Origin of the sequence: Acinetobacter rudis (assembly GCF_000829675.1) — a bacterium.
In the GTDB taxonomy this organism is placed as follows: Bacteria; Pseudomonadota; Gammaproteobacteria; order Pseudomonadales; family Moraxellaceae; genus Acinetobacter; species Acinetobacter rudis.
In genome coordinates, this window is sequence record NZ_BBRX01000003.1 from 1 (window position 1) to 54,642 (window position 54,642).

Here is a 54,642-nt window from a genome sequence, read left to right on the forward strand (position 1 = left end):
GGGGGGGAGGATGTCAAATCCTTGTAGATAGATGGACATGACCTATTAAGTCTTATTTTGTAAAAGCCGTAATTGAGGAATTAGCTGTTCTAACCACTCAATCCATCCAACTTCTTGATTGATACCCAATTGCAAAATCATTTTGTGGATATAACTGGTTTGATCTTGTAATTGGGGATGGTCATCATATGTTGCAAAATCTCGTGTATATATTAACTGATAGACGTGTAGATTGTGCTGATGTAATTTAAGATGACGTTCGAGTTCGGGTAAAAGCTGTTGTGTGTTAAGCTGAGCTTCAGCGCGTAAGCGAACCATCAGCTCTTCACGTAAAGGTGCGGGTGGACTTTGTTTATAGATCCATTCGGTCAATTCACTACGACCAAGAGCTTCCACTTGATAGGTCTTTTTTCGCCCAGTGTAGTGCTCATCTTCTAAAGTGGAAATCCAGCCTTTTTGCAGCATCCCACTGAGTTCACGATAAATTTGTTGGTGTGTTGCAGGCCAAAAAAATCCCATTGAGCGATCAAAGCGCCGTGCTAGTTCGGAACCTGTACTAGGTTTTTCAATTAAACTGGTGAGTAACGCATGAGACAGTGACATCGGGCTACATCAATCTAAAATGATCATTGCAGTCATTATGCAACATGTTGCATAAAAAACAAAACTAGATTATAAAAAACTGCTGATCAAAACTAACCTTACGCTCGCCAACTGCCAGCAGGAGTATTTATGTCACATTATCCATTTTTATTTGAGCCCCTTGATTTGGGATTCACTACATTAAAAAACCGTATATTAATGGGCTCAATGCATGTGGGATTAGAAGAACATGAACACGGTTTTGAGCGTATGGCGCAGTTTTATGCTGAGCGTGCCAAAGGTGGTGTGGGGCTCATTGTAACCGGAGGGATTGCACCTAACCAAGCAGGTGTAACCTTTGCTGGGGGCTCAAAACTTGAAACGTTTGAAGAGGCTGAACCGCATAAACAGATTACTCAAGCAGTACATGACGCAGGCGGAAAAATCGCACTACAAATTTTGCATACAGGACGTTATTCCTATCAGGCTGACATTGTTGCTCCATCTGCAGTTCAGGCACCTATTAATCCAGTAAAACCGCATGCACTGAGTTCTGCAGAGGTTTGGCAAACTATTGCAGACTTTGTTAACTGTGCAAAATTGGCGAAATACGCAGGATATGATGGCGTTGAAATCATGGGGTCAGAAGGTTATTTGATCAATGAGTTTATCGCAGCACGTACCAATCATCGCGATGATGAATGGGGAGGGAGTTATGAAAATCGTATACGCTTAGCGATTGAAATTGTTAAGCGTACACGTGAAGCTGTTGGTGAAAACTTTATTATTATTTACCGACTATCAATGCTTGATTTGGTTGAAGGTGGATCAAGTTTTGAGGAAGTTGTACAGCTTGCACAAGAAATTGAAAAGGCAGGTGCAACGATTATTAATACTGGTATTGGTTGGCATGAAGCTCGTATTCCAACCATTGCAACGAAAGTTCCTCGTGCAGCATTTACTTGGGTAACTCGTAAACTGAAAGGTTTAGTGAATGTTCCATTAATTACTTCCAACCGTATTAATACTCCAGAGATGGCGGAGTATGTACTTGCTGAGGGCGATGCCGACCTGATTTCAATGGCACGTCCAATGTTGGCGGATCCAGAATTTGCCTTAAAAGCTATGCAAGGTCGTTCAGATGAAATTAATACTTGTATTGGTTGCAACCAAGCATGTTTAGATCAAATTTTTACACAACAAGTGGCATCTTGTTTAGTTAATCCTCGTGCTTGCCATGAAACAGAATTAAATATGCTGCCGGCAGAGAAGAAGAAAAAAATTGCAGTGATTGGTGCGGGGCCAGCTGGATTAAGTTTCGCAGTCAATGCCGCAGAGCGTGGGCATGAGGTTGAGTTATTTGAGGCTGCAGCACAAATTGGTGGCCAATTTAATATTGCAAAGACGATTCCTGGTAAAGAGGAATTCTATGAAACCTTGCGTTATTTTAAGCGTCAGATTGAATTACAACCGCTGATTAAACTGCATCTGTCACAAAGAATGAGTTTCGAACAGTTACAGCAGCAAGACTTTGATGAGATTGTTGTTGCAACAGGGGTTACCCCGCGCCACTTGGAGATAGACGGTTTTGATCATCCTAAGGTGTTGAGTTATCTAGATGTATTGCGTGATCGTCAGGTTGTTGGACAACGTGTGGCAATTATTGGTGCGGGTGGAATTGGTTTTGATACAGCGGAATTCCTAAGTCATCGTGGTCAAAGTGGTAGTCAAGATCCACAAAAGTTCTATGATGAATGGGGAATTGATACGCAATACGCCAACGTTGGTGGTTTAAAACCTGTACAAGTTGAAAGTTCACCACGTGAAATATATTTACTGCAACGTAAGTCGAGCACAGTGGGTGGAGGACTGGGTAAAACAACAGGTTGGATTCACCGCGCAGGTTTAAAGCAACGTCAGGTGCATATGTTGGCGGGTGTGAGCTATGAGAAGATTGATGACCAAGGCTTACATATACTTGTAGCTGATCAACCTAAGGTCTTAGAAGTTGACCATGTAGTGGTTTGTGCAGGGCAAGAGTCATATACAGCGATGTATGAGCAGTTAAGAGCTGCTGGACAACGTGTACACTTGATTGGTGGTGCGCTTCAGGCGGGTGAGCTTGATGCAAAGCGTGCTATTCGACAAGGTGCAGAGCTTGCAGCACAATTATAAAGCCAGATCTTTATAGAGCATCAAACTTCATTAAGAAGATGGCTGAATAAAATCAGCCATTTTTTTCCTAGCGTTTAAACTCATTCAAAAGAAAACACATTGATCAATGTAGTGTAATCTCCGATTAGTCATAACGGCGATAGTGGCCAGTAAAGCGTTGGCACTCCGTTTGTTTACTTTGTATGACCAAAAGTGCTTTATGAAAAGTCATTTGATAACTACATCGGCGGTCATTATCTAAAATTGGATTTTTAGGGTTAGGAGAGCTATAAGCGAATAATGAGCTTTGTTGCTGCTGGCTTTTATTATTGGGATTTAAATAAGCACTGCCTTCAATTTTAATGCGATCTTCACTGAGTTGATGGACCATAATATGCACTTCAGGGATTGCGATTTTACCTTGATTGTATTTTATAAAATGTTGCGTCATGCTCTGATTCATAGAACTATAAAAGTTTAGCTCTTCACTACGTTGGTCAATTTGTTCTTCGAAACAACGCTTAGATTTACATTGTTGAATGCGCTTTAACCAAAGTTGTTGCGTGACTTCAAGCAGTTGAGTAGGTGCATCAGTCACTTGATATGCGGTTAAATATTTATCATTGAGTGATAAACGCTGCTGTTTAAATTGTGTACCACACAACATTTTTTTCCAAGCGATGTTGTGAGTGCTATCGCAGGGAATTGCTTGCGCATGACTGATTTGACTACTGAAAATAGCAATGCTGCTTAAACTTAAGAGGGTTAAAATAGACTTCATAGATAAATAATCTGTTTTGATCAGCATGATCGCTTATACTTTCTGAATACTTGCATACTTACTATAGCGAAAGAGAAAGTAGGAATACAAGATTTCATATTAAAAACTGCAAAGGGGCAATTTATGTCGGTACAAATTCGAATTGGACAAGGCATTGATGTACATGCATTTGAAGATGGGGATTTTGTCACCCTTGCTGGGGTTAAGATACCACATAATCAGGGTCTTAAAGCACATTCAGATGGTGATGTAGTGTTACATGCACTCTGTGATGCTTTGCTAGGAGCACTAGCTTTGGGTGATATTGGTCAACATTTTCCTGATACTGATCCTGAGTTTAAAGGAGTAGATAGCCGTAAGCTATTAAAACATAGTTACCAATTGATTTTAGATCGTGGCTATCAGTTGAATAATGCTGATATTACCGTAGCTTGTGAGCGTCCTAAATTGGCTAAGCATAATTTAGAAATGCGTCAAAGCATTGCAAATGTCCTAAATGTTGATGTGACCCAAATTAGTATTAAGGCCACAACAACAGAGCAGCTTGGTTTTACTGGACGTCAAGAAGGAATTTTAGCGACTGCAACGGTATTAATCTCGCATCAAGCAAAGTAATTATTGACCTGTATGGTCTGGCTCGATTTGTTGTAAGGACTGTTCGAGTTCCTGCGTGGCTTTACGACCTTGGAGTTGTAAAGTCATCGCATGGATGAGACCTGTCCAGGTGGCATTGGGCTCCCAAATATGATGTAAAAACTCTTGAGCGTCTGGTAGTTCTATCGCCATAGCAAATTGTTGATAGAGATACATTAGGCTGCTTACACGACGATTATCTGGGCAATGTACCCAAACGATTTTGTTTTGTACTAAAGCATGAACAAGATCAAGAACTAAAAGACACTGTTCATCTGCAGGACAGTCCCAATGAATGGGGATGTGCAGATAATTGAGTCCGAGATTGGCACAATGTTGGTCTTGATGAGGCAGCACAGGTTCTTCATTACTTAAGCCCAAATTAATCACAGTATCTACACCATAGGCTTTGATTTGTGCAAGTTGTTCTGCACTAGGTTGAGCGGATGTCAAAAGATGCTGATGAATATAACGAAATTGAGGAATTTGACTCAGTTGCTGTTCAATATTATTCATGCGACCGTTAATAAGATAAGTAAAAAGAAAAATATAAGTCTAAAGTCAGAAGAATGATAGCTCAGGCTAACAATAATCTACAACAAAGTGGAACGCCACCTTGTAGATGGCGTTTTATTCACCCTTAACGTGTTGGAAGAACAGCTTTTAATGCAGCATCCATTTCTAATAAGGTGTTTTCAGTTGTTTCCCAATCGATACAGCCATCAGTTACAGATAGACCATATTCAAGCTCTTTGAGATCTTTAGGAATATCCTGACGACCACCTTTAAGATGACTTTCAACCATGACACCTACGATAGATTTATTTCCATCTATAATTTGTTCAGTCAGGTTTTTTAACACCAAAGGTTGTAAGAATGGATCTTTGTTTGAGTTTGCATGGCTAGCATCAATCATAATTTTATTACTGACTTTAGCTTTAGCGAGTGCATTTTCGGTTTCAGCAACTGAGCCTGCATCATAGTTAGGTTTGCCATTACCACCACGTAAAACAACGTGTGCATAAGGGTTGCCTTTAGTACGAATTACAGACACTTGACCTTGATCATTCAGGCCTAAGAAACTGTGGCCATGTTTAACAGATTGCATCGCATTTGTAGCAACAGTTAAACCACCATCAGTACCGTTTTTAAAACCTACAGGAGAGGAAAGACCTGAAGACATTTCACGGTGTGTTTGGCTTTCAGTCGTACGTGCACCAATCGCTGACCAAGAAATTAAATCTTGATAATACTGTGGCGAGTTTGGATCGAGTGCCTCAGTTGCACATGGCAAACCTTTTTCATTCAACTCTAAAAGGAGTTGACGACCAATACGTAGACCTTTTTCAATGTTGAATGAGTCATTCATATCAGGATCGTTGATTAAACCTTTCCAACCGATCGTTGTACGTGGTTTCTCAAAATAAACACGCATTACGATATATAAAGTGTCTTTGACTTTTTCGCTAAGCACTTTTAAACGGTCTGCATATTCATGCGCAGCAACAGGATCGTGGATTGAGCATGGACCGATCACAACAAACAAACGCTTATCTTTGCCATCTAAAATATTGCGGATAGTTTCACGACCGTGAAGAACAGTTTGATAGGCCTGATCGTTTAGAGGAAGTTCCGCTTTTAATTTTGCTGGAGTTACAAGAGGCTGAATGCTTTGTACATTCACGTCATCAATATCGGATTGAACAAAAGGGATAGAATTAGGTGTATTCATTTGCCGTCACTGGGTAATCATACAGTTGAGTAGAAATTCGCTTGAATATAACACGAATTGTTTAATGTTTGACACGGCTTGAGCAGAATAAGTCTAGGATATTTTTCAAGTTGTGACATTTATCCGTTTATTACACTTGAGAATATTCTGAAGATATTTCTTTCAAAGCTGAATTTTAAAAAATAAGCGCTGTTGCGCTGTGCTAATATGTTATCGCTTTGCGGGGGATATAGCATTGAATAATCAAAAATTGCGTATTGGTATTGTGGTTGGCGAAGTTTCAGGTGATACGCTTGGAGTGAAATTAATGCGCCGCTTTCAGGAACTGGGTATTGACGCTGAATTTGAAGGCGTGGGTGGCCCGCAAATGATTGCAGCGGGTTTGCAAAGTTTTTATCCCATGGATATTTTTTCTAAAATGGGCATTGTTGAAGTGCTCAAAGATCTCAAAAAGTTTTTTGCGATTCGTGATGACTTGGTTAACCGTTGGGCGAAGAAGCCTATTGATATTTTTATTGGAATCGATGCACCTGATTTTAATTTACGGTTATCAAAAAGTATTAAACAACATCATTTACCAACCAAGACTGTACAATATGTCAGTCCATCAGTGTGGGCTTGGCGTCAGGGGCGAGTATATGGCATTAAAGAGTCCATTGATTTAGTTCTATGCCTATTCCCATTTGAAAAAGCTTTTTATCAAAAATTTGATGTGCCTGCGGCTTTTGTCGGGCATCCTTTGGCCACTGAACTTCCTCTGGATAATCCAATTGGTTTAGCGAAGCAAGCACTGGGCCTTTCGGTACAACAACGTCATATTGCGTTATTGCCCGGTAGTCGTCAGGGAGAGGTTGAACGTTTGGGGCCAATGTTATTGGATGCAGCGCAAATTCTGCATCATAAGTATCCAGATGATCTTTTTATTATTCCGGCCATTAATGCGGCGAGACAACAGCAGATTGCCGAATTATTAAAACCGTACCCAACCAGTTTAAAAGATCGAGTATTGTTACTTGAAAATCAAAGTGCAGAGTCGAGTATAGGTCGACAAGTGATGGATGCTGCAAATATAGTGGCCCTCGCTTCAGGAACAGCGACTTTAGAAGCGATGTTAATGCATCGTCCAATGGTCTCTTTTTATAAATTAAATTGGTTAAGTTATGTCATTATAAAATTCTTAGTCAAAATTCCCTATTATTCTTTGCCTAATATCATTGCAGGTAAACGCGTCATTAAAGAGTTGATTCAAAGAGAAGCAACAGCTGAAAATCTCGCTGCTGAGATTGAGCGTTTAATGGATATTGAAGTGGGACAAATTCAAACTATGCAGTTTAAAACGTTACATAAAAAGTTATTGGCTGGAAGTAGTGAAGATCCAGCAGTTGCGGTATTAAATTTATTGAATATACAACCACAGCAAAATTGAAAAGAGAGGCTTTAAATACCTGTGCAGGGGGTGACCAAGCACAGGTATTTGAGGCAAGTTTTGAAAATTATTCAGCGCGAATAATTAATTCGTAACCTGTATATTTACGAATATTAATAACACCAGTATCTAAGAGTAAATACTGTCCTTTAATGCCTTGTAGTACACCACGGATGACTGGAGTCTTATCAAGATTATGCGACTTGATTTTTTCAGGATAACTCTCTACAGGATAAATGAATTGGCGTTGTTGTTCATTCTCGAGTAGTTCAACACCCTCATTAAATTCTAGGTTTTGACTAAACTCTTCACGGATAGTTTGAATTTTAGGACTAAAACGCTCTACGAGTTGGTCGCGAATTTCGATGAGATTCAGTGGTTCTGCTTGCCCTTTAAGAAGTTTACGCCAGTCGGTTTTATCCGCAACTTCATTTGCGAACATCGTTTCGAGCTGACCAGATAAGCGCCGTGAACCAACTTTCATAATCGGTAAAGCTTGGGTTGCACCTTGATCTAACCAACGTGTTGGCATTTGACCTAGACGTGTAATCCCAACCTTGAGAGCACTTGAGTTTGCTAAATACACAATATGTGGCTGAAAACAAACTTCATGTGCAAAACTATCTTCTCGGCAAGTACCCAAATGATAATGGCAGGTCTCGGGTTTCATAATACATAGATCACAAGAGGCCTTGGTCTTAAAACATTTAAAACAATGCCCTTGTGAATATGATTTTGGAGTGGCATTACCACATGAGACACAATAAATTTTCCCAGTCCATTCGATTTCAATTTCTTGGCCTAGTTGGAAGGGAAGATCTACAACTGTTCGGTCTAAATTAAATTTATATTCAACATTTGCTTGATGTAAGGATGAATCAGTTACATTATTCTCTAGCAGAGCTGCATGCATTTTGTGACAAATGCCTTGTCGTTCCATTGCTAATTTCTCACTCGATATAATAGGTACAGTCATGGCTGAGCAAAATGTCATCACTTTGATGCTAGACGATTTAGCACAACAACAGCCAATTCGGACTGCATTATCCATTGGACTTAACTTGACGAATGATCTATCGGATTTGAACATTCAATTTAGTCATTTTAACGCATCTGTATTTTTAAATCTGCCTTTTCAACAACGATATGATTTGGCTGTTGTGCGGCTCAACGATTTAGAGTTACAACAGTTTAACCCACAACAAAAAACACAATTAATAGTGAAGCTACGTGATCTATGGGCGAAACGAATTGTGGTTTGTGCAGAAGTGCAGGATGAAAAGTTGATGCGAGCATTAGGTTTTCAGCAGTTGTTTGACTATCAACTTATTGAGCAACAGTCAGTTTGGCTATTTAATATCTTAGATTATAAACAAGTACCAGATTGGTTAAATGCTAAGTATTGGGCAAACCCAGAAAATTGGAATAAGTATCGTTGGTAATGAACGATTAACTCAAGTGATTAGAATATTTATAGGCTAAGCAATATTTCAAAGCTTCACTCGGTATGAAATAAATGGTTGTTGGCAGAAATAGTTTTGGCGACATAATGGGATTTATTGAAACGAATGAGGATCACTTGTGACTGTAATTCTAGCTCACCAAACTCGGGTTCTACTTGAATATAATGCAGTTGGCCATATTCATCGATAACTCGGGCTTGGGCGGAAAAACCAGGGCGAGCATTACCACTTGATATGGTTGCTAAGCGACCAATTAAGTTAATTGCGGTAGGGGTATATTGAGGTTTGATGACTTGGTCAAGACAGTGAATCATAAACACAGTAAAAAAGATGGCCATAATTAGAGCGGGCACAATCACATAATACCAAGCGGCGAGTTCTTGACGACTCGCAAAAATGGTCAATTGTAAAAAATATCCCGCAAAACTAAAGTTGATCAGCAAGAAAACAAAAATTGATATTTTAGAAAATTTGACCTGAATGAATGGTGAGTGCTTTAACCATTGTGGTGATATCTTCTTCAATAAACTACTTGGTCGCAAACGTATATAATAGCCAATGGTTTCTGCCAAACTCAGCAAAATCAACATCAATACGCTCATATGAAATGGCATAAGATTCGCTTCGTTGAAAAATTGCATCAGCATATGGGGATTATTCCAATTACATTTATTTGAAGTGTATGTTTTTCATGAGTATAACTGAATCATTAATCATGTAGAAAACTTATACGCGCATATTGTGCAATACGTTCAGCATTAAGCATTTGTACTTGGTTTAAAAACTCGATATGGAAACTGCCAATTTCAGGGGCTTTTGCATAGGCCAATTGCGCTGCGATAGAAAAATGAATATGTGCTGCAATTGCTGCAATACTCACACTGCTAGCAACAGCACTATATGCAGCACATAAGGCACCGAGTGCACAGCCATTTGCTGTAATTTTGGTTTGATTGATATGGCCGCCGTGAATCTCGATCAGTGCATCAAATTGTTTCGACACAATAAAATCAGAAGCACCAGAGATCGCAATACATTCTGTAGCGTGGAGTAATGGGCGTGCATGCTGGGCAGCCACTTGACTGGCCAAGGTCGAATCTACACCTTTACTTTGTATTGCAGTACCCGCCAAGGTACTTATTTCTGAAGCATTTCCACGAATAATGCTGGGTTTGTATTGCAACAGCTGTTCAATCGTATGACTACGCCATTTAAGTAGATTTCCATAGCCTACAGGATCAAGAACCCACGGGGTATGGTGTTGTTGTGCTGCCGCAGCGGCTACATGCATCGCTTGTGTTTGTTCACTGGTCGGTGTGCCCAGATTGATATTGAGGCCTGCACTTATTTGGGCAAAATCACCAGCTTCATAAGGGTTATCAATCATGGCTGGAGAGGCACCAGCCGCTAAAAGAATATTCGCCACATAATTAGCTGCAACACTATTGGTTATACATTGTACTAAAGGCTGTTGTTGCTGAAGATCTTGCCAAGCGAGAATCACTTGTTCAATCAATATTTGATCGGTAATAGTGTGTTGATGCGTTTGATCAAAACACTGTTGTACGGTGTGATGCATAAGAACCTCAGCTAGGATGAATTGATTGATCAAATAAAATGGCTATATTTAAAGGCATAAATCAGCTGATAAATAAACGCTATATATTTTAAATTTAAAAGGTTGGTCGTTGATAGGCTTGATCAGAGGTGGTTGATTAGCGAATAAAATAGTGGTCTTGATGTTTACACTTAAGACAACTCATCGAAACATATTCTGCTGCATCATAATCAACTTTTAAATCATGAGAGCCACAGTGCATACAACGTTTATCTGAATAGAAATTTAGACGTGGGGCAATTTTTCTCCAACTACGCCATACTGGCTGTATGAAAATATGTTCATCGTAATTCATAAAACGATAAAATAAAATACTGCTCATTTTACTTAGTGGTAAATTATGAGGACGTGGTAAGGTTGGAGTTTCCCACTTTTCATCAACACTCCGTTGACGATATTGCATTAAGGTTTTTTTTAGAATATTTGTATTAATAAAATTTTCATTGCGGATTTGTAATGCTTTTTGCTGATAGAGATATTCAAGTGCATTTTGAATCAGATAATAAATCTGACCAACAGCTAAGTGTTCCATCAAGTTATAGCAATAAGCTTGTAAGCCACGGTTCCCGGCAATTTGGATGCCCCAAGTTCGACAATAGTGTTGCATAAATTGTACGATTTCTTGATATAGCATTAAATACAACGCATCCTTGACTTGATCAGCAGTTTTAAAAGGCACACCGCGTGATAAGTTTTCAAAAAAGCGTAAGCGTAATTGTTGACATACACTATATAAACTAGGTTCTGCATACCCATCGATACGCAGTTGTAGAAAGTATTGGCCAGAATTTAGTGTTGGTTCGGTTTGCGCGTTAGGGTCATTTTCAAGTAATACGCCATCCTTGACCAGTTGTTGGAGTAGGGAGTTTTGAAATTGGAAGTTTGGACTGAAGTAATTATATTTGATGTTATTCCAATCTATAAACTCTCTATAGCTTTTATCTTCTTGGACTGTGTCATCTAGTATTGAAAGTAAAAATAGTTGTTGTAAAAAACTGAGTTGGTTTAAGTCTTTAATCACAATATCTGCTTTACGTTCTTTAAAGCGTTGCTCTTGTAAACGTGTGGCCTTAATCATTTTTTTACGAGTATTTTGGCAGTGTTCACAGTGACAATTATGATGATCATCAGTAAACACTTGATGTGAGCAGTGACTACACTGGTAAAAGTTAAATTCTTTTTCAAATTGCTCTGCATCGATATAGTACATTGATGCCTGACAAAGTGGGCAGTGCTGACTCTCATCGAGTTGTTTATTTAAGACTTGAATAGACATGTGCAACGGCCACTAACATAAAAAACTCGATTCATTATACATCGTTCCTTAAGCGAATTTTCAACTGACACATCAACATTGGCCTAGTCTTGGCAATAGAGCAGATAGAGTTGCTGCATTAATTGCAAAACTTTCGGCTCCGCGATTGAATAATAAATTTGCTTACCATCACGACGTGTAGCGACCAACTTCGCTTTACGCAGTAATGTAAGTTGCTGTGAAAGGGTCGGTTGCTGAATATTGGTAAGTAATTCAATCTGCTGAACATGGATCTCACCATCTTTTAATACACATAAGATTTTCAATCGATCAGGATTGGATAAAACTTTGAGCTGCTGTGCAACATAATCGGCTTTACTAAAGTCAAAGCTAATACTATTCGACATTCATTAATCTCTAAAATAGGCTTGAATAATTAATATTATTATATAATATAAAAAAGTATATTGAAATAACGAATTTAAACTATAGAGGTAAGCATTGATGCATGAGTATTTAATTGCATGGCTGGGTGGTCTGCTATTAGGTGTCGCTGTAGTTGGCTATTTGTATTTACATGGCCGTATAGCAGGGGTGAGTGGCATGCTTGCTCAGGTCATCAGCAAAAAGACCTTTGTGCAATCCCCAGCTAAATGGTTTTTGTTGGGTATGGTTTTATCTGCTGCACTTTACGGCTTTTGGAAACAGCCACAGATAGATTTTGTTGTAGAGGAACCTTGGCTATTTATGCTTTCAGGATTATTGGTTGGTTTTGGAAGCAGCATGGGGTCAGGTTGTACCAGCGGTCATGGTATTTGTGGGATGAGTCGTTTATCAAAGCGATCTTTTATCGCAACTGCCAGTTTTATGGCGGCAGGTATGCTTACAGTTTGGTTAACACGTCATGTATGGGGGATTTTGCTATGAATGAGCTAAGTACAATAAACCAACAAAGTAATGCGAATAGTCTATTTTATGCCTTAACTGCCACAGTTTTGGGTGCGTTATTTGGATTAGGCTTAATTATTTCAGGTTTAGCAAATCCTATTAAGATTATTAGTTTCTTAGATATTACGGGGCAGTGGGATGCTAGTTTAATTTTTGTCATGCTCGGTGCGATTATGGTGGTGTTTATACCGATGCAGAGGGCGATTCGTCATCCATGTACCCTTTCTGGACAAACAATTCATCTACCCACCCAAACTCAACTTGATTATAAATTAGTGGTGGGTGCAATTATTTTTGGAATCGGTTGGGCCATTGCTGGGATTTGTCCAGGACCTAGTTTTGCTTTGCTTGGATTGGGTCATATTGAGGGTGTATATTTTCTACTGGCGATGGGTTTAGGTGTATGGCTGCAACGTAAATTAAGCGGAGTAGAATAAAATGCAACAACAACCATTTGTACAGTCATTTTTTGATGCGGTAACGAATAGTTATAGCTATGTAGTGAGTGACCCTTCAACAAAAAAATGTGCGATTATTGATAGTGTATTAGATTACGATGCTGCAAGCGCAAGTACAGCGACTGAGCAGGCAGATCAAATTATTGCTTATGTTCAGCAACAGCAGTTACAGGTACAGTGGATTTTAGAAACCCATGTTCATGCTGATCATTTAAGTGCTGCACAGTTTTTAAAGCAACAGTTGGGTGGTCGTGTGGCCACAAGTGATAAAATTACACTGGTACAGCAAACGTTTAGTTCTATTTATCATTTAGATTTATCATATTTTAGCTCACAGCAGTCTTTTGATTATTTATTTAAAGATGGAGAGCATTTTAAGATTGGTGAACTCGATGCTTATAACATTGCCACACCTGGTCATACGCCCGCATGTTTGAGTTATGTGATTGGTGATGCGGTTTTCGTTGGCGATACGTTGTTTATGCCTGATTATGGTACAGCACGTTGTGACTTTCCTAAAGGAAGTGCGGCGCAGTTATTCGACTCTGTGCAAAAGTTATATCAACTAGCAGATAATACTCGGGTATTTTTATGCCATGACTATCTACCCAAAACACGTCAACAATATCAATGTGAAACCAGTATTGCACAGCAAAAGGCAGAGAATATTCATCTACATATAGGGGTTGCCAAAGATGAGTTTATTGCGCTGCGAGAGCAACGAGATGCTGGTCTAAACATGCCAAAACTGATCATACCCGCCATTCAAATTAATATGGATGCAGGGAAATTACCCAAGGCAGAATCAAATGGGATTCGTTATTTGAAAGTGCCGCTGAATTATTTTAAGACCACTTGAGATTAATGATCCCAAGTGGTAGATGTGCTGAGCTTAATCTAAAATAACGTGAAGGTCTTTAGGCATTCCTTGCTGACTTTCTATTTCACCTTTGGCATTTTTCCACACGATTGCTGGTGTAGCATAAAAACCATATTTTTCCATTGTTTCAGCATTGTGATTTAATTTATCTGACAAAGCTTGTGGGATACTGGCCATATCCTTAATTTGGTTTTTACCGTTGGCTAAATTAAATTGTTTAAACGCTTCTTCTGGATTGGAGCTCGCTAGTATAGTTGCAGCTTGACCTTTAGAGTTCTCACGAATGACACCCACCATAATATGGCGGAATTGAACTTTACCTGAGTCTACCCAAGGACGGGCTTTTTGCCAGAACGTGTGGCAATAAGGGCAGTTGACATCAGTAAATACATAGACAATTTTAGCTGCATCTTTTTTACCATCTTGTATCCAAGTGGTTTGTTCTAAACTCTTCCAGATTTGTTCCAATACGGCCCCTTTGACATGGGTGTTAATGGCTTCTTCTGTAAGATTTTTATTTTTGGCATCAAATAAATCACCCACGATATAATATTTTTGATCTTTAGAAATAAAGACAGTTGAAGGATATTCATCCTTATAACCACTCCAGCCGATCAGCCCTTCTGGTGCATCAATTTGTTTAACAAAATTGTAGCCTTGTTTTTCTAATTGTTGTTTCAAAGCACCACTTTGCTCAGTTTGGGCACAGCTTGCGAGGCTAATAGACAAGCCAAGTGTTGCTAATGCTATGCATTTAAATTTTTGCATCAATGTTCTCCTTGAGCATTTTTAAGTTTTTGATTCAATACACTTTGACTAATTTCACCCATATGACTATCAACAAGTTGACCTTGTGCATTAAAAAATAGAGTGCTTGGTAGACCATACATTCCAGTTTTTTTTGCAGTAAGTCCCTCTTGATCGAGCAACATATGGTTAAATTGAAGCTGATTTTTTTCTAAGTATTGCGTAATAGTTGCAGCATCTTCACCTTGGTTAATCATGACGAAATTTACATTAGGGTGATTTTTTTGAGCTGCATCTAGAACAGGCATTTCACGATGACAGGGTGGACACCAACTGGCCCATAAATTGATCACAGTAGGTTTTCCAATAAACTGGGACAGGGCCTGTTTTTTTTGCTGCAAATCGACCAGTTCGACTTGTGGAAACTGTTGATAGTGTTGCTGGTATTTTTTATATGACCATAGACCGATGCTGGTGAGACTTAAACTGCTTACTAGAAATATCATGGCAATATAACGAGCGCTCTGCCAGTTTTTCCATAAGATCCATACAGCGGCACTTAAGATCGCTGTAATAAAGTGAAAGCCCTTATCTTGGATTTTTATAATATCGATTGGATGTAGACGATAATAATCAAAGTCCATAAAAACAAAGACCAAACGCCCAATAATCAATCCAATCCAAGTGGCCTGCCAAATACTATCTTTAAATTGTTGCCAATTTTCAGGTGAAACAGCAAAGTATGTACAAAAACGCTTTGCTAGCATAATCGACAGTGCCAGACTGAGGAAAAAAATCAGTAATGGCCAAGGTAACATGATCGGGCCAAGATGAATTGCTTGTGCAGTAATCATATTAATTTACTTGCTGTAATTGATGAATAAACTTTTTGGCACTGAATGTACCTGTTAAACGCAGTTGACGTAGCTCTTGTGCGTTGGCATCTAAAAATAGCATCGTTGGTGGGCCTAAAATTTCATGTTGCTGTAAAATTAGGTCCTGAGATGGGTCATTTTGCGTGAGGTCTAGTTTAATTAAAGTAAAATTCTCCATCGCGAGTTGTACATCTGCACGAGGTAATACTTCATTTTCAATCGGTTGGCATGCAGTACACCAATCTGCATAGACATCGATTAATATTGGACGTTTTTGCAATTTCGCTGCTTGAATCGCTTGTTCAAATTGTTCTGCTGTACGAACCTTTTGCCAAGTCAATAAAGCCTGAGCAGAATGTTTGACTTGATAGGCATGAATCGCGGAATTAATGTTGTATGCAGCACCTAGAAGGCTCAATACAGCCAAGATTAACATGACGATTTTAGCAATCTTAGAGTCAGCTGAACTTCGTATTTTAAAGAGGTATCCCGCTAATATTAAACACAGCAGTGCAAATGCTGCTGCATAGAACATGCTACCTAGCATTGGACGGATAAAGTATAACGCAACCATTAACATGACAAAGCCGAAGCCAATCTTGATACGATCCATCCAAAGTCCAGGTTTGGGTAAGTATTTTGCGCCAAATACACTTGCAATAAATAAAGGTAAGCCTATCCCTAAGCCTAAGATAAACATATAAATGCTACCCAATACTGGGTCATGACTTTGCGAGACAAAGAGCAGGGCACCAGCGAGTGGCGCGCTCATACAAGGGCCAACAATTAATGCAGATAAAATCCCCATAATGACTGCACCAAAGAGTGTGCCACCTTGTTGCTTGCTTTGTAGATGATCAAGTTTATGCAGGATAGATTGCGGTAATGTGAGCTTGTATAGGCCAAAAAGATTGAGTGCTAATGCAATGAAAATTATGGCAAAAATACCAATCACTACTGGGTTTTGGAACCAACGCTGGAAACTATATCCAATTTCAGCGACCAGCATCCCCATAAGTGCGTACACCAATGCCATACTCACCACAAAGCTTAGGGCAATGACAATAGCCCGATAACCACGTGCTTTTTGCACAATAATCCCTGATAGAATCGGAATCAAAGGCAATGAACATGGCAAAAATGCCAGTAAAACACCCAATAAGAAAAATATAACTAGATTTAAGCCTAAGTGATCGGGTGATAGAAGTTGTAAAAATCCTTGATCGTTATTCAGTTGAAATACAGAAATTTCAGATTGTGCTGTTTGTGCTGGAGAGACTGAATTTTCTGCAGTAGCGGGTAAGCTGGCTACCGAACTGACTGAAAGGTGATCAGTTGTAGATGTAGTCAGTTGTGCTGTGGATGGAGCAGATGAGGCACTTTGCTCTTGATCAGTTTTATTTGTAACTTGCGCTGCTTGTGCGGTGGAGCTTGCTGGACTTTGATCTGCAGTAATTTTAGTGTTTGTAGAATGCGTAGGTGTGGGTGGTGCAGTTTTAACTACAGTTTCAGCTTTATTTTCAAATGAGTTATTCTGTGATTGGCTTGACTCAATCAGTGTTTTTTTCCCAGCTGTATTGGTTTGTCCAAGTAGGCCATCAGCATCAGTTGTGATATTACGTCTTTGTAATGGATAACATAGCCCATCACTTGAGCATCCTTGCCAGGTGACCAAATATTGACTATTGGGTTGAACACTAATTTGAGTGCTTACATTGCCATAATGAACTTGCGTTAGGCCAAAGTTAGGATCATCTTTTTCAACACTTGCCGGTAGATTTAATTTGAGAGGTTTTTGTTGCAAACTGACTTTAAATTGATCGTGATAAAGATAGTAATGTGGAGCAATTTTCCAATGTAATTGCACGGTTTTACTATTGAGTGATTCTGCAGAAAAAGAAAAAGCTTGCTCAGGGGGTAAAAAATCAGTATTTGCCAATGTATGAATGCTGGTCACAGCCAATAGACTGCTTAAGCCGAGGCGGAGTAAATAACGCAAGTTCTTCATTCCCTATTTAGATTTAATTTATCAGCATTATCCATTGTTTTGAATTAAGAGAACATTAACAGTTCGTTTTCTTTGTATTATCTTTCACATGAAGGAGAACTTATGTTTATCTTATTGGTTGAAGATGACCCTTATATTGCCAAAAGCATACAATTTGCATTGCAACATTTAAACTTCTCAATTGAGCATGTGAGTACTGCTGTGGATGCCAACTATTATATGCAGCACTCTGCTGTAGATCTATGCTTGCTCGATTTGGGGTTACCTGATCAAGATGGCTTAGAATTATTGGCACAATGGCGATCAAAATCTATAGATGTTCCTGTTTTAGTCTTAACCGCACGTAACCAAACAGAACAATGTGTAAATGCTTTAAATGATGGTGCAGATGATTATTTAACAAAACCTTTTGAATTAAGTGAATTAATAGCGCGAATTCATGCTTTAGGTCGCCGTACACGAGGTTATGCCTCAAATCAAATCGAGTGTGGTGAGTTAAAGCTCAATAAAGCCACTCAAAAAGTGTATCGTGGTGAAATAGAACTTAATTTGTCACGCCGTGAATATGCTTTGCTTGAAGTGTTTATGCTACAGCCGAATCAGGTATTAAAAAATGAAGTGCTAGCAGATAAGTTATATGGCTTTCAAGATAATATTGAAAGTAATGCGCTCAATGTACATATCTACCATTTAAGACAAAAAATCGGAGCTGAATGGATTCAGACTGTAAGAGGAGTAGGTTATATTTTCCAGATTCAAAAAGAGAGGTCTGATGATTATTCAGTTGAGAAAACTGATCAAAATATAGTGTAGTCAGCCATGAACACCTTAAGATATAGTTTAAAATGGCGTTTAGTTTTAAGTATTACCTGTGCTTTTGTACTCATTTGGGCTGTTGCATTTGCTTGGCTATACTACAATATTGAACAGAAAATGACTGAAACCTTAGACGAACGTCTTTCTGCTTCAGCCCATATGGTGGCACGTCTGCTTGGTCAGATCCCTATACAGCAGCTTACTCATGCTGCTGAGCCTGTAGTATCTGAACTCAATAATCCTGATTTAATTGCTTGTGTTGTGTCTGTGATTAAACTGAATGTCGTTTTGGATCACTCTGTTGTTGCACAAACTAAAGGTGCTCCAACACAACTCGCTCAACAACCTGAAGGTTTTCGTACTTGGGTAGAACAGGGGGTATCTTGGCGAAGTTTTACCTTAAGGCAAGGACAGATTCAAGTCGTCGCTGCAGAGAAAGTATTATTACGAGAAGCCCTATTAACAGAGATATTAAAGTCAATTTTATGGCCTTTATGTTTAACGCTACTTTTATGTGTAGCTCTTATTTTATGGATTATTAAAAAAGAATTTAAATCAATAGAGCAAACTGCTCAAGTGCTACAAAATTACCAAGAACAATCTGTAGATAATATGAGTTTAGTTTACCAGCTCGACTCTGCTAAATTCCCATCAGAATTACAGTCTTTTGTAGAGAATATATCGAGTTTATTCGCTCGTTTACAGCATAGTCTAGAAAATGAAAAAAACTTTAGTGCTTATGCAGCACACGAGCTACGTAGCCCACTTACGGCTATAAAGATAAATGTACAACTGAGTCAAATTTTAGCACAACAGTATTCATCTGATAAAAAGTTAATGACCAGTTTAGCTGAAGCTGAACAGAGTATTCTGCGTTATCAGCATTTACTCGAGCAATTATTATTACTCAGTAAAACTGAGCATCAAAGAGCTGATCAACAAGTCGAGTTAAGACTAAGTTTAGTATTAGAGCAAATTTTACAAGAGTTAAATGTGCTATATCCTAATATTGAACAACAAATAACTGTAGATTGGGCCAGTCTAAATACAATTTATATTTCTGAACAAGCACTAAAAATAGTCCTGTTTAATGTGATAGAAAATGCATTAAAACATGCACAAAGTCGTGAAAAAATTGAGATTAGGCAAAAGAACAAAACGGTTATCATTGAAGATTATGGTATAGGCTTGGCACCACAAGAGATTAATTTAGCCACTCAGCGTTTTTGGAGAAAATCTGCTCAAACACAAGGTTATGGCTTAGGCTTAGCTTTAACACAGGCATTGATGCAACAGTATAACTATCGATTGCGTATTTATTCTAAGTCTGAGGGAGGCTTATTGGTTGAATTGGATTTTGAATAAGATGAATTGAGAGTAATATTGATGAAGAAGTATGCATTTTGATCTGTAAAGCAAATTGGATATTTCGAATCCAGAGTGTATGGAGAATATTATAGTTTCAAATATACAACACTTCGTTTTATTATTTTTGCTGATCAAAGATTTTAAATCGCTACAATAAATTTACCTTTTAGAAAAGAAGATATAACAGTATGAATTTTAAAGCGCTCTCTTTAGGAATGGGTTTGGTTATTGCATCAACAGCTGCTCTTGCAAAACCAGTAGACTACAAAATTGATCCAACACATACAGCAACAGTATTCTCTTGGAATCATATGGGTTTCTCTACACCTTCTGCGAATTTTACAAATATTCAAGGAACGATCCGTGTAGATCTGGATCAACCTGAAAAGTCTGCAGTAAATGTGACAATACCTGTGAGCAGTGTAAATACTAACGTTGCAGTATTGGATAAAGAATTCCAAGAAAAAGCATGGTTTGATGCAGCGACTTATCCAAACATTACATTTAAAAGTACTAAAGTCGAATCTGCAGACAAAAAGAACTTTAAAATCACAGGTGATTTAACAATCAAAGGTGTGACTAAACCTGTAGTGTTAACTGGTAGCTTAAACAAACGTGGCGTTCATCCAATGTCTAAATTAGATACAGTTGGATTTAATGCAACAACTTCATTTGATCGTTCTGCATTTGGTATTGGAAATTATGTGCCAAATGTAGGTGATAAGATTACTGTAAATATTACCACTGAGGCTTCTGTAGCTAAGTAATATTATTTAAAACAGTAACCTGCATGATCTTTATTGAAGATTATTGCAGGTTTTTTATTGCCTGTAGACTTACCAAATGGCGACATTTTTCCTCATTTTTACGCCATTTTAGGGTGTAAAAAATAAAATCTGCACCAGAAATGCACCACAAAAATGAATATACCTCTCCTATAAAACGTGGTCAAAGTTGGCGAATTATTGTGCCTTACTATAGAAAAATATATTTAAATACATCAGATGCAAGTAGAAAGTCTGAAAAGTAGGCAGAACTTAATTTATTTGAATTAAAAATTGGTCAAGCTCAATAAACTGTTCAATCGTTGGTTTTTACTAAATTGAATGGTTCAAAATATAAAATTTAATGAGACTGTATAGAAACTAATTGAAAAAAATTAGATTTGTCTATGTGAGATCTTAAAAAGATATATAGAAAAGCCTAGTTATTAATAGAATTAGTTTATTTAAAATAAATTTTGGATATAAGTAAATATTGATTGTCTCTTCAATAATTTTATTATAGTCATAAAGCATTTATTTTAATTTATTTTTTTGTTTTAAATGTTCAATGTAAAAATTTATTTGAAAAATATTTTATCTAAATGATTTTTATAATAGAAAAAATTAAAATCATATGATTAGAGTAGTCTGAATAAATCTTATCATTAGTTTGGCTGAATTAAGTTTTTCTCCATCGTACTCATAGTTTGACAATAATTAATTTTTTTACTTAATGTGATGTGATGATTTTTCTTTTTTTTAATTCAAATAAGATATTTAACTAATGCCTAATTGGATAGTGGGTCATTAAATTCTTTTAAGCGGATAGAAAGCTTCTCTCATATTTCACGTTAGCAAGTAAATCTTGTGTTTTTTGTGATGTGATGGTCTGAAACCTAATTTTTTAGTGATGTCACGGATAGCAATATTATTTACATATTTTCCAGTTAGAATAATCATAATAAAGTTTTTTAGATGGACGTATTTTTGTTGATTATATATAAGTAATTGAAATATTAAGTTATTTTTTGCTGTATTGTTCAGTTGCAAGAGAATAGATAAAATTATATAGCTTATTTAAGATGATAATATTTAATTTAATATGATTTTTATTTATAATGCAAGATTAATTCTTTTTATGATCAAATGAGTAAATATTGATCAAAACAATAAAGAGCTTTTCATACGAATAAATTTAAACTCCTTGAAGGATCTGCTTAAGTGTACCATTATAATCAAAAAAATATGATAATGAATTGGAGTGATTTAAAAAAATGTTGCTTTATCTTATGCCTAGCAAGTTTTGAAAATTCTCTATGGATTATGTGGAGAATATTTGTTGAAAATAATCCAAATTATTGGATATATATAGATATAGACTTTATTCGATCATTTTTATTTCTTGATTTTACATACTTGATTATATTTTTAATATTAATACTTGTTTGTTGTTTCTATAGAAAGAATAAATTAAAACAAAATACGCTTAAAAATTTTATTTTATTATTTATTACAATTTATTTTTTATCTGATGGATATTTCCTTGGAATTTTTAGCCCTGTAACAATAGGTGTGTATGTCTGTTTTTCAGGAATATCTTTAATATTATTTGAGAGGAAAGAGATTTATTTTTTTATTTTATCTTCAATTTTATTTTTCATATTTTTGTTTTTATTAATTTATAATAAAATCTTACCCTATGCTCCAATTTTTACTACTTATGGAAAAGAAGCAAATCTAATTGATCATCCATTTGTGCTTGCTACGATGGCATACTTTTTTTTACCAATGGTTTTGATTTGCTTTGTCGTTGGTAATAATTTAATCAGCCAATGGTATCTAAGGGAAAGAAAATTTAAGTATTTGAGTGAAATAGATTATTTAACAAAAGTCTTTAATCGCAGAGCATTTTTTGAGAAAACTAAGGAAATAGATGAGTTAAATTATTCTATTATATTAATGGATTTAGATAATTTTAAATCAATAAATGATATCTATGGACACTCTTTTGGTGATCAGGTTTTACAAACAACGGCAGATTGTATAAGTAAAATAATTAGAAGAGGTGATTTATTTGCTCGTTATGGCGGTGAGGAGTTTATTATCTTGGTACGAGAAAATAACTGTAATGATGTATTGAGTATCGTCCAAAGATATCAAGACCGAGTTAGGAAACTACATTTTATATATAACAACAAAAAAATATTTATAACAGCAAGTTTTGGTGTCTGTGTATCTGGAGAAAAAGATAATTCTCTGGAACGAAAAATTATTTCTGCAGATAAAGCATTATATAGAGCGAAGCAAAATGGTCGAGATCGAATTGAGGTAGATGTTGAGTGAGGTACAGTGGTTAATCTAACAGTTGATATGGTTTAAAGTTTTAGTTCAATTGTCTAGAGGGAGATATGCAATGATATTCGGTTGCATTCGTTCTCTAAATGCTGCTGGATCGGCCTTGATAATGAGAGCTGACCGCTGATACCGAATGATCACTTGCTCTAACTTAATAGATAAGCTCTCAATGTCTGAATCAATCACTAAAGATATAGTCAAAAACTGATGGTGTGACATAGCAGATGCAATGCAGCTGTCAAAGGAGTGGGATGAGTGGTTTTAATATAATTTTAATCATCTAATTAATTTTAAAAATGGTATAAGCTAAAATGACATAAAGCCTTAATCGAAAAATTAAGGCTGTTAGATTTGTTTAAATAATAAAATAATTTTCATATATGTTATATAGCGTGAGTATTTAAATCATTTGAAATTTTATTCTAAATATGGCTGTAAACTTGTTAAAGAACATTTATTATTTATACACGCAGCAACTGCTTGTATAGTACTTTCTATTAATTCGACTGCTGATAAAATAGAAGATGCTGCAGAAACAATAAAAGCAGCACCACCTGTAACAAACCAACTTGTTACCAATGCAGTTGCTGATGCTACAAGTTTTATCCACCCCCAAGCTGACATTCCATCTTTTATAGCGATTACTATTGCTTTGAAAATACCTAATGCCATCAACTCTGCTAATATAGCCAATAAAGCGGTTGCTTTTTGAATAGCAGTTTTCGCTTCAGTAAATTTTTGAATTGCATCTAAGAGTTGATTGAGATTTAAATTACTAATGCGATACCAAATAATTTTTGCGATTGTATCATTAAATGAAATCTTTAAGCCTAATAATGAAAATACAAATGCAATGGCATTAAAACTAACCTTAATTATACCTTGTTGGCATGGATTAGTTGGTAATTTGATTGAGTCTAATAATAATCCGTCTTCACTATAATTTGAAAACTCTTTTTGTTCAGCTATATCTTGCAAAGTGGGTGTTGCTAAAATCTCATCTATGAGCTGTTCCCGTTTTTGATTAACCTCATCTGAATATTCAGGAAACCAACTAATAATTTGGTTAATTGCTGCATTTAATTCATTACGATCAAAGGTTTGCTGTACTGTAAGGGTCATAGAAAATTCTCTCTTTAGATAAAGGTAAAATCATTAAACTATTAAAATTTTAGTCTTGATATACCTGAAATTGGTTACTATTAACTTAATTTGAATGAAAAAAAAGTCGATAAAATTTTAATAAAAATATTAAAACTACACTGTTTTCACTCTAATCTAAGTAATAAAATTCAAGTTTTCTATTCAGTCCTATAGCATAATTAGCATTGCAGTAAATAATGATACTTTATTTAGAACTTTATATTTATTGACGGTGGTTGTAGGTTTTAATTAATGTTTTTTATAAAATGATCAATAATTTTAATATTAATTTATTTGAGTGTATATGGTAAAATTCTTTATTAAAAGTAATCATTCGTACACTGAACCTTTTTTATGGTATGAGATTTTTATGATTTCTCATTGCAAGATTCAGCTCATGGAGTCTCAATTGAAATAAATACCTACCCTAAAGCCTAGTGAAAAATTATTTTACAATAATAATTAGATATAAAAATTAGACGTATTAAAAGATAAGCTATTTAATAAGTGATGCTTATTTATTTAGATATCGAGCGAAATTTTTATATCATGAATCAATGTTTGGTGACTATGAGTTGAAGTATAGTTATATTATAAAATAGTGTAGATATTAACGGGAAATCAATTTTTATCTGTTTTATAAGTCATTTGGAGTGTTTATGTTCATCAATTAATGTGTATTGATGGTGAGTTAAGAAAAATAGTTCTTTTGTCGTGTTGAGTGTTTGGAGTTTTAATTCAAAGTGTCTTTGTTGTTGAGCAAGAGTTATTTGTTTGAAAGTATCTGTGGCAGCAACTATTGCAAACAATAAGCCCAATTAATGTCTGTGATTGTCCAGAGTTTTTGCCAAGCCAACTCCATAATTCTAGAATGGTCATTTTGATTTTAGTTATTTAAAAGATTTTAAATTTTACTGGGTTTTGATCGGAGCATCAATCAAGTGAACTTTTTGAGCTATTTGCAGGTATTGCTTTTTACAAATCAACAAAACTTATTCAATTAACACAATTTTATGAACGCCAATATTTGTAGCTCAGTAGCTATTAATTTTATATTGATTTGTTTCACATAAGTAAACTTGTAATGTGATGTGGATCTGTTTAGTGTTTAAATACACATTAACTTTGGATATGAAAATGAATAAGAAATACTTAATTTTAACAATTGTATTGAGTGGAATTGTAGGGGGAATTATCGGTTTTGTGATTTATTCTCAACTTTTTGCACGTTACGATGCAGTTGTTACTTCGTGTGTGATCACCAATCAGGCGGTTGAAAATAATATGCTCACAGCAGAGCAGGTTAAACAATTAGGTTATCTAACGGGTAAAAGTTTGAACTCAAGTCATAGCTCGGTTGCGAGTAAATTAAAGTTATCTGATGCTCAAATCAGTAATGCTTCAAAAGATTCCGTGTGTAGTCAATTTTTAGTGGGAGTGAATCAGGCAAGCAAATAGTATTGGATGTTCAGCAATCTGATTGATTGTTGAATAGAGCTCAATGTAGTGAAGTGTGGCAAGCGATTCTTGGTAAATTATTTCAATTTTAAATTTCTTGTTAAATATAAGTCACTAATTTAAATAATATATTGATGTATTTTGCATTTTTAAGTATTATTGCGTCGGAAGTCAACTAAACTGCTCCTGTGGAGCAGTTTGGTTTTTTATATACCTATATCGAGTTGCATAAGCTAGATATAGGTATTTTTTTTATTGACATTAATATAGTTTTTTAATTAATTGGGCTGTCGCCATATCAGTTTTAGCTGATACCTCTTCAGTAGTATTTGCTCTAACGTCTTTATATTTTGACTCCATATGCTTCAATAAGTAGTCAAATATTGAAGCATGCATGACGAATAAAAATTTTAAACTCGGGAGAGTGATTAACTTTTTCAATACTTTTTGAAAAATCTACTTGATATAAAATTAGAAATAATTCATTGGTGGTTTTTAAAACATGAGATTAATTGTCCTATTAACGAGTATAACTGTACTTACTGCTTGTGCTTCAATGAAAGAGCAACGGGTTGCTCCTGATTACGAGACACGTGAATGCGCAAACTACAGGTTGATGCAAACTGCACCATTGCCACCATATAATCATGAAATGCTTAAAAAGGCGTGCCTTTAGTCTAACCAAAGGAAATAATGCGTAGTGATCGTGACTAAACTTTAGTTGATCAAAATGTCATAGGAGCTTTAATTTTCTCTTAGTGATAAGTTCAGTATGTCAAGCTTAAACATCAAAATAATTTTATAAATTGAGGAACAAAATATGAATAAGGCAATAGCTTTTGTGTTAGGTGTGAGTTTTATGTGGCCTGTAGCATATGCACAAGAATTGAGTAGTATTGCTAAATATCCAAAGGCAGGTAAAAACGAAAATCGCAATGTTATTTGGCTTGAGAAAATTGACCATGAAGAAAATTACAAAGTTGAAATTATCGCGACTAAACAAGGGATGACCGATTGTAATACTCGTTCTTATCATACAGATTTAAAAAAGAAAGATCTTAAGGGATGGGGCTACGATTATTTTGTAGTGGGTAAGGCCGATCAAGTAATATCAACTTTAATGGGCTGTCTTGATAATAAAAAAACATTAGCAGACATCCCCGTTGTTCTTCCTGCGGGTGAGTCTATACAACGCTATAATAGTCGTTTACCTATAGTTGTTTATGCACCTAAAGATATTCAAATAAAATATAAAATATGGAAGGCGGATAAAATTGTACCTGCTGTTATCTCCAACGAGTAATTTTTCACGATTATTGAATTAACTGTTTCAAGGAATGGCGACTAAGTACACTTGAGTAAAGTGCTTAGTCATCATAAATTAAATCATCCTCGTGAATATTGATAAAATCTGGCTTCGGGTCTGTTGTAAATTGTACATAGTGAATTGATTGCATTCCTAATAACTTGGCTTTACAGACGCGATGCATGCCATCCATTAATTTACCTTGAGCACAGAGTATGATTGGATAGCTAAGGTCAGCTTCTTGGATTAACTTTAGATGGTCGATGATCTCTTGTGTGCTTGGATGATGATCTGGATACCAGTAGGGTTCATCTAATTCCCTAATATCTTTAAGTGATATTTCTTTCACTTCAAATTGCTTGGTCATCATAACAAGGTGATCAACATCCCAAATAAGCGTGTCATTTTCAACTTTTCTAAAATGATATTGTTTTCTCATACTCATGCCATACTCAGACGGATAAGCATTAGAGCATAAAGTGATTCTTTTGTTATGTATATTATCATCTTAAAAAAGATCAAATATGTACTGAAAGAAAAATGCACGATTAAAAATATGGTTTGGCAAACAGCAAAAGTATTTCCAAAGATAACTAAAATATAAGGACGTCCTCAAAAGATATAAAAATATCGCCTAATGACTGAAATATTCTGAACGAGCAGGTTATGGTTTTATAAGTTCTATTTTAGAACTTATAAAACACATTGTGCTGTTCATATAAAGAATAGGCAGTAATCTTTATGATGCTGAGGGATGATTCAATGACAACTCATAAACAGGTTGAAAATAAAATGCACTGGGATGCAATTGTAATTGGCGCAGGAATTGGAGGATTATCAACTGCCGCATTTTTAGCATGTAATGATAAAAGCACATTATTACTAGAACAATATAATGTTGTCGGTGGCTGTAGTCATGTATTCCGTCGAAAACGTCAGTGGGAATTTGATGTTGGAATTCATTATATCGGTGACTGCGGTGAGACAGGTCAAGTGACCACGATGTTGAACAGTTTAGGATTAAAAGAACGAATCACTTTTTTACCGATGGATGCAAGTGGCTATGATACGGTTGTAACACCTAATCATCGGGTAAAAATTCCTTATGGTTGGGATAATTACTTGGCGAATCTTATTGAGGCTTTTCCTCATGAAGAAAAAGGTTTAAGACAGTTTATCCATATTATTTCAACGATTGGAATGGCAATTGATCGTAGCCGAACACCTGCTTCGTGGGCAGGAACGTTGAAATTCACTTTTGATGCAGGCTATGCATCTAGATGGGCAATGATGCCTGTGAGCAAATTACTTGATGCATGCAAATTAAGTACGGAAGCGAGAACGGTCGTTTCTGTTCAATTTGGTCAGTATGGTTGTATACCTGCAAAGGCACCAGTGATCGTACATGCGGGACTACTACAAAACTATATTGAAGGAGGGGCTTGGTATCCTAAAGGTGGTGGACAAGTGATCGCGGCCAACTTAGTCGAAGTGATTCAAGCGCATGGTGGCGAGATAAAAACTCAAGCAAAAGTTGAACAGATTTTAATAGAACAAGCGAAAGTGCGTGGTGTAAGACTTGAGAGTGGCGAAACATTTTATGCCGATACGGTCATCTCTGCTGCAGATCTGAAAAAAACCTATCTCAATATGGTCGGAGTTGAAAACTTACCTAAGCGATTTGTTCGAAAAGTAAAAAACTATAAAATGAGTGATCCTTTCTTTAATGTGTTCTTAGGGCTAGATACAGATTTACAGCAATGGATGCCAAATACTAATTATTTTTCTGTACCCAGCAATGAACCTTTGGATAAAACTGCAAGTATTTTAGGCGATACAGGTCATCCTCAGTTGACACAACAACAGTGGCTCAATAAAGCTGAAAAATGTTTACCAGCTTTTATTCATTCGTCTACTGTTAAAGACCCACATAATCACAGACATGCCCCAGAGGGTTGTTCAACATTGGAAAGTATGACGATGGTACCCGCTCAGCGGAGTTTTTGGACGAAAGCAACTGATTCTGAAAAATATGGTCGCGATCAGCATTATTTAGATTTAAAAACTCAGCTCACTGAGATTATGATTCAACGTGTTGAAGATGTTTTACCTGGTATTAAAAAGCATATTGTTTGGCAAGAGGCGGCAACACCGTTATCACATGAACGATATACACTTTCAACTCAAGCAACTGCATACGGCTTAGAATGTAATACTCGTCAGTTTGGACCGTTTCGACCTAAGTCCAAAACGATTATTCCTGGATTATATTTAGCAGGAACAAGTACAACATGGGGGCCTTCAATTGAAGGTGCATTCTTAAGTGGATTACATGCAGCTGCTGCAATATTGGGGCGTGATTTAGATAAAGAGATTAAATCGGGCGTGGTCTATGCAAATCAAAAACAATTACCCCCACAAAATGATCAATGGGATCCATTAAAGGTTTCTACGAAGTTAAGTTAAATGCGCAAGTAAATTCATCAAAAAAGATATTGGCAGTTGTACTGCCATTATCTAGTATGGATATGTTTTTAACATCCGAATGCTTAAGAGTGGAATGAAATTTTTATTATTGATTATTGGTCTAGTATTGACTATGCAAAGTAAGGCATTAACGCCGCAAGATTTTGAGCAAGGCTATTACCACTTACTGAATCAGTTTATGCAGTTGCAACAACAACGCGCTGAGTTAATTGCAGCTCAAGATGAAGCTGGTTTGACTATAATTGAACAAAAAAAACTACAAGGATTAGACTGTTCCATATGGCAGGCTGAGTCGAATTATTATCAATATATTGTTGAGAAATTTTCTCAATATAGTGATTTAATGCGACGTTCAGGTGCAGAGGTGATTGACAGTCGAGCAGATTTTCAAGATGCACGAAGCGATTTATTAAGACAAATAAATGACCCTAAGAATACATGTCAGAAAACAGGCTAAGTATGCCTTACGGGATATTTAATATTGATTATAAATACATTCAATCGATTAGCACTTTTGACTTTAGTCATTCATGCTTAACTGTGAGCTTAGTTTAAAGTCTTGGTCTTTCATCCAACCTGAAGTATCACGGCCTTGTTTGTCAATATACATTACATATAACCACGATATGCCTTCATAATTAAACTGTTGATATGCCACAACAGTATCATCAGGAATTAAAAATAGTTTACTGTTTTTACATTGGCTTGAAGGCGCATTGTGGAAATAACTTCGGAAGCCTTTTTGACCTTGCAATGTAAAAAAATACTTTGTACCAAACATAGTGCCATTTTCATCAGCAATTTTAGATAATTGTTTACAGTCCAAATCTGCTGATGAAGCAGTACTACAGATAATGAAAGCCAAAAACACTAAATATTTCATACAGTGCGTTATCCATCTTAAACATGTTAGTCGAACAATGATGATATTCAGTTCACTTTTAATTTAATAGTGTCCAGTATACTTTTAAATCTTATTGATCGCTTAGAGTAAGAGTGGAGGACGTTAATTATTTACTCGATTCTCAATTTAAATGGGAGATTTAGTGTTTTTATGCTCCCATTTATATCGTTGAGGTTAATTTAGAAAATCAATATGTTCAATGCAGGCAGAGAAGCTTGTATCACATGTATGACGACCTGTTTTACTCGCATAGCGTAAATCTAGCTGTTGTAATGCCAGTACAAGGGCGATCACAATGATCAGCACAGCGATTTTTACCAAGGGAGTGATCAAGGTATTCATTTTAGTCTCCATAGCAATGATGAGGTTGAGCAAGTTTTCGGACTAAAATTAGTCCTAGTACTACAGCAATGCCTAAGATCACTGCTGCAATAAGGTAAATTTGTGGATATGGCAGAGCATGCTGCAATAAGTAAGTAAAGAGAAAACCAGCACTAAACTGCGCAATCGCAAAGACGACTACAGCAATTCCCCAAATTTGACGTTGTAATGAACTTGGAACCAACTCAGAGAGTAGCGTTGCTGTCAGTGATACAGTGGCAGGGTTGAGTAGGCCGCTGAGAAAAGAGGAAACAATCAATATAGGGGTTTGCGTCCAAAAATTTGGTAAGGCCACGGCGATTGCATAAAGAAAATAAAGTCGCCATAAGGTTGCATAACTGGTCCAGCGTTGTAGGCACATATACGTGGTAATCGCACCAAATACAGAGCCTAATCCATAAACCATCCAAAGCATATTGGCAAAATTTTGGCTGTGGTTGAGATGGTGAACAACAAAATCAACCCAATAAATACTGTGAGGAATATAGCCAACAGCACTCATAAAATAAGTCAACATCACTAAAGCAACGACATAATATTGTTTAGGTGTTAAAGGGGTATCAGTATGAGTAAGTTGATTATGGTGTATTTCAGTATGACGAAGTGGCCGCAACATTAGGGCGAGTGCTAATGTTAGAAATAAACCAATGGCAGCAAGCGCATACCAAGCAACTGCAACACCATAATGGCCAAGTTGAGGTAATAATGTGGTGGTTAATAACACACCAAGACCGATACCGCTGAATGCGATTAAACTGAGTTTGTATTTTTGTTCTGGTTCAACACGTTTTAGACTATAACTTGGGCCGAGTACCATTAATAAACCACCAGCAATACCCGAAATTAATCGCCAGAATAAGTACCAAAGGTCTGGCAGATCCGCTATACCACAGCCAAGCAGACTAAAACTACCGAATAAAGCACTGAGGATCAGGCTGCGGCTGACCCAAGATTCCGAGATGAACTTAATTGCTAAAATAGCACCAATAAAATAACCCACTAAGTTGGCATTGGCCAAATCACTGGCAAATGCAATATCCCACCAGTTTTGGTCAATGGTCATCGGCATGATTGCAGTATAGGCAAAACGGAGTATTCCGATACCCAAACTGGTTGCACAAAGTGCAATCACCGACAAACGCTGAAAATGATTCATTGCATTTGCTTTCATAAAAGTATTGTGTTTATTTAATGCAGTTTTTACTATCAAGTGAAATGATTTAAAGTGATACCAGCTATCTCAATTTGAGATAGTGTGCTCAATGGACTTGCTCAAGGAGATAGAGATGCAGCTTAAATCTTTAGAAATATTTATGGCTGTGGTTGAACATAAGAGTTTTTCTTTGGCTGCTGAACAACAAAATACGGTGCAGTCGAATATTACAAGCCATATCAAAAAGCTTGAGCAAGAGCTGCAATGTGAGCTATTAAGTCGTCAAGCTCCCATTAAAGTCACAAGCGCTGGGCAGCAACTGGTAAATTATGCAGCACAAATGCTGCAATTGCATCGTGATGCTAAATCACACTTTTTGCATGATCAACTCAGTGAGAAGGTTCCTCTTAAAATAGGCAGTATGGAGTCTACGGCAGCTTTTCGTTTGCCCTATGAATTACATACTGTTTTAGAGCAAGTCCCGCGGTTAAAGTTTAATATTTTTACTCAACCCTCAAGACAGCTGATCGATGCAGTTTCACAACATGAATTAGACTGCGCATTCATTGCTAATACTCAGGATGTACCTTATTTATTTAATCTTCCCGTATGGCAAGAAAAGCTGGTTTTAGTCGCAGCTAAACACTTAGATGTACAGCTCACAGCAGAAAACTTATTAATGCATCGTTTTATTTCATTTCGACAGGGATGTTTTTACCGTCGCCGTATCGAAATTTTTTTGCAAAGCTACGATTTACCTGCCAGCCAAATTTTAGAAATGGGGAGTCTCGACGGGATTGTCGGCTGTGTGAGTTTAGGAATGGGACTCGCGATTTTACCCGAGCGTTATATACGACAAACTCATTTTAGTGACACTTTGCAGTATCTTGAAATAGATGAGCAAATAGCTCAAAGCACAACATATCTTATTGCACAGCAAACAGAAACATGGAGCAGTAATTTGAAAGTTTTTATTCAGTATTTTCAAGAGAAAAATCGTCTGGCTGAGCAGTTGAAGTCACCGCAAAGTCAAAGATTGGCTGAGTTTGATTTGGTTTAGGGTAAATATTGACCCTTAATATCGTTTTGATTAAAATCACATCCCCATCAATAATGAAGTAGAGGAGACCCTGAATATGTGCAGATTAAATTATGCACTCTTTTTTGGTATACAAGCTCGCTCAAGTTTTTCCGAAGTCGCATCGCGATAATCTCGGCATGAGCGAAGTAAACAACTAAAAGCCCTTCACTCAGGCTTCTAAGATTATCGTCATAAATTTTGGCGAGGGTATTTTTTACCCTGAAAATCTTGAGAAAGTTATGAGTACTTTAATCTCTATACAGTCATTATCCTATGACTTAGCATCTGGTCCTTTATTGGACACTATCTCTTTCACCATTAAAAAAGGTGATCGCATTGGCCTAATTGGTCACAATGGTTCTGGAAAAAGCACATTAATCCGCTTGTTGTATGGTGATCTTACTGCAAAGAGTGGAAATATTGCTAAATCGAATCAATGTCTTATTGCTCGTATTGAACAGCACTTACCCAAAGATGTATATGCCTTGACGCTCATACAGGCTGTACTCGCAGCTTTACCTGTAGCAGAGCATTATGAAAATGCGTGGAAGGTGGAAGTACTGTTAAGTGATATGGGGTTTAAGCCTGAAGATTGGCATCTCAAGGCACAGTCATTAAGTGGGGGTCAACATACTCGTTTACTGATGGCACGTGCATTAATTACTGAGCCAGACTTATTACTTTTAGATGAACCAAGTAATCACCTTGATTTGCAGACATTGCTATGGCTAGAAGCATTTTTAATGCGCTGGCAAGGTACGTTTATGTTGGTATCACATGACCAGCATCTCCTTGATCGTGTAACGAATAGCACGATTATATTGCGTGATCGGTGTTTATCATTTTTCTCTTTGGCCTGTACCGAAGCCCGAGTAATGCAGTTGCAACAAGATGAAGCGGATCAGCATCGTCATGATCAGCAGCAAAAGGAAATTCAACGGATTGAACGTAGCGCTAAGCGTTTAGCGATATGGGGGCAGGTTTATGATAATGAGAGTTTTTCACGCAAAGCCCAGAGTATGACTAAGCGAGTCAATAAATTAAAAGATGAATTGCTCGACTTGAGTGATGGCAGCCCTTGGACATTGCAATTAAATGGCGTTGCGATGTCTGCCAAGCGCTTGCTTCATTTGGTTGATATTCAAGTGAGTGTTGCACAACATTTGGCAGTGTTATTTCAATTTCAGGACAAACACATCAAAAGTGGCGATCACATAGCATTAATTGGAGAAAATGGATGTGGTAAGTCAACCTTACTGATTTATTTATGGCAAAGCTGGATTGCAGCAACACCAATGGATGCTATGGTTTTTCATCCTCAATGCCGTATGGGATATTACGATCAAAATCACCAACAGTTAGATGGTCAAAAAACTCTACTGGAGGCATTAACAGATTTTAGTTCATTGCCTACTGAAGGGCATAAATTGGCATTGATACATGCAGGTTTTGCTTATCATCGACATGGACAATTGGTGAGCAGTTTAAGTGGTGGAGAGCGGGCTAGACTATTGTTTGTTGCGCTATCTTTGGCTCAGTTTCATTTTCTACTGTTGGATGAACCAACCAATCATCTTGATTTAGAAGGTAAAGAAGAACTGATTTTGGCACTTCGGCAGTTTGCTGGTGCTTTTGTTTTAGTCAGTCATGATCGCGAGTTAATTGAAAAAAGTTGTAATCGCTTTTGGCTCATTCAAGATCATCATTTGGTTGAATATACCGATGTTGAGCAACTCTATGCTGAATTGATCACAGCAGATCAAATCATCCAACTACCATCAACTGAGTCTGCCCAGATGGTCGAGCATACGGTCACCTCAGCTTCAACAGCAGATGAGCTTTTAGATCGTTTATTAGCGTTGGAAGAAAAACTTACGATTGATCGAGCGAGAAAGCAAAAACATCAAAAGCCACATTTGCAACAGATGTGGCAGAAAGAAATTGCAATTTTACTTGAACAGTTAGATATAAATTAAGTGATATAGGTTGAAAAATGAAAATCGAGAATGTAAATACTTCAGATTATGCTGAACTGTTGTTGGTCTGGGAGGATGCCGTACGCGCGACACACAATTTTCTGACGGAAGCAGATATTGAAAATTTTAAGCCTTTGATTTTAGAACAGGGGTTTCCTGCGGTACAGCTTTATTGTGTAAGAGTGCAAAATGAAATCTTAGGATTTATAGGTGTTCATGAGCACAAGATTGAAATGTTGTTTGTGCGAGACCGTAGCAGGGGGCAGGGAGTCGGTAAGATCCTGCTGCGTTATGCGATTGAGGTATTGAAATGTCATCAAGTTGATGTCAATGAGCAAAATCCTCAGGCAGTCGGTTTTTACCAGCACAGTGGATTTAAAGTTATGTCACGTTCAGCGTTAGATGATGCAGGTCGAGCCTTTCCTATTTTGCATATGCAACTCGATGTTGAAGTTACTGAATAAGTAATTTTTGTTTATAGGCTAAATGGATAGATATAAATAGAGATTACTTCATCCGCCGACTGTTTGCGCTGGTTTTCAGTGGGCGGATGAGTTGTTTTTATAATGAAGGCATCATAAACCTGGCATGGAGACATAGTTTGGTAATGCTTGGATTCGTTTAAGCCATGCTTGGATATGGACATAAGGGCTAAGATCGATTGAACCTTCATGTGCTAAAGCAACATATGGATAAACTGCAATATCTGCTATGGTTGGGCGATTAATTGCGAGCCAAGTATGTTCGGATAAATGCGTGTTTAGGATAGTAAGTATTCGCTCCGCTTTTATTAAGGCGACTTGTTTATCGAGCGGATATTGGAAGAGATCAATTAGTCTAGCCGCACATGGGCCATGCTGTATTTCGTTGGCGGTCACAAAAAGCCATTGGCTGACTTCTGCTTGTTGTTGAGGGCTACTTGGCCACCATGCTTCACCTGCATATTTGTTTGCTAAGTAAATTAATATCGCCTGTGAATCACGTAAAATAAAACCATGATCGTCAAGTATTGGTAACTCACCAAAAGGATTAAGTTTTAATAATTCAGTCGATTTATGTTCGCCAGCAAGAAAATCAACAGCGATCAGTTCCAAATCAATATTGGCCAGCGCTGCAAATAGGCGGACTTTATAACAGTTCCCTGATAATTCTAAGTCATATAATTTCACATTTTACTCCGTTGTTGTGGCTGTGGTAATAAGTTGGTTAAATTCGAGCACATTACCATCTGGGTCTCGAATAAATAGAGCAATCCGCCGTGGTCCGATCGGATGCGGTCCTTCTGTAATGGTAATATTATGGGTATTAAGCCAAATTTGTAACTGTTGTAGATCATCAATGACGAAGGCCGGATGAGTTATTCCTGGGTGTTTGATGGGCATATCCAATAAAATATTTTTTGCTTTATATGTATTGGCAGCATTAAAAATGAGGTTAATGCGGACGCCATCAGCACTTTGCATTTCGTTGGCTTCATATTCTGGAAACTGGGCAGTTTCAATAAAACCTAGTGCAGTATAAAAATCTAGCGCACGTTGTTTATTGGATACACGAATACCAATATGATCATAAGCAAGTATTCGAGCTGGAAGTGCATCACTTTGACTTAATGTTTTGTTATGCTTCACATTGTTACCTCAATACTGACCCTTTTAAGCAGTATAGGGTGCAGAGGTTCTCAGATGAATATCAGAATTAGCATAAGACTTATGCGATTACAGTATTAATGTGTAGGGAAGATGGATCAATTTAAGGCCATGACAGTATTTGTCAATATTGTTGAACAAGGGAGTTTGACTGCTGCTGCAGAGAAACTCAATTGCTCAACCACAGCTGTAGTACGTACATTGGCGGCATTAGAAAAACAACTGGGCATTCGTTTAATTAATCGAAATACGCGAACCATTTCTATTACCCTTGAAGGCAACGAATATTATGGATGGTCCAAACACATACTCAATGAAATGGATATCATGGCAAATGTCTTTGAAGCCAAAATTCATCAGCCTACAGGATTATTAAAAATCACAGCCCCAATGACTTTTGGACAATTGGTGGTGAGTCCTTTAGTGTGCGAATATTTAAACCAATTTAAAGAAATGTCTATTCAACTGATATTAACGGACCGAAATGAAGATTTGATGCAAGACCATTATGATTTAGCTATACGTATTGGTTCATTGCCAGATTCAACTTTTATCGCTACGCCCATAGGTTCAACTCACTTAATCCGCTGTGCATCGCCTGTATTTTTGCAGCAGGTAACTTTGCAGCAGCCTATGGATTTAGCACATTGTAGATGTATTGTTTTTAATGATTTGGGTAAAAAGTGGCAGTTTATCAAGCAGGGTAAAAGTTACCATGTAGATGTTCATGCAACATTGCTCACTAACCAAATTGCGGTGGCAAAAAAGGCGTGTGTAGAGGGTGTTGGTGTAGCGCAGTTTTTTCATTATCAGGTTGCAGAGGAATTAAAAACTGGACAGTTGGTGGAGCTTTTTGAGGACCATGAACAGGCGAAAATTCCGATTAATTTGATCTATCCTCACAGTAAATTACTCTCCTCAAGAGTAAAGCATTTCTTAACTTGGTTTAAACAAAAAGTCTCTGAAACAATTTAATTCGCGCTCAAATATTGACTTGAATTAAAAAAACTTAGAGTGACACACTAAAAATTGATTGATTTGTTTTAATTTTCATCAATTTTACATATCTTTGTAGAATTATTCGCTTAAACCTTTACCCCATCTGTTTTTTTTAAGACAATAGCGGTTTGTGTGTAATACACAGCTCATTTCTTCTTTTCTAAGTATCGGACGATTATTTATGACAACCCCGCTTCAAGAACGTCGTGTTGCAAACGCAATTCGTGTATTGGCTATGGATGCTGTGCAAAAAGCAAATTCAGGACATCCTGGTGCACCTATGGGGATGGCAGATATCGCCGATGTGGTCTGGCGTGAATTCCTAAGTCATAACCCAACAAATCCACAATGGGCAAACCGCGATCGTTTTGTTTTGTCAAACGGCCATGGTTCAATGCTGCACTATGCATTATTGCACTTGACTGGTTATGACCTCAGTATTGAAGATTTGAAACAATTCCGCCAATTGCATTCAAAAACTCCGGGCCATCCTGAGTTAGGTTATGCACCAGGTGTAGAAACGACTACTGGTCCACTTGGCCAAGGGATTGCCAATGCTGTTGGTTTTGCTTTAGCCGAAAAAACACTTGCTGCACAATTTAACAAAGCTGACCTTAAAGTTGTCGATCATTTCACCTACTGTTTCTTGGGTGATGGTTGTTTGATGGAAGGTATTTCACATGAAGTTTGCTCTTTAGCCGGAACTTTAGGCTTGGGTAAATTGATTGCTTATTATGATGATAATGGCATCTCAATTGATGGTGAAGTGGAAGGTTGGTTCTCTGATGATACAGAGAAACGCTTTGAAGCGTATGGTTGGCAAGTGATCCGTGCAGATGGTCATGATGCTGCGGCAATTCGTCAAGCCACTTTGGCAGCGCAAGCTGAGACTCAAAAACCGACGATGATTATTTGTAAAACAGTCATCGGGTTAGGTTCGCCAAATAAACAAGGTAAAGAAGATTGTCATGGTGCACCATTAGGCCACGATGAAATTGCTTTAACACGTGAAGTTTTAGGTTGGGCTGGTGCGCCATTTGAAATTCCTGCAGATATTTATGCTGCATGGGATGCAAAAGAAAAGGGTACACATGCTGAAAATGCGTGGGACCAAGTTTTTGCACAGTATCAAGCGCAGTACCCAGCAGAAGCTGCTGAATTGTTACGTCGTTTAAATGGTGATTTGCCTGCAGACTTTACAGAAAAAGCCAATGCTTTTATCGCTGAAACCAATGCAAAAGCAGAAACGATTGCAACACGTAAAGCAAGCCAAAATACGCTACAAGCTTTTGGTCCAATGTTAAGTGAAATCCTAGGTGGTTCAGCTGATTTAGCTGGTTCAAACCTAACACTTTGGAAAGGCTGTGAAAGTGTAGAACAAAATCCAGCAGGCAACTATGTGCACTATGGTGTACGTGAGTTTGGTATGACTGCAATGGCCAACGGGGTTGCGCTACACGGCGGTTTCATCCCTTATGTTGCAACATTCCTTATGTTTATGGAATATGCACGTAATGCAGTCCGTATGTCTGCGCTGATGAAGCAACGCGTGATTCATGTCTATACGCATGACTCAATTGGCCTTGGTGAAGATGGTCCTACACACCAACCTATTGAACAGATTGCATCTTTGCGTGGTACACCAAACTTAAATACTTGGCGTCCTGCAGATACAGTTGAAACTGTAATTGCATGGAAATCAGCACTTGAACGTAAAGATGGTCCAACTGCGTTGATTTTCTCTCGTCAAAACCTACCTTTCCAAACACGTGATGCCGCACAAATTGAAAATGCTGCAAAAGGTGCATATGTATTGGCTGAAGCAAAAGGTGAGCTCAAAGCAATAATCATCGCAACTGGTTCAGAGATTGGTCTTGCGATGGATGCTTATGCACAACTTGAAGGTGTACGTGTTGTTTCTATGCCATGTGCCGAAGTATTTATGCAACAAGATTCTGCATACCGTGAGTCTGTACTACCAAGTCACATTCGTGCTCGTGTTGCAGTTGAAGCTGCTCATGCTGATTACTGGTGGAAATTTGTTGGTTTGGACGGCAAAGTGATTGGTATGACAACGTATGGTGAATCTGCGCCCGCGAAAGATTTATATCAACATTTTGGCATTACAGTTGAAGCAGTGGTTGATGCGGTCAAGCAATTAACAGCCTAGTTTGTAATCAGTTTGCAATATACTGGTAGATCGATATATTGGTTTAGGTTGAGTTCTAGACATCTCAACCTATTACAATAAGTGGTTCGTCACCGATTTTAAGTTGTTGCTGATCAAGGCAACTTGTTATAGCAGTGATTCATCACAAATACAGCGGGAGTGACTACCGATCCCGTATTGCGAGTGGCATGTCACTCGCTTTTTTAATGGCCTATTGCACGTAATCAATCGAGCAATAGGCAGTTTTTATTTTTTAGATCATGCTTGGACAAATAAATCTGATTTAATGTCTTAGGCAACGATGTCATATCGTAATTCAATCGCACAGTCCTTTACAAAGGTGTCATCGTGCGAAACCAAGATCACAGCGCCAGGAAATGCAGCAATTGCATGAGCTAAGAGTTGGCGAGATTCAATGTCTAAGTGGTTTTCTGGCTCATCTAAAATAAGTAGATCAATCCGATCACTCAATTGACTCATTGCAGTTAATGCAACTTTAAGTTGTTCACCGCCACTAAGCTGTGCGATTGGATCTAAAGTTTTTTCACGTTTTAGTCCAAGCTGTCCTAGCCGTCGGCGCCAATCTACAGCAAAGATTTCATCGCTGAGTTGCATGAGATTATCTACCGCATTAAGTTTAGGATCTAAAAAACTGAAATTTTGGTCGAGATAGAGCGTTTTTCCAGCAACGTATATTTCTCCTTGTTTTGGGGCTTGGCGTTGATGAATCAATTGAAGCAAACTCGACTTCCCCATACCATTTGCTGCACATAAGCGCATCTTTTCTGTGGCAGATAAAGCAAAATGAATGGCTTGGGTCTGTACATGCTGTAGTTGAACTTGAGTGCATCGTAAAATTTCGCCATGTTGTATACGAGGTGGGTTGTAGCCCAAAGCAAAACGTTGCGGCTTGATCACCTCAAGTTGTTGCTGAGTTTGAGTGAGTCGTTGTTCAGCACCATGCATTTGCCGATCTAATTGGCGATGTAAATGTGAGCGAGATTGCTGAGCTTGATCCTTTTTATAGTCGAGTAAAACTTTGGCTTGTGATGTGTTCTGCCTTGCTTTATTGGCATGATGTTGACGCTTTTCGGCTTTCATTCGGGTTTCATGCTGTTGCTGTTTAAGTTGTTTGATATCACGTTTATCTTGTTGCACTTTGCGTTGTAAGGCTTGTAACTCTAAGGAGTGTTGTGTTTGATATTGCTGATAGCTACAAGTATATTGTTGTATACCAAAGCTATTGAGCACATAAAGCTGATCAGCTTGATTGAGTAACTCTCGATCATGGCTAGCCACTAAACAACCTGCGGGATGTTGTTGAATTTGTTCGACTAACCATTGTCTACTTTGTTGATCAAGATGGTTGCTTGGTTCATCTAAAAGTAAATAATGATCTTTGAGTTGAAATAGACGACAAAGTGCAAGTTTGGTTTTTTGTCCTTCGCTTAATAATTCAATTTTAAATGTAAGATCAGTAGGGAGCTTTGCCTGTTGTAACATATGATGCCATTGCTGTGGTAAGTGCCAGAGCGCATCGACTTTTTCGTAGTCTTGATCTTGGGCAATACCTTGTTCGATACGATTAAAACAATTGGCAAGTTCAGTTATGTCTAAGGCATCAGCAATAGATTGGTGCTCTTCACTCAAACGGTTGAGTTGTGCCAAATGAGCGTGTTGGCTGGACCATGAAATCTGTCCGTGTGTGGTGATTGGATTGTGTTCTCGTAGTTGTTTTAGATCATGTAATGCATTGAGTAAAATTGATTTTCCTTGGCCATTTGCACCAATTAATGCGCAAAATTGCTGAGATGGAAGTTGGAAATTCAACTCATCAAATAGTAACTTACCTTGTAGCTCTAAGCTAAACTGTTGAATTAAACAGATCGATGGGGTCATAAAGTACTCCGAACAGCGAGCACAAAATAGTGAAATAGTAAGGCTTATTTGTCGTTGTTGAATAATCTACCATATACTTAAGACAGTAGTTATCAGCAATAATAGCAAAAGAACTTTAGAGAGAATAAATAATAAAGAGATCGTAGATGCCATACTAAAAGTCTATTTTGTACATCAAAACAAAAAATAAAAATTGAGCTGATGATAAAAATGACTTACTTCATTGGCATATACTCTAGGAGGGGAAATTATGTGCACAGCTTAGCTTGAAGTTTAATCATGGTCAATCCCTTAAATATAACTAATTTTTTTTAAATAAAGACTTGTCAAAATAAAAAACACAGCGTATTGTTGGATTCATTAGCAAACAGATAGTTGGTTTAAAACCTCATGTCTACCCAGATGATTAACACAATGACAGCGTATTATTTTTGGCAATATTAGTAGTTGCCTAGATTTATATGGGCAATAAAAAATAAGTTGCCCATCTAGTTTTATACCTGATCGGCAACCCCGGTCAGGTTTTTTTATGCATGGTGTTTAGGTTTTAAATCGTTACTGTTTAACTTAATTAGATGTAATTTACTTTTTTTGGAGATATTAATCATGACTTTTAACAACGCTTATTTCGTTTCATATTTTAGTAACTTTTATTGGTTTAACTTAAAGCAACACATTTCGGATAGTACTTTACAACAGCTCAAATAAATGATCGGACTGTAATAGATCAGTCCAAAGGGAAAGCCCATGAACGCTATAAATATTACACTTAAAGAAGCAAACTTAAGTTTGCCACACCAATTAAAAAAGCAACTGCCTTTGTGTCCATCATTGACGCAACAGATTGCACAGCATCGTGAAACAATTGAAGATATCCTTGCTGGACGAGATTCTCGTCTTCTCGTGATTATTGGACCATGTTCAATACATGATCCGAAAGCGGCTTTAGAATACGCTGCACGTTTAAAGAAATTACAACAACAATTGTCTTCACAGATCTTTTTTGTGATGCGCACCTATATTGAAAAACCACGTACAACAGTGGGATGGAAAGGTTTTTTGTATGATCCTCATTTGGATGGATCTTCTGATCTCGCTTTAGGCTTACATTTATCTCGTCAACTTTTTCTTGACATTATTGCTATGGGATTGCCAATCGCCAGTGAAATTTTAAACCCAATGGCGACTGGGTATTTTGATGATCTTTTGGCCTGGGGAGCCATTGGAGCAAGAACGAGTGAATCACAAATTCATCGTGAAATCTCAAGTCATATGCCTTATAGCATTGGCTTTAAAAATGGTACAGATGGTTCAATCCAAATTGCATTAGATGCAATTCAATCTGCTAAGCATGCGCATCAATTCTTAGGGATGAATCAACAAGGGTTGCCCGATGTAATACACAGTCAAGGTAATCCACATCCCCATTTGATTCTCAGGGGAAGTAATCGTGGAACTAACTTTGGTTTACAAAGTATTCAGCAGATGAAAAGTAAACATGCATTGCATTTTCCTGCTTTAGTGATTGATTGTAGTCATGGCAATAGTGCAAAAGACCCGCAGCGTCAACCTGAGGTATTAGAACAGATTATTGCTGAACGTCAGTTAACAGGTGTTCGTGGTGTGATGTTGGAAGGTCATCTGGTTGATGGTCAACAAAAAATTTCCGATAATATGTGTTATGGCCAATCTGTCACTGATGGATGTTTAGGTTGGGAGAAAACTAAGCATTTAATGTTGCGAGTTGCAGAATCTTTAAAGGTGATGCAGTTAGAAAAAAATCTGTGGTTAGAAATGATGTAAATCAGGTTAGATATATCAGGACAATGGCCTCAAATAGATCATAATATTTGAGGCCATTTTTTATTGAAAATTAAAGTAATATCAGTCACTCAGGTTATAATGTCAGCAGTATGATTAAGGGATTGAATGTGATGACGCTAAAACAGATTAAAAGTTTCTTAATTTTGGCGAGAACACTCAATTATGCCAATGCTGCAACTGAGTTGTTTATTAGTCAGTCAGCACTGAGTTTAACCATTAAAGCTTTAGAAGAAGAACTGGGGGGTAAATTATTTAAGCGTAATACACGTCGTGTAGAGCTGACCGAAGAGGGTAAATCGCTGATCCCTTATGCCAGAAGGCTAATGGCCAATTGGGAAGAAATGGAGCATGATCTAAAACAACGCTTTAAGTTTAATCGTGGAAGTTTAACGCTTGCCTCCATGCCATATATAACTCATGCAGTTTTGCCTGAAATTATTCAAAGATTTTTGTCCTTACACCCCAATATTAGTTTTTCAATTCATGATATTACCAATGAATCTGTTATAGAGTTAGTAAAGGATGGGGTATTTGAATTAGGTATTAGTTTTGAGCCTGAGTTTAAAGATCAGCTAGAATTTATGCCTTTATTTGATGAAGATTTTGTCGCTTTGCTAAATAAGTCACATGAAATGGCGCAGTGTGAAAGTATTACATGGCAAGACCTCTGTCTGAATCGTTTTGTAACTTTACAACGACCATCGATTGTACGTTATTTGATTGATGAGTTTTGCCAATCAAAACAATTATCTTTAGATGTGCAATTAGAGTGCCATCAGATCTCTTCAGTTTGTAATTTTGTTGCTGAGGGTGCAGGCGTAACGGTGATTCCAAGACATTTTCAGCACCATATTGATCATGAGCGTACAGTGATTATTGAAATTAGTGGAAAACCTTTACAGAAACAAGTGGGGATTATTTATAAGAAGAATTTTGAAGTATCTAAAATTTCAGCACAGTTCATTGAATGCTTTGCCTCAAGTAGTATTGCGCAATTAGCGCCCAATTAAAGTCAGTCTTTTTTCGATATATTAACAAAACTCATTAATCATTAAATACATTCAATTTCTCATTCTGATCATAGCGTGTTAAAACAAAATGAATCAGTAAGGAAACTTGAATATGAATAAGGTTTTTTCTTCAGCACAACTTGCATTACAAGATGTTGTTGCAAACCAACAAACAATAGCTGTTGGTGGTTTTGGTCTATGTGGTATTCCAGAAGCTTTGATTGAGGCGCTTAAGCACAGTGGTGTTTCTGGACTGACCTGTGTGAGCAATAACGCGGGTATTGATGGTGTTGGCTTAGGTTTGTTACTTGAAACCAAGCAAATCAAAAAAATGATCGCATCTTATGTAGGTGAAAATAAAGAGTTTGAACGCCAGTTTTTATCTGGTGAACTTGAAGTGGAATTGACTCCACAGGGAACTCTTGCCGAAAAACTCCGTGCAGGTGGTGCAGGTATTCCAGCTTTTTATACTGCAACAGGTTATGGTACGCAAATCGCTGAAAATAAAGAAAGCCGCGAATTTTCAGGTAAGCACTATATTTTAGAACAATCGATCGTGGCAGATGTTGCTTTGGTCAAAGCCTATAAAGCAGATAAAGCGGGTAATTTGATCTTTAGAAAGACTGCACGTAATTTTAATCCTGAGTGCGCCATGGCGGGGAAAATCACCATTGTCGAAGTGGAAGAAATTGTAGAGATTGGTGAATTAGAACCTGATGATATTCATTTACCTGGGATTTTTGTAAATCGTATTGTGCTTAATGCTCATCCAGAAAAACGAATTGAACAAAAAACATTGCGTGCAGAAGCTTAAGGAAGAATGATCATGGCTTGGACTAAACAACAAATGGCGCAGCGTGCAGCGCAAGAATTACAAGATGGTTACTATGTCAACCTAGGTATTGGTTTGCCGACTTTGGTTGCTAACTATATTCCTGATGGTATGAATGTTTGGTTGCATTCAGAAAATGGTTTACTGGGTATTGGTGAATTTCCGACTGAAGAAACAGTCGATCCTGATTTGATTAATGCGGGTAAGCAAACTGTGACTGTGCAGCGAGGAGGCTCATTTTTCTCAAGCTCAGAATCATTTGCGATGATTCGTGGTGGACACGTCAATCTGGCTATCTTAGGCGCTATGGAAGTCTCTGAACAAGGTGATCTTGCAAACTGGATGATTCCTGGTAAAAAAGTAAAAGGAATGGGTGGGGCCATGGACTTGGTATCTGGAGTACAAAAAGTCGTTGTCCTCATGGAGCATTGCACTAAAGATGGCCAACCGAAAATTTTACCAAAGTGCAGTTTGCCTTTAACAGGACGAGCTGTAGTACAGCGTATTATTAGTGATCTGGGTGTATTTGATATTGCTGACCAAGGACTGACTGTGGTTGAGTTGGCAGAAGGCGTAGATTTAGAAGCTGTTCAAGCTGTGACAGGCGTGAAATTGCTGAGTGCTTAATTTTTCGCTTATGTATATCGATAGTCAATAAAATCATAGCGCAATGAAACAACGCATGAATCGAACAGGAAAAAAGGAATGAAGACAGTTTATATTGTTGATGGTGCACGTACAGCAATGGGTGGGTTTCAAGGCTCGCTTTCAAGTTTAAGCGCGCCTGAGCTATGTGCAGTCGCTGTAAAAGCAGCAGTACAACGTTCAGGTTTACAATCTAGTGATATTCAAGAAGTTATTTTAGGTTGTGTACTTCCAGCAGGTTTAAAGCAAGGCCCTGCACGTCAAGCAATGCGTTTAGCAGGGATTCCTGATGCAGTTGGTGCAACCACAATCAATAAAATTTGTGGTTCTGGAATGAAAGCGATTATGCAAGCCAGTGATGCAATTCGTGCAGAAAGTATCGATATTGCGATTGCTGGTGGTATGGAGTCGATGAGTAATTCGCCTTATTTATTGGCTAAGGCACGCTCTGGCTATCGTATGGGACATGGTGAAATCAAAGACCATATGTTTATGGATGGTTTAGAAGATGCTGAAACAGGCCGAGCAATGGGAACCTTCGCACAAGGGACTGCCAATGATAAGGGCTACAGCCGAGAAGCCATGGATCAATTTGCTATTCGTTCGCTAAAGCGTGCACAACATGCTGTAGAGCAAGGTTATTTTAATAATGAAATTGTAGCCGTTGATGTGACGAGCCGAAAAGGTACGGTTGTTGTGGATAAAGATGAACAACCATTTAATGCCAATATTGACAAAATACCTTTACTTAAACCCGCTTTTGCAAAAGATGGCACTGTGACTGCTGCAAATTCAAGTTCAATATCTGATGGCGCTTCTGCTTTTGTGGTTGCATCAGAAGACGTGGTAAGCGCAAAAAATCTGAAGCCATTGGCCAAGATTGTTGCTTATAGCACACATTCACAGCATCCATCAGAGTTTACCTTAGCGCCTGTAGGTGCGATTGAAAAAGTGTTAGCTAAAGCTGGTTGGACTGCAGCTGAAGTAGATCTTTGGGAAATTAATGAAGCTTTTGCAATGGTGACCATGTTGGCAATCGATGCATTTAATCTTGATCCTGAACAAGTCAATATTCATGGCGGAGCATGTGCACTAGGTCATCCATTGGGTTCATCAGGTTCACGTATCGTTCTTACCCTGATTCATGCATTAAAACGTACTGGAAAGAAAAAAGGTATTGCATCACTGTGTATCGGTGGTGGTGAAGCAACAGCAATTGCGATCGAATTGTGCGAATAAGCTGTTGGATTTAAAGCGGTAGTGTTTTAACAGTTTTACTGTCAATGTTATTAAATTTCGAGCCCGAATGCTTTTAGGAGTGTTGGGGCTTATTCTTTTCAATATAAAAAAAATCAACTTAAGAAAATACTCAGGAAGGAGTGTAAATGATGGAACAACACAGTGGTGTTTTTGAACGTATGGCCATTCGCATAAGTAATTGGTCTGAAAAGTGGTTTCCTGATTCGTATGTATTTGCATTATTAGGGGTGATTATTGTTGCGATTGCAGCTTTATTAATCGGTGCTCCAGCCATTTCAATCAGTGCTGCATTTGGTGATGGTTTCTGGAGTTTGATTCCATTTACTTTGCAAATGACCATGTTAATTGTTTGCGGTTATGTCGTATCTGTTTCAAAGCCTGTCGAGAAAATGATTCGAGGTTTAGCGAAAATACCTAAGGATGGTCGTACAGCAATTGTCATGATTGCTTTGCTCAGCTTGCTTATCTCATTAATTCAATGGGCGATGAGCACGGTACTCACTGCTTTATTGGTTATTGCGTTGGCAAAACGTAAAGATCTGAACATGGATTATCGAGCTGCTGCTGCAGCAGCTTTTGTAGGAATGGGCGCGACTTGGGCATTAGGCTTAAGTTCTTCAGCAGCACAATTACAAGCAAATAAAGATAGTTTGCCTGAAAATATTTATCAATTGACTGGTGTAATTCCATTTTCTCAAACCATTTTTTTATGGCAATCCATTGTAATTGTACTGGTATTAATTGTTTTATCTTTGGCGATCGCCTATTGGTCTGCACCCAAAGGGCCACATGTCAAGACGATGCTAGATTTTGGTTTACAATTTGATGAAGAGAGCTTGACTACACAGCCAAATAAAGATCAACAAGACGTCATTAAACGACCTGGTGATTGGTTAGAAACATCGCCGTGGCTGACGATTATCGTATCTGTGATTGGTCTTTTTTGGATTTATGCGGAATTTACGACTAAAGATCCGATGATTGCGATTTCTAATTTAAATACTTATAACTTTTTATTTTTAATCTTAGGTTTGATGTTGCATGGTACTCCACGCAGTTTTTTGAATGCTGTATATAAAGCGGTACCTGCATGTTCAGGTGTATTGATCCAATTTCCACTATACGGCAGCATTGCTTATATGATGACCAAGGCTATTAATGTTGAAGGTCATTCAGTTTCACATTACATTGCCAGCTTTTTTGTATCGATTTCTAATCAAGAAACATTTCCTGTGATCATGGGGATTTATTCGGCCGTGTTAGGATTCTTTGTACCATCAGGTGGTGGAAAATGGATTATTGAAGCGCCTTATGTAATGCAGGCTGCAAATGATCTCAAGGTGCATTTGGGGTGGTCGGTACAGGTGTATAATGCAGCGGAAGCATTGCCTAATTTTATCAATCCATTTTTCATGCTGCCAATGCTGGGAATCTTAAAACTTAAAGCCAAAGATGTGATCGGCTTTACTGTAACGCAGATGATTTTTCATATCCCAATTGTACTATTTTTACTCTGGTTACTTGGTCGTACTCTAACTTATGTCGCTCCGCAACTTTAATTTTGATGATCACGGCTGCTCTATATTTTGGAAATATAGCTGAAAATTACATCATGAAATGATTTGAAACTCAGATCGTAATATACCCAAGATCAATATCTGGTTTTGGGTTTTTTTTATAATAAAAATAAGCGTGTTTTGGTTGGTTGTTGAACAATAAGATTATTTTGTGATCTGTATCACTTTAATTTGACTAATGAATCATAAACTATAAATGTGTGACCTATTTAATACTATTTATATTTACTGTTATGGCATTATGCTGATTTTTGGCGAAAATATAGCTAAATTCTTTGTTTTTTGCTGCATAAATGTATGGGATAAATATCAATTGATTATTTATTTATCATAAATTTTAAAATTAAATTATATTTAATTGTTAACTATAAGTTAATAAATGAGGTTGATTTGACTTTGAATTATCGATCTTCATTGCAGTTAATATCTATGAAAATTGATTTTTTTTTGTAAAAAGAACATTTTAGAATAAATAATTATACTATATAAACTATTTAATATATTTAAATATAATTGTATGTGGTTTGTCGATGGTGTTTGATTGATCCTAGTGGTTTGTGATCGTAAGTAATTGTTTTGTATGGTATTAAAAGTTATATTTCATTATTATTTTATTATAAGTAAGTTTTTTTAATTAACATATCTTGATTATATACTCTACTATTAAAATAATTGATGAAACTATAATTTTTTGTTATTTGCTTAATAAGTATACAGGCATAAAAAGTTATTTATAAATATAGACTTTAGTTTTATAAATATATCTTAATGGTTAAAAAGTAGACAAACGAGTATAATCCAATATTAATTCTATGTATTAAACATAGATTAATTTTAAAACATACATATAATACGCCAGCTCTGTATAAAACATCTCTTTAATATCTATAAAAGAGATATACGTCACTAAAAGGTTGGGTATGAATAAAGTTTATAAGGTCATCTGGAATGCTTCGGTTGGTGCGTGGGTTGCTGTTTCTGAATTAGCTACAGCAAAAGGGAAATCGTCAAAATCAGTAAAAGTAATGACTGCAGCAAGTATGCTTTTGGGAGCGACTGTTACTTTTTCTGCCGATGCCTTAGCTGGTACAGAACTGTCAACGTGTGCCAATGGTGTTGCGAATGCCAAAGCGAGTGGTGATCATAGCGTGGCAATTGGTTGTAAGTCTGATGCTGGTGGTGATCACTACATTTATGATAGAAAAAACCCATATAACAAAAAAACAACTGCTGATCCAAATAGTACAAGTTGGAATGATGGGCTTGCGGGTAATACAGCTGTGGGTACAGGTGCTAAAGCGGGAGTATCGGGTGGCTTGGCTACAGCTGTAGGTACTTATGCTGCTGCGACTAATACTGCCTCAATCGCTGTGGGTGTTGCAGCTTTATCAACGGGTAACTCATCTTTAGCAGTTGGCCGTCAATCAGCTGCGACTGCTGACTATGCGCAGGCACTAGGTAACGTTTCTGCTGCAACAGGAAAAGGCTCTTTGGCTGTTGGTCACTCAGCTACAGCAAATGGTAATCGCTCGATTGCAATTGGTTCGGCCGATATCGATAATGCAACCAGTACCGACCCAAACCAGCAAGGCACAGACTATCAAACTAAAGATCAGACATTGTCTACAGGCAAAGACTCGATCGCGATTGGTGCTGCTGCAAAAGCCACTAAAGATAATGCATTGGCCGTTGGTGCTCATGCGAAAGCTGAAGGTAAAGACTCAACGGCAATGGGCTTTCAATCTTCTGCAACAGGAAGTGACTCTTTTGCATTAGGGCGTGAGGCTAAAGCTGCAGCGAATAACTCTTTTGCAATGGGTGCAAAATCTGAAGCGACAGGTGAAAATGCTTATGCAATGGGTTCTAACTCGCAAGCAGCAGGTAAAAATGCCTTTGCAATGGGTGGCGAATCAAAAGCATTGGGTGAAAATGCTTTGGCAATTGGTGGTCTTTCTACAGCAAAAGAAAAGAATTCAATTGCAGTTGGTGTAAACGCCAAAGCCAATTTTGAGAACAGTGTTGCACTAGGTACTGGTGCTGAAGTTAATCATAAAAATAGTATTTCTATTGGTGAAAACTCTAAAACCAATGATTACACAACAACAGCTTATCTATATGAAGAAAATGTTGCTGGCGCAAAAGCAACTGGTTCAGTTTCATTTGGTACAGCAGGCAATGAACGTCGTTTACAAAACGTAGCAGCAGGTTCTTTGGACACTGATGGTGTAAACGTTTCACAATTGAAAAAGCATAAATCGATCACTGATCAAACGGGTGGTGATGTAGCAAACCATTTAGGTGGTGGCTCTAGTTATAATCCGGTTACAGGCGCAATCACTGCACCTAGCTACCAGATTGATAATAAGACATATACAAATGTTAATGATGCACTTATTGCATCTAAGTCTAAATATTACAGTGTAAACGATGATGGTCACCAGCAAGGTAACTATAACAATGATGGTGCGAGTGCATCAGGTTCATTAGCAGCTGGTATTGATGCTAAGGCACAGGTTGAAAACTCTGTTGCTGTTGGTAATCGAGCTGAAGTTGTTAGACAGCTAACAGATCCAACGATTCCAGTGACTGGTGGTGTTGCAATTGGTGAAGTAGCACGTGCTGTAAATGATGGTATTGCAATTGGTCGTAATGCCCAAGCCAATAGTGGTGATGACATTGGTGGGGTTGCTGTAGGTAATGATTCATTCGCTTATGCACATAGTGTAGCGATTGGTACAAATGCAATTGCTGACCAAGCACATACTGATATTGATAATGCTTCGGTTGCAATTGGTGCTAAATCTAACTCAGGTAACTCTGATGGTGGTGTTGCAATTGGTATCTCATCTACGATTGGTGATTTAACTTCAGATGCTGTAGCAATCGGTCGTAAGGCTAATGTACAAGCTGGTGCTGAAAAGAGTTTGGCGCTTGGTTCAAATACAACAATTGCAGCAAATGCAAAAGAATCTACAGCTCTAGGTTTTGGTGCAACTGTAACTCAAAGCAATGGTACGGCAATTGGTAATGCTTCAAAAGTTACTTTAGAAAATGCTGTGGCGATTGGTTCTAAAGCAACAACTGACACGAATGCGACAAGTGAAATTGAAGCAGAACTCGCTGGTCTTAAGTTTGGTGGTTTTGCTGGTGCAGCTCAAAATGCTGGCGATCAAGTATCATTTGGTTCAAAAGGTGCAGAACGTCAACTTAAAAATGTTGCAGCGGGCAAAATCAGTGCTGATAGTACAGATGCGATTAATGGTAGCCAATTACATGCAACCAACACTGTACTAGGTAATGTTGCGAACTCGACTAAGACGATCTTGGGTGGTAACGCGAATGTGAATACTGATGGGTCACTAACAATGACCAATATTGGTAACACGAATCAAGACAATATCCATGATGCAATCAAGTCAGTGAATGAAACTGCAAATAAAGGTTGGAACTTAACTGCAAACGGTGCTGATCAGTCACAAGTTAAACCTGGTGATGTTGTTGATTTTTCTAATGAAGATGGAAACATTAAAGTCAGTAAAGATGGCAACAATGTTAAAGTTAACTTAGCTAAAGATATCGATCTTAAAGATGGCAGTATTGTTGCTGGTGATACAACAATCAACAATGCTGGTTTAACCATTAACAATGGTCCAAGCATCACTGTTGGTGGTATCAATGCTGGTGATAAAGTAATCAGTAACGTTGCCGCAGGTAAAGACGGTAAAGACGCTGTTAACGTTGATCAATTAAACGAAGTTGCTGCTGCATCTAAAGTGGATGTTAAAGAAGGCAAAAACGTTAAAGTTGCAACCAAAGTTAATGCGGATGGTAGCAAAGAGTTTACTGTAGCAACTGACACAGTTGTGGACTTTGATAAAGTCACTGTTGGTGGCGTAAGTATCGACAAGAAAACTGGTGATATTACTGGTTTAACTAACAAAGACTTGTCTGCTTCTGACTTTGCTGAAAAAGGTCGTGCTGCGACTGAAGAACAGTTGAAATTAGTAAAAGATAAAGCTGATGCAACTGATGACTTTGCTGTTAAGTATGACAAAAACACTGATGGCACAGTGAATCGTGACAAAGTAACTCTAGGTGGTACTGAAGCTGTTTCAACTCAAGATCCAGTTACAGGCAATATCACTACAACTGGTGGTACAAGCTTAACTAACGTTGCAAGTGCTGGTGATTACACCAATGTTGCCAATGCAAGTAATGCTGTCAATGCTGGTGATTTGAATAACGCAGTTAAAGATGTATCAACTGACTTAACCAACAAAGGTCTTAACTTTGCGGGTAATACAGGTTCAGTTATCAACAAGAAACTTGGTGAGAAATTATCAATCGTTGGTGGTTTAGCTGATGATCAAGCTGCAAGCTCGGAGAATATCCGTACAGCAGCGAACACGAAAGGCGAACTTGAAGTTCAGTTATCTAAGAACTTAACAGGTCTTGAGTCTGTGAGTGTTGAAGATGGTTCTGGTAACAAAACTTATATCTCTTCAACTGGTACAACGATAAAAGATCAATTAGGTAATACGACTTCAAACTTTGCTACAGGTACTGTGGTTGAAGACATTAAAGGTAATCGTACTACAGTTAGTTCTGGTGTTGTGAATATCAAAGATGATCATGGTACAACGATCATTAAAGGTGATGGTTTAACGATCAAAGATGGTCCAAGCATCACAGCTGGCGGTATTAATGCTGGTGACAAAGTGATTAGCAACGTTGCAGCTGGTAAAGCTGGTACAGATGCTGTGAATGTTGATCAGTTGAAAGAAACTAGCAACAACCTTATTGCGAAAGGCTTGAACTTTGCAGGTAACACTGGTGAATTCCACCGTGATTTGGGTCAAAAAGTAACAATCAAAGGTACTGGTGCTAAAGAGGATACTGAGTATTCTGCAAACAACATCAAAACTATGGTTGATGCTGATGGCAACCTTGTTATTGCGATGGACAAAAACCTCAATGCTGATAGCTTGGCGTTAAATGGTAAAGACGGTAAAGATGGTGTTTCCATTACAAGTGGTCAAGGTGCTGCTGGTTTAAATGGTACAGATGGCGAAACACGCATTATCTATAAAACTGAAGATGGCAAAACTCAAGAAGTTGCGACTTTAAATGACGGCCTTAAGTTTGTAGGTAACGACGGTAAAGTTATCGCGAAGAAACTCAATGAACAATTGGGTGTTGTTGGTGGTATGACTGACTTGGCTGCTGATGCTGCAAGTTCTGAGAACATCCGTACTGTTCAAAACGACAAAGGTGAGCTTGAAGTTCAATTGTCTAAGAAATTAACAGGCTTAACTGAAGTAAATACCACCAATTTAACTGTTGCTGGTGAAACTAAGTTAGGTGATAAGTTCACAGTGAACAAAGCTGGTAACGTAAGTTATAGCGGTGATATCACTGAAGGTGATCACATCACCAACAAAACTTATGTAGATGGTAAAGTTGGTGAAGTTGCCAATAATCCACTTACCTTTGCAGGTAACACAGGTTCTGTAGATAAGAAGCTGGGTGAAAAGGTTACGATCAAAGGTACTGGTGCTAAAGAGGATACTGAGTATTCTGCAAACAACATCAAAACTATGGTTGATGCTGATGGCAACCTTGTTATTGCAATGGACAAAAACCTCAATGCTGATAGCTTGGCGTTAAATGGTAAAGACGGTAAAGATGGTGTTTCCATTACAAGTGGTCAAGGTGCTGCTGGTTTAAATGGTACAGATGGCGAAACACGCATTATCTATCAAACTGAAGATGGCAAAACTCAAGAAGTTGCGACTTTAAATGACGGCCTTAAGTTTGTAGGTAACGACGGTAAAGTCATCGCGAAGAAACTCAATGAACAATTGGGTGTTGTTGGTGGTATGACTGACATGACTGCTACAGCAGCAAGTTCTGAAAACATCCGTACTGTTCAAAACGACAAAGGTGAGCTTGAAGTTCAGTTATCTAAGAACTTAACAGGTCTTGAGTCTGTTGTTGTTGGTGATACAACAATCAACAATGCTGGCTT

The 54,642-nt window shown here is 37.6% G+C and carries 48 protein-coding genes; 28 read left to right on the forward strand and 20 right to left on the reverse strand.

Features of this window, described 5'->3' with window-relative positions; all coding sequences use genetic code 11:
* Window positions 1-45 precede the first annotated feature (45 nt).
* Window positions 46-603, reverse strand: coding sequence for a PadR family transcriptional regulator (locus tag Aru01_RS00775; protein WP_016656530.1), 558 nt, complete (start codon window positions 601-603; stop codon window positions 46-48).
* Between the two features lie 129 nt (window positions 604-732).
* Between Aru01_RS00775 and Aru01_RS00780 the strand changes: the two genes are divergently transcribed.
* A complete protein-coding gene (locus tag Aru01_RS00780) occupies window positions 733-2,757 on the forward strand; it encodes an NADPH-dependent 2,4-dienoyl-CoA reductase (protein WP_016656529.1) in 2,025 nt (674 codons plus the stop codon).
* 124 nt (window positions 2,758-2,881) lie between these two features.
* Here the strand turns inward: Aru01_RS00780 and Aru01_RS00785 are convergent, their stop codons facing one another.
* Window positions 2,882-3,544: an A1S_1983 family putative colistin resistance protein gene (locus tag Aru01_RS00785; RefSeq protein ID WP_016656528.1), complete on the reverse strand. Its 663-nt coding sequence runs from the start codon at window positions 3,542-3,544 to the stop codon at window positions 2,882-2,884.
* A gap of 96 nt (window positions 3,545-3,640) precedes the next feature.
* Here Aru01_RS00785 and ispF point away from each other — a divergent pair, with 96 nt between their 5' ends.
* Window positions 3,641-4,132 (forward strand): 2-C-methyl-D-erythritol 2,4-cyclodiphosphate synthase, encoded by a 492-nt coding sequence (ispF, locus tag Aru01_RS00790; protein ID WP_016656527.1) that lies wholly within the window; start codon window positions 3,641-3,643, stop codon window positions 4,130-4,132.
* On the opposite strand, the gene Aru01_RS00795 is transcribed toward ispF, so the two are convergent.
* Together Aru01_RS00795 and Aru01_RS00800 are read right to left on the reverse strand one after the other, a co-directional pair.
* The gene (locus tag Aru01_RS00795) at window positions 4,133-4,666 is read right to left on the reverse strand and encodes a protein tyrosine phosphatase family protein (RefSeq protein ID WP_016656526.1); all 534 of its coding nucleotides are present in this window, start codon (window positions 4,664-4,666) and stop codon (window positions 4,133-4,135) included.
* A gap of 124 nt (window positions 4,667-4,790) precedes the next feature.
* Window positions 4,791-5,882 (reverse strand): 3-deoxy-7-phosphoheptulonate synthase, encoded by a 1,092-nt coding sequence (locus tag Aru01_RS00800; protein ID WP_016656525.1) that lies wholly within the window; start codon window positions 5,880-5,882, stop codon window positions 4,791-4,793.
* 235 nt (window positions 5,883-6,117) lie between these two features.
* Between Aru01_RS00800 and lpxB the strand changes: the two genes are divergently transcribed.
* The gene (lpxB, locus tag Aru01_RS00805) at window positions 6,118-7,308 is read left to right on the forward strand and encodes a lipid-A-disaccharide synthase (protein WP_040331222.1); all 1,191 of its coding nucleotides are present in this window, start codon (window positions 6,118-6,120) and stop codon (window positions 7,306-7,308) included.
* A 67-nt stretch (window positions 7,309-7,375) separates the two neighbouring features.
* Here lpxB and Aru01_RS00810 read toward each other — a convergent pair whose 3' ends face one another.
* Window positions 7,376-8,248, reverse strand: a complete 873-nt coding sequence (locus Aru01_RS00810; protein WP_016656523.1) for a DUF2797 domain-containing protein — start codon at window positions 8,246-8,248, stop codon at window positions 7,376-7,378.
* Between the two features lie 34 nt (window positions 8,249-8,282).
* Between Aru01_RS00810 and Aru01_RS00815 the strand changes: the two genes are divergently transcribed.
* On the forward strand, window positions 8,283-8,750 hold the full coding sequence (locus tag Aru01_RS00815) for a DUF6231 family protein (RefSeq protein WP_016656522.1): 468 nt from the start codon (window positions 8,283-8,285) through the stop codon (window positions 8,748-8,750).
* Between the two features lie 56 nt (window positions 8,751-8,806).
* Here the strand turns inward: Aru01_RS00815 and Aru01_RS00820 are convergent, their stop codons facing one another.
* From Aru01_RS00820 to Aru01_RS00835, 4 genes are all read right to left on the reverse strand, one after another.
* Entirely contained in the window at window positions 8,807-9,412 is a 606-nt protein-coding gene (locus Aru01_RS00820) for an OB-fold-containig protein (protein ID WP_155757980.1), read from the reverse strand.
* 68 nt (window positions 9,413-9,480) lie between these two features.
* On the reverse strand, window positions 9,481-10,350 hold the full coding sequence (thiM, locus tag Aru01_RS00825) for a hydroxyethylthiazole kinase (RefSeq protein WP_016656520.1): 870 nt from the start codon (window positions 10,348-10,350) through the stop codon (window positions 9,481-9,483).
* A 136-nt stretch (window positions 10,351-10,486) separates the two neighbouring features.
* Entirely contained in the window at window positions 10,487-11,665 is a 1,179-nt protein-coding gene (locus Aru01_RS00830; RefSeq protein WP_016656519.1) for a hypothetical protein, read from the reverse strand.
* A gap of 83 nt (window positions 11,666-11,748) precedes the next feature.
* On the reverse strand, window positions 11,749-12,051 hold the full coding sequence (locus Aru01_RS00835; protein WP_016656518.1) for an ArsR/SmtB family transcription factor: 303 nt from the start codon (window positions 12,049-12,051) through the stop codon (window positions 11,749-11,751).
* 97 nt (window positions 12,052-12,148) lie between these two features.
* Here Aru01_RS00835 and Aru01_RS00840 point away from each other — a divergent pair, with 97 nt between their 5' ends.
* Genes Aru01_RS00840 through Aru01_RS00850 form a run of 3 tightly spaced genes read left to right on the forward strand, consistent with a single transcriptional unit; the run spans window position 12,149 to window position 13,909 of the window.
* Window positions 12,149-12,571 (forward strand): YeeE/YedE family protein, encoded by a 423-nt coding sequence (locus tag Aru01_RS00840; RefSeq protein ID WP_016656517.1) that lies wholly within the window; start codon window positions 12,149-12,151, stop codon window positions 12,569-12,571.
* Window positions 12,568-13,029, forward strand: a complete 462-nt coding sequence (locus Aru01_RS00845) for a DUF6691 family protein (RefSeq protein WP_016656516.1) — start codon at window positions 12,568-12,570, stop codon at window positions 13,027-13,029. The genes Aru01_RS00840 and Aru01_RS00845 overlap by 4 nt, the downstream gene beginning before the upstream one ends.
* Window position 13,030: 1 nt before the next feature.
* Complete coding sequence (locus Aru01_RS00850) at window positions 13,031-13,909, forward strand: MBL fold metallo-hydrolase (RefSeq protein ID WP_016656515.1); 879 nt, start codon at window positions 13,031-13,033, stop codon at window positions 13,907-13,909.
* Window positions 13,910-13,942: 33 nt separating this feature from the next.
* Here Aru01_RS00850 and dsbG read toward each other — a convergent pair whose 3' ends face one another.
* Genes dsbG through dsbD form a run of 3 tightly spaced genes read right to left on the reverse strand, consistent with a single transcriptional unit; the run spans window position 13,943 to window position 17,560 of the window.
* On the reverse strand, window positions 13,943-14,698 hold the full coding sequence (gene dsbG, locus Aru01_RS00855) for a thiol:disulfide interchange protein DsbG (protein ID WP_016656514.1): 756 nt from the start codon (window positions 14,696-14,698) through the stop codon (window positions 13,943-13,945).
* The gene (locus Aru01_RS00860) at window positions 14,698-15,531 is read right to left on the reverse strand and encodes a TlpA disulfide reductase family protein (RefSeq protein WP_016656513.1); all 834 of its coding nucleotides are present in this window, start codon (window positions 15,529-15,531) and stop codon (window positions 14,698-14,700) included. Before Aru01_RS00860 ends, dsbG begins: the two co-directional genes overlap by 1 nt.
* 1 nt (window position 15,532) lies before the next feature.
* Window positions 15,533-17,560, reverse strand: coding sequence for a protein-disulfide reductase DsbD (gene dsbD / locus Aru01_RS00865; protein ID WP_016656512.1), 2,028 nt, complete (start codon window positions 17,558-17,560; stop codon window positions 15,533-15,535).
* 102 nt (window positions 17,561-17,662) lie between these two features.
* Here dsbD and Aru01_RS00870 point away from each other — a divergent pair, with 102 nt between their 5' ends.
* From Aru01_RS00870 to Aru01_RS00885, 4 genes are all read left to right on the forward strand, one after another.
* Window positions 17,663-18,373 carry a response regulator gene (locus Aru01_RS00870; RefSeq protein WP_016656511.1) on the forward strand — a complete coding sequence of 237 codons (711 nt, stop codon included), beginning with the start codon at window positions 17,663-17,665 and terminating at the stop codon, window positions 18,371-18,373.
* Window positions 18,374-18,379: 6 nt separating this feature from the next.
* Window positions 18,380-19,741 carry a sensor histidine kinase gene (locus tag Aru01_RS00875; RefSeq protein ID WP_016656510.1) on the forward strand — a complete coding sequence of 454 codons (1,362 nt, stop codon included), beginning with the start codon at window positions 18,380-18,382 and terminating at the stop codon, window positions 19,739-19,741.
* Window positions 19,742-19,932: 191 nt separating this feature from the next.
* Window positions 19,933-20,511, forward strand: a complete 579-nt coding sequence (locus Aru01_RS00880; protein ID WP_016656509.1) for a YceI family protein — start codon at window positions 19,933-19,935, stop codon at window positions 20,509-20,511.
* Between the two features lie 1,218 nt (window positions 20,512-21,729).
* Entirely contained in the window at window positions 21,730-22,851 is a 1,122-nt protein-coding gene (locus tag Aru01_RS00885) for a GGDEF domain-containing protein (protein ID WP_016656508.1), read from the forward strand.
* A 429-nt stretch (window positions 22,852-23,280) separates the two neighbouring features.
* On the opposite strand, the gene Aru01_RS00890 is transcribed toward Aru01_RS00885, so the two are convergent.
* Window positions 23,281-23,985, reverse strand: coding sequence for a hypothetical protein (locus tag Aru01_RS00890; RefSeq protein ID WP_016656507.1), 705 nt, complete (start codon window positions 23,983-23,985; stop codon window positions 23,281-23,283).
* 1,158 nt (window positions 23,986-25,143) lie between these two features.
* On the opposite strand from Aru01_RS00890, the gene Aru01_RS00895 reads away from it, so the two are divergent.
* The 3 genes from Aru01_RS00895 to Aru01_RS00900 all read left to right on the forward strand — a co-directional run bounded on the left by Aru01_RS00895 (window position 25,144) and on the right by Aru01_RS00900 (window position 26,767).
* Window positions 25,144-25,464: a hypothetical protein gene (locus Aru01_RS00895; protein ID WP_016656506.1), complete on the forward strand. Its 321-nt coding sequence runs from the start codon at window positions 25,144-25,146 to the stop codon at window positions 25,462-25,464.
* 502 nt (window positions 25,465-25,966) lie between these two features.
* Window positions 25,967-26,140, forward strand: coding sequence for a hypothetical protein (locus Aru01_RS18550; protein WP_217995749.1), 174 nt, complete (start codon window positions 25,967-25,969; stop codon window positions 26,138-26,140).
* A gap of 144 nt (window positions 26,141-26,284) precedes the next feature.
* Complete coding sequence (locus tag Aru01_RS00900; protein ID WP_016656505.1) at window positions 26,285-26,767, forward strand: ecotin family protein; 483 nt, start codon at window positions 26,285-26,287, stop codon at window positions 26,765-26,767.
* A gap of 64 nt (window positions 26,768-26,831) precedes the next feature.
* On the opposite strand, the gene Aru01_RS00905 is transcribed toward Aru01_RS00900, so the two are convergent.
* Window positions 26,832-27,209 (reverse strand): hypothetical protein, encoded by a 378-nt coding sequence (locus tag Aru01_RS00905; RefSeq protein WP_040331221.1) that lies wholly within the window; start codon window positions 27,207-27,209, stop codon window positions 26,832-26,834.
* 323 nt (window positions 27,210-27,532) lie between these two features.
* On the opposite strand from Aru01_RS00905, the gene Aru01_RS00910 reads away from it, so the two are divergent.
* Together Aru01_RS00910 and Aru01_RS00915 are read left to right on the forward strand one after the other, a co-directional pair.
* A complete protein-coding gene (locus Aru01_RS00910) occupies window positions 27,533-29,236 on the forward strand; it encodes a phytoene desaturase family protein (protein WP_016656503.1) in 1,704 nt (567 codons plus the stop codon).
* Between the two features lie 94 nt (window positions 29,237-29,330).
* On the forward strand, window positions 29,331-29,714 hold the full coding sequence (locus Aru01_RS00915) for a hypothetical protein (RefSeq protein WP_040331220.1): 384 nt from the start codon (window positions 29,331-29,333) through the stop codon (window positions 29,712-29,714).
* 63 nt (window positions 29,715-29,777) lie between these two features.
* Here Aru01_RS00915 and Aru01_RS00920 read toward each other — a convergent pair whose 3' ends face one another.
* The 3 genes from Aru01_RS00920 to Aru01_RS00930 all read right to left on the reverse strand — a co-directional run bounded on the left by Aru01_RS00920 (window position 29,778) and on the right by Aru01_RS00930 (window position 31,698).
* The gene (locus tag Aru01_RS00920; protein WP_016656501.1) at window positions 29,778-30,140 is read right to left on the reverse strand and encodes a hypothetical protein; all 363 of its coding nucleotides are present in this window, start codon (window positions 30,138-30,140) and stop codon (window positions 29,778-29,780) included.
* A 195-nt stretch (window positions 30,141-30,335) separates the two neighbouring features.
* Window positions 30,336-30,503 carry a hypothetical protein gene (locus Aru01_RS00925; protein ID WP_016656500.1) on the reverse strand — a complete coding sequence of 56 codons (168 nt, stop codon included), beginning with the start codon at window positions 30,501-30,503 and terminating at the stop codon, window positions 30,336-30,338.
* Window position 30,504: 1 nt separating this feature from the next.
* Complete coding sequence (locus Aru01_RS00930) at window positions 30,505-31,698, reverse strand: YbfB/YjiJ family MFS transporter (protein ID WP_042111039.1); 1,194 nt, start codon at window positions 31,696-31,698, stop codon at window positions 30,505-30,507.
* A 130-nt stretch (window positions 31,699-31,828) separates the two neighbouring features.
* On the opposite strand from Aru01_RS00930, the gene Aru01_RS00935 reads away from it, so the two are divergent.
* The 3 genes from Aru01_RS00935 to Aru01_RS00945 all read left to right on the forward strand — a co-directional run bounded on the left by Aru01_RS00935 (window position 31,829) and on the right by Aru01_RS00945 (window position 35,216).
* The gene (locus tag Aru01_RS00935) at window positions 31,829-32,755 is read left to right on the forward strand and encodes a LysR substrate-binding domain-containing protein (RefSeq protein WP_016656498.1); all 927 of its coding nucleotides are present in this window, start codon (window positions 31,829-31,831) and stop codon (window positions 32,753-32,755) included.
* Window positions 32,756-33,015: 260 nt separating this feature from the next.
* Window positions 33,016-34,752: an ABC-F family ATP-binding cassette domain-containing protein gene (locus Aru01_RS00940; protein ID WP_016656497.1), complete on the forward strand. Its 1,737-nt coding sequence runs from the start codon at window positions 33,016-33,018 to the stop codon at window positions 34,750-34,752.
* A 17-nt stretch (window positions 34,753-34,769) separates the two neighbouring features.
* Window positions 34,770-35,216: a GNAT family N-acetyltransferase gene (locus Aru01_RS00945; RefSeq protein WP_016656496.1), complete on the forward strand. Its 447-nt coding sequence runs from the start codon at window positions 34,770-34,772 to the stop codon at window positions 35,214-35,216.
* A 111-nt stretch (window positions 35,217-35,327) separates the two neighbouring features.
* On the opposite strand, the gene Aru01_RS00950 is transcribed toward Aru01_RS00945, so the two are convergent.
* A complete protein-coding gene (locus Aru01_RS00950) occupies window positions 35,328-35,921 on the reverse strand; it encodes a glutathione S-transferase family protein (RefSeq protein ID WP_016656495.1) in 594 nt (197 codons plus the stop codon).
* Window positions 35,922-35,924: 3 nt separating this feature from the next.
* Complete coding sequence (locus Aru01_RS00955; protein WP_016656494.1) at window positions 35,925-36,380, reverse strand: VOC family protein; 456 nt, start codon at window positions 36,378-36,380, stop codon at window positions 35,925-35,927.
* Between the two features lie 111 nt (window positions 36,381-36,491).
* Here Aru01_RS00955 and Aru01_RS00960 point away from each other — a divergent pair, with 111 nt between their 5' ends.
* Both Aru01_RS00960 and tkt read left to right on the forward strand, forming a co-directional pair.
* Window positions 36,492-37,373: a LysR family transcriptional regulator gene (locus Aru01_RS00960; RefSeq protein WP_016656493.1), complete on the forward strand. Its 882-nt coding sequence runs from the start codon at window positions 36,492-36,494 to the stop codon at window positions 37,371-37,373.
* A gap of 205 nt (window positions 37,374-37,578) precedes the next feature.
* Window positions 37,579-39,567 (forward strand): transketolase, encoded by a 1,989-nt coding sequence (gene tkt, locus Aru01_RS00965; protein WP_016656492.1) that lies wholly within the window; start codon window positions 37,579-37,581, stop codon window positions 39,565-39,567.
* A 291-nt stretch (window positions 39,568-39,858) separates the two neighbouring features.
* On the opposite strand, the gene Aru01_RS00970 is transcribed toward tkt, so the two are convergent.
* Window positions 39,859-41,466 carry an ATP-binding cassette domain-containing protein gene (locus tag Aru01_RS00970; protein WP_016656491.1) on the reverse strand — a complete coding sequence of 536 codons (1,608 nt, stop codon included), beginning with the start codon at window positions 41,464-41,466 and terminating at the stop codon, window positions 39,859-39,861.
* A 747-nt stretch (window positions 41,467-42,213) separates the two neighbouring features.
* Between Aru01_RS00970 and Aru01_RS00975 the strand changes: the two genes are divergently transcribed.
* The 7 genes from Aru01_RS00975 to Aru01_RS01005 form a co-directional block, all read left to right on the forward strand.
* Window positions 42,214-43,269: a 3-deoxy-7-phosphoheptulonate synthase gene (locus Aru01_RS00975; RefSeq protein ID WP_016656489.1), complete on the forward strand. Its 1,056-nt coding sequence runs from the start codon at window positions 42,214-42,216 to the stop codon at window positions 43,267-43,269.
* Window positions 43,270-43,400: 131 nt separating this feature from the next.
* Window positions 43,401-44,300: a LysR family transcriptional regulator gene (locus tag Aru01_RS00980; RefSeq protein ID WP_016656488.1), complete on the forward strand. Its 900-nt coding sequence runs from the start codon at window positions 43,401-43,403 to the stop codon at window positions 44,298-44,300.
* A 112-nt stretch (window positions 44,301-44,412) separates the two neighbouring features.
* Entirely contained in the window at window positions 44,413-45,114 is a 702-nt protein-coding gene (locus tag Aru01_RS00985) for a CoA transferase subunit A (protein ID WP_016656487.1), read from the forward strand.
* A gap of 12 nt (window positions 45,115-45,126) precedes the next feature.
* On the forward strand, window positions 45,127-45,759 hold the full coding sequence (locus tag Aru01_RS00990; RefSeq protein ID WP_016656486.1) for a 3-oxoacid CoA-transferase subunit B: 633 nt from the start codon (window positions 45,127-45,129) through the stop codon (window positions 45,757-45,759).
* A 78-nt stretch (window positions 45,760-45,837) separates the two neighbouring features.
* Window positions 45,838-47,016 carry a thiolase family protein gene (locus Aru01_RS00995; RefSeq protein WP_016656485.1) on the forward strand — a complete coding sequence of 393 codons (1,179 nt, stop codon included), beginning with the start codon at window positions 45,838-45,840 and terminating at the stop codon, window positions 47,014-47,016.
* Between the two features lie 149 nt (window positions 47,017-47,165).
* Window positions 47,166-48,596: a short-chain fatty acid transporter gene (locus Aru01_RS01000; RefSeq protein WP_040331219.1), complete on the forward strand. Its 1,431-nt coding sequence runs from the start codon at window positions 47,166-47,168 to the stop codon at window positions 48,594-48,596.
* A 938-nt stretch (window positions 48,597-49,534) separates the two neighbouring features.
* On the forward strand, window positions 49,535-54,642 hold a 5,108-nt coding region (locus tag Aru01_RS01005; protein WP_042111041.1), incomplete at its 3' end, for an ESPR-type extended signal peptide-containing protein.

Coding starts and splice junctions, on each gene's coding strand:
- Aru01_RS00880 (WP_016656509.1), top strand. CDS start 19,933: ATGAATTTTAAAGCGCTCTCTTTAGGAATGGGTTTGGTTATTGCATCA.
- Aru01_RS00915 (WP_040331220.1), top strand. CDS start 29,331: ATGAAATTTTTATTATTGATTATTGGTCTAGTATTGACTATGCAAAGT.
- Aru01_RS00815 (WP_016656522.1), top strand. CDS start 8,283: ATGGCTGAGCAAAATGTCATCACTTTGATGCTAGACGATTTAGCACAA.
- Aru01_RS00895 (WP_016656506.1), top strand. CDS start 25,144: ATGAATAAGAAATACTTAATTTTAACAATTGTATTGAGTGGAATTGTA.
- Aru01_RS00940 (WP_016656497.1), top strand. CDS start 33,016: ATGAGTACTTTAATCTCTATACAGTCATTATCCTATGACTTAGCATCT.
- Aru01_RS00970 (WP_016656491.1), bottom strand. CDS start 41,466: ATGACCCCATCGATCTGTTTAATTCAACAGTTTAGCTTAGAGCTACAA.
- tkt (WP_016656492.1), top strand. CDS start 37,579: ATGACAACCCCGCTTCAAGAACGTCGTGTTGCAAACGCAATTCGTGTA.
- Aru01_RS00875 (WP_016656510.1), top strand. CDS start 18,380: ATGAACACCTTAAGATATAGTTTAAAATGGCGTTTAGTTTTAAGTATT.
- Aru01_RS00925 (WP_016656500.1), bottom strand. CDS start 30,503: ATGAATACCTTGATCACTCCCTTGGTAAAAATCGCTGTGCTGATCATT.
- Aru01_RS00820 (WP_155757980.1), bottom strand. CDS start 9,412: ATGCAATTTTTCAACGAAGCGAATCTTATGCCATTTCATATGAGCGTA.
- Aru01_RS00785 (WP_016656528.1), bottom strand. CDS start 3,544: ATGCTGATCAAAACAGATTATTTATCTATGAAGTCTATTTTAACCCTC.
- Aru01_RS00860 (WP_016656513.1), bottom strand. CDS start 15,531: ATGATTACTGCACAAGCAATTCATCTTGGCCCGATCATGTTACCTTGG.
- Aru01_RS18550 (WP_217995749.1), top strand. CDS start 25,967: ATGAGATTAATTGTCCTATTAACGAGTATAACTGTACTTACTGCTTGT.
- Aru01_RS00975 (WP_016656489.1), top strand. CDS start 42,214: ATGAACGCTATAAATATTACACTTAAAGAAGCAAACTTAAGTTTGCCA.
- dsbD (WP_016656512.1), bottom strand. CDS start 17,560: ATGAAGAACTTGCGTTATTTACTCCGCCTCGGCTTAAGCAGTCTATTG.
- ispF (WP_016656527.1), top strand. CDS start 3,641: ATGTCGGTACAAATTCGAATTGGACAAGGCATTGATGTACATGCATTT.
- Aru01_RS00870 (WP_016656511.1), top strand. CDS start 17,663: ATGTTTATCTTATTGGTTGAAGATGACCCTTATATTGCCAAAAGCATA.
- Aru01_RS00905 (WP_040331221.1), bottom strand. CDS start 27,209: ATGAGAAAACAATATCATTTTAGAAAAGTTGAAAATGACACGCTTATT.
- Aru01_RS00830 (WP_016656519.1), bottom strand. CDS start 11,665: ATGTCTATTCAAGTCTTAAATAAACAACTCGATGAGAGTCAGCACTGC.
- Aru01_RS00840 (WP_016656517.1), top strand. CDS start 12,149: ATGCATGAGTATTTAATTGCATGGCTGGGTGGTCTGCTATTAGGTGTC.
- Aru01_RS00845 (WP_016656516.1), top strand. CDS start 12,568: ATGAATGAGCTAAGTACAATAAACCAACAAAGTAATGCGAATAGTCTA.
- Aru01_RS00775 (WP_016656530.1), bottom strand. CDS start 603: ATGTCACTGTCTCATGCGTTACTCACCAGTTTAATTGAAAAACCTAGT.
- Aru01_RS00780 (WP_016656529.1), top strand. CDS start 733: ATGTCACATTATCCATTTTTATTTGAGCCCCTTGATTTGGGATTCACT.
- Aru01_RS00900 (WP_016656505.1), top strand. CDS start 26,285: ATGAATAAGGCAATAGCTTTTGTGTTAGGTGTGAGTTTTATGTGGCCT.
- Aru01_RS00890 (WP_016656507.1), bottom strand. CDS start 23,985: ATGACCCTTACAGTACAGCAAACCTTTGATCGTAATGAATTAAATGCA.
- Aru01_RS00920 (WP_016656501.1), bottom strand. CDS start 30,140: ATGAAATATTTAGTGTTTTTGGCTTTCATTATCTGTAGTACTGCTTCA.
- Aru01_RS00990 (WP_016656486.1), top strand. CDS start 45,127: ATGGCTTGGACTAAACAACAAATGGCGCAGCGTGCAGCGCAAGAATTA.
- Aru01_RS01000 (WP_040331219.1), top strand. CDS start 47,166: ATGGAACAACACAGTGGTGTTTTTGAACGTATGGCCATTCGCATAAGT.
- Aru01_RS00930 (WP_042111039.1), bottom strand. CDS start 31,698: ATGAATCATTTTCAGCGTTTGTCGGTGATTGCACTTTGTGCAACCAGT.
- Aru01_RS00850 (WP_016656515.1), top strand. CDS start 13,031: ATGCAACAACAACCATTTGTACAGTCATTTTTTGATGCGGTAACGAAT.
- thiM (WP_016656520.1), bottom strand. CDS start 10,350: ATGCATCACACCGTACAACAGTGTTTTGATCAAACGCATCAACACACT.
- Aru01_RS00810 (WP_016656523.1), bottom strand. CDS start 8,248: ATGGAACGACAAGGCATTTGTCACAAAATGCATGCAGCTCTGCTAGAG.
- Aru01_RS00945 (WP_016656496.1), top strand. CDS start 34,770: ATGAAAATCGAGAATGTAAATACTTCAGATTATGCTGAACTGTTGTTG.
- dsbG (WP_016656514.1), bottom strand. CDS start 14,698: ATGCAAAAATTTAAATGCATAGCATTAGCAACACTTGGCTTGTCTATT.
- Aru01_RS00960 (WP_016656493.1), top strand. CDS start 36,492: ATGGATCAATTTAAGGCCATGACAGTATTTGTCAATATTGTTGAACAA.
- Aru01_RS00980 (WP_016656488.1), top strand. CDS start 43,401: ATGACGCTAAAACAGATTAAAAGTTTCTTAATTTTGGCGAGAACACTC.
- Aru01_RS00935 (WP_016656498.1), top strand. CDS start 31,829: ATGCAGCTTAAATCTTTAGAAATATTTATGGCTGTGGTTGAACATAAG.
- Aru01_RS00910 (WP_016656503.1), top strand. CDS start 27,533: ATGACAACTCATAAACAGGTTGAAAATAAAATGCACTGGGATGCAATT.
- Aru01_RS00795 (WP_016656526.1), bottom strand. CDS start 4,666: ATGAATAATATTGAACAGCAACTGAGTCAAATTCCTCAATTTCGTTAT.
- Aru01_RS00985 (WP_016656487.1), top strand. CDS start 44,413: ATGAATAAGGTTTTTTCTTCAGCACAACTTGCATTACAAGATGTTGTT.
- Aru01_RS00835 (WP_016656518.1), bottom strand. CDS start 12,051: ATGTCGAATAGTATTAGCTTTGACTTTAGTAAAGCCGATTATGTTGCA.
- Aru01_RS00995 (WP_016656485.1), top strand. CDS start 45,838: ATGAAGACAGTTTATATTGTTGATGGTGCACGTACAGCAATGGGTGGG.
- Aru01_RS00800 (WP_016656525.1), bottom strand. CDS start 5,882: ATGAATACACCTAATTCTATCCCTTTTGTTCAATCCGATATTGATGAC.